The organism is Pedobacter nutrimenti, assembly GCF_032678445.1.
Taxonomy (GTDB): Bacteria; Bacteroidota; Bacteroidia; order Sphingobacteriales; family Sphingobacteriaceae; genus Pedobacter; species Pedobacter nutrimenti_A.
Genome location: NZ_JAVTSQ010000010.1, coordinates 173015 through 230685, shown reverse-complemented (window position 1 = coordinate 230685; position 57671 = coordinate 173015). Strand labels below are relative to the sequence as shown.

Sequence of the window (57671 nt, the reverse complement as noted above, 5' to 3'; positions counted from 1 at the left end):
CCAGGTCGTGGTTGGTCAAAACATTCTCAGGTACATATCCACCTAAAGCTGTTATAGCAGCATTATATCTAGTTCTCATTAATCAATTTCAATTCGGTGCGCAAAACTAACAAATATTTACAGCTACGTTACACTTTATTTTTTTTGAAATGTACCTTTGTGACAAGTCCATAACAATATGAAATATATAACTCAGCCGCTCTCCATTCTTTTTTGTGCCGTTCTTCTTCTGGTTTCCTCCTGTAAAAACAACAAAAAACTGCCTATTTTAGGCGAACGGGCTACTGAAACCGTTAAAAACGAAGATGGTACAACCCGGATAGATTCTGTGTATCAAACCATTCCGGCCTTTAAATTTTTAAATCAGGATAGTGTCTATATTACCAACGATAAATTTAAAGACAAAATATATATTGCAGATTTCTTTTTTACTTCCTGTTCCAGCATCTGTCCCATCATGCACAGGAATTTGAAAACTATCTTTGATCAGTATAAAGACAATAAAGAAGTAGGCTTTCTTTCCCATACCATAGATTTTAAATACGATAAACCTTCTGTCTTGAAAAAGTATGCACAAAAACTTGGTGTATATGGAGATCAGTGGCAGTTTGTTTATGGGCCAAAAGAAGAAGTGTACGGAATTGCAGAAAAGAACTATCTGGTTGCCGTAATGGAAGACAAAAAAGATAAAGACGGTTATGTACACCAGGGTTGGCTGGTTCTTATTGATAAAGACAAACGCATCCGCGGGGCTTATGATGGTACAAACCCAGAGGCTATTGCTAAACTCACCAAAGATATCCCCGTTCTTTTAGCTGAATATAAAAAGTAAACATGCGAAAACATTTTATAGCTGCCTTCTTTATTCTTTCCATTTCCATGATCATCTATTCCTGCCAAACCGCAGGTCAGGTAGAACAGGATATGTATTATACCAATGGCCGGGATTTATATATTAAACACTGCCAGAATTGCCATGGTGCCAAAGGAGAAGGGCTTGGTGCATTGACACCACCTTTAACAGATACCCTCTACCTGAAAAACAACAAAAGCAATCTGGCTTGTATTATAAAACATGGTTTACGCGGGCCAATTACTGTAGGTGGTAAAAACTTTGACGATAAAATGCCTGATTTTGGAAACCTTGCAGATATAGATATTGCCCAGTTGATCGTATACATTACCAATTCTGCAGGTAATAAGCAAGGTATGTACAAAACAGAACAGGTTGCAAAAGACCTCGCAGATTGCAAGAAGTAAATACAAACCTGATCTAGACGGCCTGCTTTTGGGCTAAAGGCTGTTTCATTAACATCCACACCAGCCCTACGCAGGCGTAAAGACACAACACCATTACCGGCCCCATGGTTACGGCATTGGTTCCCGGATTGCTTTGTATAAAAAGGGAGAGTAGTGATAAGCCCAGTCCGCCGCCCAGAAAATAAGCTGTTGAGGCGATACTGGAAGCTAGGCCATAATGTTCTGAAGGTATTCCATGTACTGAAATCACAGAGAAGCTGGTAAAGCAAATGGTCATACCCAATCCGGTCACACAGGCAACGGAGAGTAAGATCAATGGCAAATAGTGATCAGACATCATCGAACAGATGAGCAAAAATCCGCCTGCAACCATTAGGGCCATCCCGAGAATACCTGTTTGTTTAACATCGAATTTCTTCATTAAGCTGGGCAGTACAAATTTAGCAACCGCTGCAGAGAGGATACTGAAAGGCACCAGCAATAGACCAGCCTTTGCAGCACTGAAACTCATATCCTTTTGCATCATAAGTGACAAAAGGAATAAGAAACCTGTAAAAAAAGCGCCCAGCAACAAAAAAGCACCTATGCCGGTAATGATGGGCGGTAAGGCTAAAAGTTTAAGATCCACCAATGGCGCAGGGTGTTCTGAAAGCCTTTGTTTGAGTAAATAGATTCCGAGTCCAACTCCTGTAAACAAGGCGAGTAGTCTTCCATAGTTTTCCTGGATATGGCCAATTTCATGAACCCCATAACTCAGCAGTAAAAGACAGATCACCAATAAAAGACCTGAAATGATATCCGGGCGTTCTTTAGTATCTTTCTTAGGATCTGGATCAAGGGCAAACCAGGCAAATATCAAAACCAGCATCAATACCGGCACATTAATAAAGAAGACCCATTGCCAGCCCCAGTAGGTGGCAATCAGGCCTCCTAAAGATAAACCGCTACCAGAACCAATGGCGGCAAATGAACTGAAAATAGCAATGGCTTTACTACGCTCTCTGGTTTCGGTAAAGGTATGGGTCACAATTGAAAGTGCAGCTGGCATAATTAAAGCAGCAGCCATCCCCTGAATGGCACGAAAAAAGGCCAGTAACTCAAATGAAGGAGAAAATCCGGCACCTAAGGAAGTCAGCAGAAATAAAGCTGCTCCTGCAATAAAGATGGTTTTGCGTCCAATCACATCCGAAAGCTTCCCCCCTATGATCAGAAAGCCTCCGTATAGTAGTACATACAAAGTTTGAAGCCATTGCACCTTATCACTGCTCAATCCATAGTGGGTCTGGATAGAGGGTACAGCCAAATTGATAATGGCAATATCCAGAGCTTCCACAAAAATACCTATGGAAGCTATAATAAGAATGATGTTTTTTCTTCGAGTCATACAAATATGGAATAAAATCCTGAACAAAGGTATAACATAGAACATAAATGAAAAAAACTCTTATTTATTTAGAACAAAACACATTAAATAAGTAATTTTACAGAACAAAAGCATAAATCAAGCACAACAATGGACACATCCGCAGAACAAGAACTTCCGGTAAGCCTGGATCAAAAGGATTATGAGATTCTAAAATTGCTCCAGGAAGATGCAAAACAAACCATTCGTGAAATTGCCGGCAAGGTACATTTGAGCCCTACACCCACGCATGAAAGGATTAAACGTTTGGAAAAAGCAGGTGTAATTAAACAATACGCTGCAATACTAGACCACCAAAAAATAAATAAAGGCATCATGGTTATCTGTCAGATCTCTCTGGTGCAGCATAACAGAAAGGCTGCCGGAGAATTTCTCGATGCTGTTCTTCAGTTCGAAGAAGTGGTAGAATGTTATAATATATCAGGAGATTTTGATTTTATGATTAAGATTGTCGTAGAAAGCATGGAGAGTTACCATTACTTTTGTGTAAACCGTTTGGGAGAAGTTCCGGGGATTGCGCAGACCAAAAGTATTTTTGTTATGGCAAGCCTGAAGCAAACACATAGATTGCTGTAATAATTACAAAATGGTGATTTGAATGTTCTTATTAAAGTTTTTTTCCTGCTCAACTCAAATTCAGCAAACAAAAATTCATAGCTTTGAGGCGATGAAGTTATACAGGTTATTTTTGTTGTTATTTCTGGTAGCATTTACGGGTCAGGCCTTTGCACAAAGCAGTTCAGAACTAAAAAAGAAAAAACAAGCGATACAGAAAGAAATCGATCTACTACAAAGGAGTTTAAACACTACAGTTAAGGGTAAAAAACTTACACTGAGTCAAATCAATGCATTAAACACTAAAATCAGTTTAATGCAAAGCAAGATTGATGTGATCAACTCGGAAATGAAAAACCTGGACAGTCAGATTCACGAAAACACCACCATAGTTCATTCTCTCAAAGATCAGCTGGCACAGCTAAAACTACAGTATGCTGCAATGATCAGATTTGCACAGAAGAACAAAAATGCCTATAGTAAAATGATGTTTATCTTTGCTTCCAAAGATTTTCACCAGGCTTACAAACGAATCAAATACCTTCAGGAGTTTAGTCGTTACCGTAAAAAGCAGGCCGATTTTATCCAGGGCAAAGAAAAGAACCTCAACTATAAGATTGTTATCCTCGACAAAAGCCTGAAAGAAAAAAGCAGTTTATTGCAGGAACAGGAAAATGAACAGGATAAGTTAGGTAAGAACAAAGAAGAACAAGCTGCTGCGCTCAACAAACTCGCCAAGCAGGAGAAACAGTATAAACAGGATCTGGATTCCAGAATGAAACAAAGAGCTCAAATTGATAAGAGCATCCAGGCGGCTATCCGAAGGGAAATTGAAATCGCGAAAAGAAAAGCTTTAGAAAAAGCAAGGCTCGAAGCAGCCAGAGCAAGAGCTGCAGCATTAGCTAAAGCCAAAGCAGAAGCTGCAGCATTAGCCAGGGCACAAGCTAAAGCCAGAGCAGAAAATAAACCAGTACCTGTTGCGCCTAAGGTAAAAGAACCAGAAGAAGCGCCTGTAAAAGCTTCTTCTAATTATTTAACAGCAACACCTGAAGCGGCCAAATTATCTTCCGCTTTCCAGAACAACCGGGGCTCTTTGCCTTGGCCGGTGGCATCAGGCTCCATTACTGAAGGATTTGGACGTCACAAGCAAGGACAAGCCAATTATGACAACAGTGGAGTGACCATTACAACTGCACCAGGGGCAACTGTCAGAGCGGTGTTTGAAGGAAAGGTAACTACAGTCAGAACAGCCTTAGGCAGTTATTTTGTTTTGATTAAACATGGAGAATATTTCACCGTGTATCAAAACCTGCATTCGGTATCTGTTTCTCCTGGTGAAACGGTTTCAACTAAACAAGCAATAGGTACCATGCCTTCCGGTGGTTCTCCTGAATTACAATTTCAGATTTACAAAGGATCTGTTCCTCAAAATCCAGGCGGCTGGATTTCCAGGTAGATCTTTTAAATTCCACTGTAAAGGCCAAAACCTTTTGCAAATTCAAGGGTGGATTGTAAAGATTTAATCATAGAAGGAATTTCATCCGGATTGTATTGCCCGATATTTAAGCTGAACCAGGGCAATGTACTTGCGCAGCCAAACCGAGAGAAAGGAAAAAACTCAATGCCTGTCTTTTCCTGCAGATGCTTGCTGATGTCTTCTGCGGTGTTCAAAAATTGATCACAAGGTGTACGTTTTCCTATAATATCTATTTTTAAAGGGAGGTACAAACCACCAAAAAAGCTGGGCCCTAGCGTTTGTATCGGATAGCCATTGAATTTCATTCCATAAACCCCCACATGAAAAAGGGTCATCGCTTCAATAAGCGATTGCTGGAACTTATAGGTACTGGAATTGTATTTCTTAATATTTCTAATGTACTGACCGACATATCGCTGGTCTTCAGGATTTGCCAGGAGTGTATCCTTTTCCGATAAAACAATTTCCATTTTTTGTAAAATCTCTTCCGGACCACGACACCAGACGATATGTAAAGGTCCTGTAGAAGAAAAAGGACGGCACATCGCCTCAGCATAAATTGTATATTCCTTAATCGGACCGAAAATAGAATAACAAGTCAAGACATCATTTCTGAACAAAGTCCTCGCATACATAGCATCAAAGAAAAGATAGATCTTCTTTTGGTGAGCTTTCCTTCTTTTGTTTTCATCCAGGATCATAGCAATAATTTCCTGTAGCTGGTCTTCTTTTAGTACTGCACCAACAGGATTGGCTGGCGAACACAAACAAAGCAGTGCCGCATCTTTTAATAATGGCCGTAGTTTAGGTGATACCGGAAGAAAGTGATCTTCTTCCTCTGTTTCTAATTTCCTGCCAAAGACCCCCGTCTGGAGGGGATTGTTATGGATATACCAGTCCGGACTGGTATAGACAACCACATCTCCGGAACCGCACAGAACCTTAAAACATGCATCAATCAAAGATTGCTCTTCTGAAGCATAAAGCACTTTTTCTCCTGACATTCCAATCTGTGGAGCATCGCTGTTGTCTATAAAAAACTCTGGAGGTAAAGGGTAAAATTTAACATTTGCACCATCCCTGGTGAGGCGGCCAATCTTTTTTCCAGCAGGCTGATTTCCCATACTGCAAATCTATAATTTAATTTATTTATCCATTAGATATTTTAAACAGTAAATAAATTACAAAAATTAATTTATTCATCAGTTATTGCTTTATTTTTTGTAATTTTTGTTCCAAAATATAGAACCACAGGAGCTAAAAGATTTGTTTTAACCCATATTTTACTTCGTTCAGACTTATCAAGCTGTTTTGCCAGGGTAGGTGAAATGAAATAATAAAAACGCACAAAGAGTCTTCCTGCTAAAAAAGGCATTAATTTTTCATCTCTGTAACGACGCAAAACCCTCACTTCGACAGCATCGTAATTTCCATAGCAAACGGTAGCTATAAAGCATCCTGTTTTCGGCTTTTGTTCCTGCTGACCTTTTATAATTCCTTCTATCTGTGTATCCCTATTGTTCAACGGAGATTTTGAAACCGGCCTTACCTCTCCTTCCTGCAGACTATTTACATAGTCTACACTATCTTTAAGCCCGGCACCGGTATGGTCTTTATACAATTTGACTGCATCTATTTTCTTTCCATGGAGCAGCAGAGAGGTTAATTCTGCATCCAAATTTTCGTGAAATGACCTTTCACTTCTACTAATTGAACTCGTTCCGCTTTCCCTAAAGTGATCAACAAAGTCTTTTGCTTCCTTCAGGCCGCATTTGGCAGCGTCCATGACTAATTTAACCGCTTCAACTTTCCTGTTGCGCTGAAGTAACAAGAGTACCTGTGCTTCCTGGTCTTTTGAGATAATGATCATATCTTCAAGTCCTCAAACAGAGTACCACAATTTAAATTCGTATCTTTTTCATAAAAAAAGCATCTATTTAAAAACTATTTCTATCTTTGCGGCCCTAACGATGCGGAAGTGGCGTAATTGGTAGCCGCACCAGACTTAGGATCTGGCGCTTCACGGCGTGGGGGTTCGAGTCCCTTCTTCCGCACAAAAACAAAAAGCCTTAAAATATTTTAGGGCTTTTTGTTTTTGTAAAGCTCAACTTTCCGGCTCAAATAAAAAGACACAGGTTTCCAAATTACAGATTACGCATCAGATGAGATCCTGAAAATGTGTGATTGAAATAGGATTGTTTATATTTATGCCTTAATCTATACTTATGTCATTAGCATCTTTAAAAGCACTTTATTCGCGCGATTTAAATAAACTTAAACTCGAAATAGAATCTTATCAGAATGAACACAACCTGTGGCTCATTGAAAAAAACATCCTGAATTCGGCTGGAAACCTTTGTCTGCACCTTGCAGGCAACCTCAATACCTTTATTGGAAAAGAACTCGGACATACGGGATATGTTAGAGACAGGGATTTGGAGTTTTCATTGAAGAATGTACCCCGCGCGGAGCTGATCCGTCAAATTGACCAGGTAACCATAATCGTTGACGAAACACTGAACCAACTCCGGGAGGAAGATTTGCAAAAGCCCTATCCTGTCCTGGCCCGCCCGGAACAGGAATCGGTAGAATATATGCTGATCCACCTGGCTATGCACCTTTCCTATCACCTGGGTCAGATTAATTACCACAGGCGTTTATTAGACGTTTAACAGGGCTTTTATTAAGCTAATCTTTTTGTATCTTTGTCGCAAATGCAAGCCGTTCTATCGCTGCGATTTATCGGAGAGGAAAGTCCGGGCAACGCAGAGCATCTCGCTTCCTAACGGGAAGAGGTTCAGGGTTGAATACCTGAATTATGGAAAGTGCCGCAGAAAATACACCGCCGATGGCTTAGGCACAGGTAAGGTTGAAATCGTGAGGTAAGAGCTCACGAATTTTCCGGGTGACCGGAGAGTTGGTAAACCCCGGGAGTTGAAAGACCAAATAGGCTAACGCATGTAGGGCTGCTCGTCCGATGTTAGTGGGTAGGTCGTTAGAGATAAATGGCAACATTTATACTGGATTAATGATAGAACTTCCAATAAAATGGATGACAGAACCCGGCTTACAGGCTTGCATTTTTTTACTTTTATCCTTGTTTAATGATAAAAGTAAATATATTCGTACTCAGTAATAAAGAATATTTTGTATACCTATGGCGAAATTATTAATAATCGATGATGAGCGGGCGATCAGAAGTACTTTACGTGAAATTCTGGAATATGAGAATTATGACGTAGAAGATATTGATAACGGCGTTGACGGTCTAGAACTCATCAAAAAAAAGAAATTTGATCTCGTATTATGCGATATCAAAATGAATAGAATGGACGGAATGGAAGTCCTGGAGCAGGCATTGGCCCACAGCCCTGATCTTCCATTTATAATGATATCTGGTCATGGCACAGTAGAAACAGCCATTGAAGCAAGCAAAAAAGGCGCTTTTGATTTCATTTCCAAACCACCGGATCTGAACCGCTTACTGATCACTGTTAGAAACGCTCTGGACAGGGGTACATTAGTGACCGAGACCAAAGTATTAAAAAGAAAGGCCAGCAAAACCCGCGACATTCTGGGCAGCTCCGAATCTATCAATAAAATTAAAGAAACTATTGAACGCGTAGCTCCTACAGAAGCCCGTGTATTAATTACTGGTGCCAATGGAAGTGGAAAAGAATTGGTTGCACGTTGGTTGCACGAAAAGTCTCAGAGAGCAGACAGCCCTTTAATAGAAGTCAATTGCGCCGCAATCCCTTCTGAATTGATAGAGAGCGAATTGTTTGGTCATGAAAAAGGTTCTTTTACTTCGGCAGTTAAACAACGTATCGGAAAATTCGAACTGGCTAACGGAGGGACATTATTTCTGGATGAAATTGGAGACATGAGTCTTTCTGCCCAGGCCAAAGTACTTCGTGCACTTCAGGAACATAAAATTACCCGTGTAGGTGGTGAAAAGGAACAGGAAGTAAATGTGCGCGTCTTGGCCGCTACCAATAAGGATTTGTTAAAAGAAATTGAAGATGGTAATTTCCGTATGGATTTATACCACCGCTTAAATGTAATTAATATTCATGTACCTCACTTAACTGAGCGCATTGAAGATATTCCGGTTATTGCCCAGAACTTTCTAGAGGAGATCTGCAGAGACTATGGTATGCCGGTAAAAACCATCAGCGATGAAGGTATGGTGGCATTACAAAGACTGCCATGGTCAGGGAATGTCCGCGAACTCCACAACATGATTGAACGGTTGATCATTCTGAGTGATAAAGTGATCACTGGTCATGATGTTACTGCTTTTGCCAATCCAGGCGGTGGTACCAATATTGGAGCGGCACACAGTGTACATTCTGCAGTAACCTCTTCCAATGGAACTCCTGATTATGAAAAATTCAATAATTTCCAGGATTATAAAGACCATGCAGAGCGTGAATTCATTAAGTTCAAACTGGAGAAAAACAACTGGAATGTATCTAAAACTGCAGATGACATAGATATACAAAGAAGTCATCTTTACAGTAAGATTGAAAAATTTGGACTGAAAAGAGTTACAGAATAATCGAGGTTCAGCTCATAAAAAAATCCCCTGAGATAATCAGGGGATTTTTTTTGTTTCTTATTACTCCATATAGTCAGCCTGCCGGCTCAGCAAGGCCCTGTATTTATTAAAGATCGAGGTCTTAGATACAAACCCAACATACCTGCCCTGCTCATCTACCACTGGTAACAACCAGGCATTCTGGGTTTCCATTTTGGTGAGTACAGTTTTTAAAGCATCATTGCTTACCACTATTTCCGGAGCAGGATGCATAAGCTCGCTCACCGATAACTCTTCCTCGCCTGGTTTAATGGTAATTTTCAGGATATCCTCCATATAAATCAATCCAATAAATATCTCATCAGCATCCACGATTGGAAATAAGTTACGTTTAGCCTGCAGAATCTCTCCCATTTTTTCGGACAGCGCATCTGATTGCTTCAACACCAGATAATCCTTTTCAATCAGGTATTTCAGTTTCATCATATTCAGTACTGTTGTATCTTTATCTTCATGTGATAAAAGAGCACCACTTTCTGCCAGTGGTTTGGTATATATCGAATATTTATTTGCACTCCTGCTGATGAAATAGGAAATTGCGGAGGTGATCATCAAAGGCACCATTAAGATATAACCTCCTGTAATTTCTGCGATGAGGAAAATCCCGGTCAACGGCGCATGCATAATTGCGCTTAAAGATGCTGCCATCCCTGCAACAATAAAATTAGCGACGTTTAAATGAGCAATCCCCAATGTATTGGCCGTAAAAGCAACGAGAAATCCAATTAATCCGCCCATGATCAAACTTGGTGCAAATATCCCCCCATTCCCTCCTGCACCCAGCGTGATCAGGGTTCCAAACGATTTGGCAAATACAGTGATCAGGGTAAAAAGGATAATGGCTATAGGGAAAGTTGCATATTCTGAAAATATACTGTTACTGATCACAGCCGTGTAATTTCCACTTAACAAATTTTTGATGGTCACATAGCCTTCACCATATAAAGTTGGAAAAAGAAAAACCAATGCCCCAAGCATCAGACCTCCGATAACAACTTTCTTATAGGGATGCTGAAGCTTATAAAAGTAAGATTTGACAAGGTAGTTCACTTTAACAAAGTAGATAGAAAAGAAACCTATACAAACGGCAAGCAATACATAAAAAGGTAATGCAGGCATTACCCAGCCTTCAGTAACCAGATAGAAAAGCTGTTCTGTATAAAACAAACGGGAAACCACCGCAGCTGTGGCAGACGCAAGCAACAAAGGTATAAAAGCCGGAATAGTAAATTCAGGCAAAAGAATTTCTATAGCAAATACAATTCCGGCAATTGGACTGTTAAATGCACCGGCGATGCCTGCTGCAGCACCGCAAGCCAGCAGCATGGTTGTTTCCCGATAAGATAGACCAAGGAAACGGCCGATAACAGATCCTATTCCAGCCCCACTGGTCACAATAGGGGCCTCTAGTCCCGTAGAACCACCAAAACCAACCGTTAGGGCAGCAGTAATGACCTGTGAATAAATATTATGAGGTTCAACTTTACTGGATTTCTTTGAAATCGTAAACAGTAATGGGGTTAAGCCCGTTTCAAACTTTCCTTTCCGGATAAACCTTCTTACATAGAGTACAGAGAGCAGGATACCAATCAGCGGAAAAAAAATATATAAATAGTATTTGTAATGCCAGTGAAAACCGCTCTGCAGAAAATCTTCAATATGATGGGTAATCGATTTCAGGGCTGCTGCTGCAAGGCCCGCAAGAATTCCCACAATCAGTGCAGCAATAACGAGGAAGTTTCTGTTTGAGATTTTAGTCCTACGATATTGATTAAGGGTATCAATATAGTTCACCAATCTTACATACATGTTGTTTTATTTAACTGTCAAATTTATCCAGTAGCTTAATAAGCGTTGCAAAATCTTTTGGATATGGGGCTTCTATTACAATATCCTGGTCGTCCATACCTTTAAATACCAAGTGTTTCGCATGTAGCGCGAAGCGCTTCATAATGGGCTGTTCTTCGTCATCCTTTGCTATACGGTATCCTTTTTTGAGGTTAGAAAGGTACACAGGTTTACCTCTGTACATTATATCTCCACAGATAGAAGCACGTTGGGTGGCCAGGTGTATCCTGATCTGGTGCATTCTACCGGTTACCGGTTTACACTCTACCAGAGTATAGTGTTTATAGTATTTTATGGAATTGAAATAGGTTTCAGCCCGCTTTCCTTCTTGTCTGTCAATGGTTACATTTTTATTCCCGTCATTCAGAATCGGCAAATCGACAAAGAGATCATTAAAAACAAACTGTCCATCTACTACAGCATGATAAACTTTATTGACTTTACGCCGCTCAAACTGCATAGAAACATGTCGGTAAGCATCGGGATGCTTGGCAATAACAATAGCACCGCTGGTTTCTTTATCCAGACGGTGACAGACCTGTGCGTCTGAGGAGTATTGTTTAGCGAGGCGAAGGATATTCACCTCGCCGGAACCTCCCCTTTCGTCTAATGAAGCAACAAAGGGAGGTTTATTTACAACGATGTAATCATCGTTTTCAAATAGGATTAAGTCTTTAAAAGAGGGATATTTCAAGGATATAGTGTTCTTAGCTGCAAAAGTACTAAGAAAGTTCGAATTTATAACCTACTCCCTTAACAGTAGACACATAATTCTCTCCAAGTTTTTCTCTTAATTTGCGGATGTGCACGTCAATAGTACGGTTAGTTACGACCACAGAGTCTTCCCATATATTTTTAAGAATAGATTCTCTGGTATATACTTTACCTGGTTTGGAGGCCAGGAGATAAAGAAGTTCAAATTCTTTCTTCGCCAAAACTACTTTTTGTCCACCCTGATAAACCAGATAAGCTTCTCTGTCGATGACCAGATCTCCAATTTCTACCTTATTTTCTGAAATTTCATCATTACTTACATTTCTTCTCAGAATAGCATTGATCCTGCTCACCAGCGCTCTTGGTTTTATCGGCTTGGCGATATAATCATCCGCGCCAACATTGAATCCTGCAATTTCAGAATATTCCTCACTTCTGGCCGTTAGAAAAACCATAAAGGTGTTTTTAAATTCAGGGATCGCACGCATTAACCTGCAAGCTTCAATTCCATCCATTTTAGGCATCATGATATCCAGGATAATCAGATCAGGATGTACTTTTCTTGCGACGGCGATCCCATCCTGTCCATTGCTTGCTACAAAAACCTGATAACCTTCTTTCTTCAGATTGTATTCTACTAACTCAAGAATATCCGGTTCATCATCGACTATAAGTATTTTTTGTTTGGCAGTGCTCATATCTTTAATTATTTGTTACGAAAATAGGTAATCAAATGCAGTATTAAGTTAAAAGCAGGTTAACAAATTGTTAACAGGACAAGCTATATTAACATGAATTTAGGATTAAAGTAAGGTTTTATTTAAAAAATCTTCCAGTTGCTCTCCTCTAAGGTTCTTAGCAACGATTTTACCCTGAGGATCAATGATAAAGGAGCTTGGGATCGCTTCGATCTGATAAAGCCTTACAGTAGGACTTTCAAAGTCTTTAAGTTCACTTCCGTGTGTCCAGGTTAAATGATCTGCAGCAACAGCCTGTTTCCAGGCAGCAACATCTTTATCAAGCGAAACTCCGAAAACTGTAAAATTTTTATCTTTAAACTTATTGTAAGCTTTAACTACATTAGGATTCTCCTGTCTGCAAGGCTGGCACCAAGAGGCCCAGAAATCAAGCAGTACATATTTACCTTTAAAATCTGAAAGGCTTACCTGTTTTCCGTCAATGCTAGTCATAGTGAATGCCGGTGCGGGCTGTCCGACCTGAACGGCTTTAAGCTTTGACATCCTGGTTACAAACTCAGTTACCGCAGGATTGCTGCCAAAATTACCTTTGATCTGATCTGCATAAGCCACCATCTCTTTTTCAAAGTCTGCAGGATTAAGTAAATTAATAGCATAGAAACCGGCAAGTGATTTGGTGTTTTCCTGAGCAAATTTTAAGATCTCTTTGTTCAAACCATCCATTTCCTGGGTATATTCCGGTCTTAGGCTTTCCATAATAGCCTCTCTTTTCTCCGGCTGTTTTGCTACCTGATCATCAAATTTCTGCTGAATGGCATTGATCTTTGTCATGTATTTGTTTTTGATCGCATTCAGGGTTTCCAGTTTATCGGCTTCTTCAGCACCGGAAACTTTATAATGCATAGTCTTGTCGTTAAGATCTGCATCGAGTTTAATATCATCGCCATTTTTTGCAATGATCATATATTCATTATGTCCAGCAGAAACTTTAAAAAAGTTAACGTCTGGTGCGGCATGATTAAACTTGAACTCTCCTTTATCAGACAACACGGTGGAATCCAAAGCTACCGGGTTGGCTTTATCTAAGGCGAAAAGATAAACTTTACCCTTAGGTGCTGCATTGGCAAATTTTCCGTTAATCACAAATTTACTACTGTCTTTACAAGCACTGAAGGCTAACCCTGCCACTAAAATGTATCCTAATTTCTTCATCATCATATTTTCCATATATTAACTTAATTTCTCCTGAACAAGTGCATTCACCTTTTCCGGATCTGCTTTCCCTTTTGCCAGTTTTAAAACTTCTCCAACAAACAGGCCAAGAACCCCTTTTTTGCCATTTTTATAGGCTTTTACCTGAGGTTCATATTTTTGAAGTACCTGATCTACAAAGTTATTTAACTCATCCTGATTATCTTCAATTAATAAATTCAGTTCTCTGGCCAAAGTGGTGGCTTCTGAACCTTCTCTTTTTTCCAATTCAGGTAACAATTGTTGCAAAGCGACCTGCTGTGTGATTTTTTTATCGTCACAGAGGTTTATAACCTCTGCCAGCTGAGCGGGGCTTAAGCTGTAATCACTAATCTGAATTTCCCGATCACTCAGTAATGCTCTTACAGGGCCTACCAACCAATTGACCAGGCTTTTTTTATGGTTTACTTTGGTTACTGCCAAATTTAAGAAACTCAACAGGCCTGCATCTTCAGCCAGAATAGTTGCTTCTGAATTGCTGATTCCAAAATCATGAACCAGTTTTTTCGAAATTTCTGCTGGCAAGGCTGGCATCTCTTCTTTTAATTGTTTTAGCCATTCGTCAGAAATGACTATTGGTGCCAGATCCGGATCTGGAAAGTAGCGGTAATCATTCGCTTCTTCTTTACTCCGCATAGGTGAGGTTGTTCCTTTCTCTGCATCAAAGTTCAGGGTGCTTTGAATGATTTCCCCTCCGGAACTTACAATTACACTCTGGCGGCCAAATTCATGATCCATTGCACGCCTTACATTTCTGATAGAGTTTAAGTTTTTAACTTCACAACGTGTACCGAAAGCCTGAGTACCAACTTTACGGATAGAAATATTGGCGTCACAACGAAGACTTCCCTCTTCCATGTTTCCGTCACTGACATTAAGATGCCTTACCAGCTTTCTCATTTCGGTGAGCAACGCAGAGGCCTCTTCTGAACTTCTGATATCTGGTTCTGTAACAATTTCTATTAAAGGTACCCCAGCCCTGTTCAGGTCTACAAAAGAATAAGAGGCATTCTGATCATGTAAACTTTTACCTGCATCCTCTTCCAAATGAATGCGGTTGATCCCGATACGTTTGGTCTCTCCATTCCCAAGAACAACATCAAGGTAACCATTTTGACAAATGGGTTTATTATCCTGTGTAATCTGATACCCCTTCGGCAGATCGGCATAAAAATAATTCTTACGATCAAAAAAATTGGTTTGATTGATTGTGCAATTCAATGCCAGTCCCATTCTTACCGCTTTAGCCACTACCTCCCTATTCAGTTTTGGCAATGCTCCTGGCAAAGCAAGTGACACAGGAGAAATGTGTTCATTAGGTTTGGCGCCAAAGGAAGCGCTATCTGATGAAAATATTTTAGTATTGGTATTTAACTGTACATGGATCTCTAAACCTGATACCAGTTCAAATTCTGAAGTTTCGGCTGCCTTAGTGGTACTCATTTAAGGGGTTATATATGTAACAAAATTTATTTGTCTCCATTGCAAATATAACCAAAATAGTGGTACGAGAGGATTTCTATCAAATAGTTACATTAGATGGAGATTTAGAATTAAACCTTGGCACAGACTTTGAATCAAAGCATATACACACACAAATAAAATAAGGCTATGAAAAAATTAATTGTATTTGCATTGATCGGTTTTGCCGCAATTGCTGTAACGCCTGCTAAAGCACAGGTTAGCGTTAGTATTAACATAGGCTCTCAACCTGCATGGGGACCAAGAGGTTATAACCATGTAGATTATTATTATTTACCAGAGGTACAATCTTATTACTATGTACCCACAAGACAGTTCATTTATTTAAGCGGAAACAGATGGATTCATGCCCGTTATTTACCATCAAGATACAGAAACTACGATCTTTACGGAGGACGGAAAGTTGTAATCAACGGAGATCGTCCTTATTTACAACATAATGTTTACAGAACCCGTTACGCAAGTAATACTTATGTATACAACCGACCTCAACGGGTAGTTTACAGAGATTACGGACGTGACAACAGGCATTGGGATAACGGACGTGGCAGAGGTCACGACAACAACTGGGGAAGAGGCCACGATAACGGTCACGGACGAGGTCATGATAATGACCATGGAAATGGACGAGGTCATGGAAGACACTAAATAAAAAAGGCATCCGAATGGATGCCTTTTTTATTTAGTGTCTTCGCTAAAGAATAAAATCCAGACGACAAGCCTAAAAAATAATAATCTGTAAATCAGATAATTAATAAATTATTTAAAAAATTTTAAAAAAAGATAAAACATTTAAGCAATATCCTTCGTTATAGTTGCAGTTTGTTTGGTTTAGGTTGATCTGTGGTGGATTAACCATCTTTAAACAGGGATGACTCTCATAGTCCATCCCTGTTTCCTTTTTAAGGCTACACCTTTAACCATCCCGTAATACTCATTCTGGCTGTATTGGTTAATAAAACTTCATGCTCCAGTTCACTGCTTTGAAAAAAAACACATGTTCTGTTCAAAGGACTGATCATTTGCAAATGATCTGAATGGTGTATGCACAATTCTCCTCCGTCACTTTCTTTCCAGTCTTCATTTAAATAAATAATCATGGAGTACTTTCGGCTTCCATCGTTTTGAAACTGGTCAAGATGTTTTTTATAGAAACTTCCATTTTCATACAATGCGTAATGAAACTCATATCCCTTTATCCCGGCATAACAAGTATCATTTAAGTAAATAATAAAACGATCTATACAGTCGAAGAAGCTATTTTCATAACTATTATTATGCTTACGGTCCAACCAGTAGATTTGATCGCTTCTTATCAGCTGATCCTGACGAACAAGTTGTTCATTACCTATTCCCGCATTTCTAAATTGCTGAGCGGCATATAACTCAATAAGGTTCTGTTTCAAGTTAATGGCCAGGGAACTGGTCAGAAAATCATCAGTTACGCCTACTTTATTATCTATAAAACTATCAATGAGTTTACTGAAGATCTTCTGCAAGAAAATTAATTTAACACTACCCCGGGCAAATTGCCGGTATGGGTGAAGATAGGGTTATTATCTAGTTATTCCTCTGTCTTCTTACTAAAATCTCGTTTCGACCATGATCATTCTTTCTGATCTTGAACTTGACTTTTAAATAAGCCAGCATTTCCAGAAATGAAGATGCACTTACGTCCCGTCTTACTTCTCCATTAAATTTAACATCAGGGATATCTCCTTCATAGATCACGTCTGCATCATACCATCTCGACATCTCCCGCATAACACTTTTCAGATCTGCATTACTGAATTGAAAATAGCCATTTTTCCAGCTTATCGATTCATCCGGACGAACTTTAACCAGTTTTAAACCAGTGGCAGTTATCCAACCTTCGTCGCCAGGTTCAAGCCAAACTCTTTCCGGGGTCAAATCATCACTGGCTTTCTGAATTTTGTTTACTGAAGACAATTCCAGATGTCCTCGTAAAAGGGTTACTGTGGTAACGGGATCATCAGCATAATTACTGATGTTAAAATGACCTGCGGTAACCAGAGATTTTTGTGAGGAACTCTTGACAATAAAAGGTATAGAATCTTGTTCATTAACCTCAAAATAAGCCTCTCCTTCTAATTCGACTTCACGGACTGTTGTATTAAATTTATCTGGGTACCGAAGAGACGATGCTGCATTAAGCCATACCTTAGTCCCATCCGACAGCACAATTTTATATTGCCCGCCTCGCGGCGTTTTAATAACATGATAGGCCATTGCAAGTGGATTGGAGTTAAAATTGGTGTCATTTACCAGATTCTCTGTCTGATATAGAAGCTCTCCGCCGGTATTCTCCAGAATCCGGATGCCATTTTCTTTAGTGATTTCGCCTTTACCAATGTCTGACAACATAAATTTCTCCCCTTTGCCTAACAAGAGGATCGCTTTATAGCCTCCCGCATGGAGATCGTGATCTGCAATATTAGAGATGTTATCCAGATCGGGATGATTCTTATAAAATACAGCAGCTACTGCAGTTGCAATAAGGGCAAGACAAGCAATGGTTAGATAGATAAAGGAGCTTCTCTTGTAGAAAGGCGCCAATGTCTCGTCGTTAAGTTCTTCCTGAATGTCAGACTCGTTTTTATTCATAATTTTCAGCAAACACAAAAATAAGCAAATTTTCTTCTCCCTGTATATCCAGTTAGTGTTAACATAAAATATTATATTCTTTAAAAACAAAATAAAAAATATAATATTCTTTTTAAATAAAATTTTATAATATATAATTCTGAATACACTAAATTTGACATTCAAAATCACACTATATATGTCACATTCTTTATCACCAGAGGAAGATCAGATACTTGTTCAGCTCTTAGCTGACGTTAAGCACAATACGGAGTTTTTTATGGGGTATCCGGTTTCAAAAGACTTTAACTATGAGGAATTGATGCCTTTTCTTCAATATCCTATGAATAATCTGGGCGATCCATTTGTTCCTTCTACTTATGCAGTAGGCTCAAGAGAACTTGAAAAAGAGGTAGTGAAATTCTTTGCAGATCTTTTTAGAGCGCAATCAGATGACTGGTGGGGTTATGTTACAAACGGAGGATCTGAAGGTAATCTATATGGTTTGTACCTTGCAAGAGAACTCCATCCAAAAGGAATGGTATATTATTCAGAAGCTACTCATTACAGTGTACAAAAGAATCTTCATCTTTTAAACATGGAGAACATCACCATAAGTACGCAAGCCAATGGGGAGATTGATTATGATGACCTTGAAAACACCATCAGGATGAACAGGCAGATGCCTGTGATCATTATGGCCAATATTGGCACCACCATGACAGAAGCCCGCGATGACATTGGCCGTATTAAAGCTATTCTTAAAAAACTAGCCGTAAAGCATTATTACATTCATGCTGACGGAGCGTTATCTGGAAGTTATAGCGCCTTTGTAGAACCAAGACCTGCTTTTGATTTTGCAGATGGCGCAGACAGTATAGCCATTAGCGGTCATAAATTCCTGGGTTCTCCTATGCCTTGCGGGGTTGTTGTTGCTAAAAAATCCAACCGCGACCGGATTGCGCGTTCTGTAGCGTATATTGGTAGTATGGATACAACGATTTCTGGTTCCAGAAATGGCCATAGTCCACTGTTTTTATGGTATACGATTAAAAAGCTAGGAACAGCGGGTTTAAAGGAGCGCGCTATGAGGTGCCTCGAAGTTGCAGAATACGCCCAGGAACAACTCAATAAAATTGGCATTGAAGCCTGGAGAAACAAAAATTCTATAACGGTTAATTTTCCTGAGCCGCTTTTATCTATAAGAAAAAAGTGGCAATTGGCCGCAGAGGGTGGCTGGTCTCATATTATTTGCATGCCAAATGTGTCTAAAGCCCAGATTGACGAATTGTTAGCAGAAATCATCGTTTCCAGAAAAGACGAATTATCAATACAAAAATATTAGCATTTTTTTCTTGCTGGGTAGTGAGTAAAAATTACCCAGCAAGTCTTAAAAGTTAAAACTAATTGGAAAGAGTCGCATTATCGTCTGAACCGGAACACCATGCCCAGTAGCAGGCTCCCATTTCGGTGAATTTTTAAGAAGACGTAAAGCTTCCATATCTATAGAAGGATAAAGAGAACGATCTACTTTTACATCCGATATACAACCATCTTTTTCTATAACAAAGCTTAGGAACACAATCCCTTTAATCCTATTTGACTTGGCATCAGAAGGGTATTTTAACATTCGTTTTAAATAACGATCAAAGTCTTTAGATCCACCTTTGAATTTAGCCGGAATCTCCAACTGAGTATAATTATAGGTTTTCCCGTCGCAATAGCTTTCTCCTATAATCATCCTCCCTTCCTCGAATTGCTCTTTATACCAGTAATCATTCGCTGAACATTTCAATTTCCACTCTCCACTTTTCAAACCATCCTTATAATCCCCTTCTGTTGTAATAACGTCCCCATTTTTTTGATATGTTCTATCAACAAAATGTCCGTTACCATCCTTAACCATAATATTACCTGCAGAATCAGCCATATATATAACCTTTTCCTTCGTGAAAAAATTCAACTCAGTTCTAAATTTAGTAGCGCCAGTACTATAGTCTATTTGTGATCTCAAAGTCCCATTATTAAAATAGTGATATCCTAATCCGTCTAACATACCAGCGTTATAACGAATGATATCCTTTTTTTTACCATTCCTGTAATAAGATGCATAAGGCCCTTCATAAGTCACTGGTACTACCGTTGAAGTGTACCCTATCGTTTTCCTTGTACCGCTTGGATAGTACTCCAACAACTTAAAATTGACATCACCAGAGTCTGGTTCCTGAACAATGCGAATAAAATCTGCACTGTCCTTTTCCTTAACTTCTCGTTCATTATTTTTCAAAAAAAATACATATTGCCTTTGAGCATTTACTGTAGTGAAAAGGCCTGTAAGTATGAGCGCTAGTATTATTTTTTTCATTGTACTAAAAATTTGCTTTCAATTGTAGTGAAATAATCATTGAAGGAACAACTTCACAAGTTGATTGAATAGTTGAATTATTATGATAAAATAACTAATCAACTACTTAAGGCAAAGAAAAACTAAATGGGATATTAAGTCTCATACTCGTAGGGATTCCATGGTGCAAACCAGGAACCCATTTTGAAGATTTGAGGATGACACGCATGGCCTCCCGGTCTAAAGAGGGGTGAACTGAGCGATCCACTGTTAGTCCTGTAATTGCACCGTCTTCTTCTATAGTAAAGCTTAAAAATACCCTTCCCGTGATTTTGGCATTAGCAGCGTCATTAGGGTATCGTAGTTCATTGACTAAATACTTATTATAAAATATCTCCATCCCCCCTTGATATTCAGGCTGCTTTTCTCCTACAGTATACTTATATCCTACTCCATCCTTAAAGCTTTCACCATGCAGCATTTTCCCCAGTTCAAACTGTTCTTTATACCAGTAATTACCAGAGGAACTTGTCATTCTCCATTCTCCCTGCTTCAGTCCGTCTTTATAATCGCCTTCTTCGGTAAGTACTTCCCCGTTCTTTTTATATTCTCTCAGAAAAACATGACCATTTCCGTCCTTAACCATTACATTTCCGACAGAATCTGCCAAATAAACCAATTTTTCTTCGTTCCCAAACGGAAGGCTCGTCTGATTAGGGAAAGCAGGACGAATCGGTTCCCCGGAATAATCAACTTGCTTTTGTAGAATGCCACTGTCAAAAAAATAATAAGCAGGTCCTGCCAACCATCCCCTGTTATAATTAACAGAGGAAACCTTTTTACCACTTTTGCTATAAGATATATAGGGCCCTTCAAATTTCAACGGCATTACTGTTGAAGTGTAGCCTATCGTTTTCTTTTTACCATCCGGATAGTACTCCAGTAATTTAAAATTGACATCGCCAGAATCTGGTTCCTGAATAATGCGTATAAAATCTGCGCTGTCTCTTTCCTTCATCTCTTTACCATTATTTTTCAGAAAATAAACATTTTGTCTTTGGGCGCGTACAGCGGTGAACAGACTGATAAGTATAATCGAGAGCATCAATTTTTTCATGAGAATGCATTTTAAAAGCTGCCATGGCTTAGCCCAAAACAGCTTCATTATCTTTATTTTATTAAACCTTCAGCTTTAGTGAGCGCTGCTGCCAAACCATCCTTATTCTTACCTCCGGCAGTGGCATAGAAAGGCTGACCTCCACCTCCACCTTGTATATCCTTTGCAAGCTCTCTGACAATATTCGATGCATTTAATCCTTTATCTTTAACCAGATTCTCTGACAGCATCACTGTAATACCTGGTTTATCATCGATTAAAGTTGTAAAAACCAGGAATAAATCATCTACCAGATCCTTTACAGCAAAAGCAAGATTTTTCACCGCGTCGGCGTTCGGAAGATCTACATGAACTGCGATCAGATTAATTCCGTTAACAGTCTTTAGATGATGTACAATTTCATGCTTTAAATTGGCGGCTTGTTCAATAACGGCTTTTTCAGCATCCTTTTTTAACCTGGCGTTTTCTTCCAATAAAGAAGACACAGCTGATTTAAGATCCTTATTCCCTTTTAACAAAGCGCGCAACTCATTGAGTTCTCTGTTTTGGTCCAGAACAAAAGCTTCTGCTTTATCTGCTGTAATGGCTTCTATCCTTCTTACCCCCGCTGCCACAGCGCTTTCTGATATGATTTTAAAGTAACCGATCTGACCAGTTGCCTGAACATGTGTTCCACCGCACAATTCTTTTGAATAGTGATCGTCAAAAGTAATAACACGTACAAAATCCCCATATTTTTCACCAAACAAAGCCGTTACTCCACTTGAGATGGCCTGGTCATAAGGCACATCACGTTCTTCTTTGAGCGGAATATTCTCGCGCACTTTCTGATTCACTAAATGCTCTATTTTGGCCAGATCATCTTCGCTGATTTTCGCAAAGTGCGAAAAGTCAAAACGCAGATAATCCGGATTCACCAGCGAGCCCTTTTGGTTCACATGATTACCAAGTACTTTTTTCAAAGCCGCATGCAGCAAATGAGTTGCGGAGTGGTTATCCTGAGATAACAAACGTTTATCTTCATCAATCACTGCCCACATATCTCCTTCAAGATCCTCAGGCAAGGTATCTGTATAATGAACGGTAACTCCATTCTCCTTTTTTGTATCCGTTACTTCTACAAAGAATAAACGGCTATGGTCTTCAATACGGCCGGTGTCTCCAACCTGGCCCCCACTTTCTGCATAAAAAGGTGTTTTGCTTAAGACAATCTGGTATTGTTCTTTTCCTTTAGTACTTACTTTACGGTATTTAATGATCTTTGTTTCTACTTCAAAATCATCATAACCAACAAATTCAGTTTCAAGATCGGGATGCACCGGTACCCAATCTCCGGTATCAATAGCAGTTGCGGCTCTTGATCTGTCTTTTTGTTTTGATAATTCTTTATTATAACCAGTCATATCAATGGTCCATCGTTTTTCTCTGGCCATCAGATCAGTTAAATCAATTGGGAAACCATAGGTATCTTGTAGTTCAAAAGCAAATTCTCCGGAAATCACCATTTGATCTTTTAATATACTGTACACCCACGCATCTTCGAATGACTTTTCCAGTTCAATTGCATTTTCTGCCATCAGTAACTCCGCTTGTTTCTTGGTGTAGTTTTCAAAGCGCTGAATACCTGTAGCGAGGGTTCTGAGGAAAGATATTTCTTCTTCCAGAACAACCTTTTGAACAAAGTCTTGTTGTGCAAGTAATTCATCAAAAACACCTTTAAACTGCCCGGCTAAAACCGGAACCAACTGATTCAGAAAAGGTTCTTTTAGATCAAGGAAAGTGTAAGCATAACGTACTGCACGGCGAAGAATCCTCCGGATCACATAACCGGCTTTATTATTGGAAGGCAATTGTCCATCTGCTATTACAAATGAAATGGCACGGATATGATCGGCCATTACACGCATAGCAATATCTGTTTTCTCATCAGCCCCATAAGCAATTCCTGCTTTTGCAGAAATAAACTGAATAAGTGGCTGAAACACATCAGTATCGTAATTGGAGGCCTTGTTTTGCAGTACCCGAACCAGGCGTTCAAACCCCATACCGGTATCTACATGTTTTGCTGGCAATGGTTGTAAAGAACCGTCTTTCAGTCGGTTAAACTGCATAAACACATTGTTCCAGATCTCAATAACCTGGGGATGGTCTGCATTAACCAGTTCTTTACCGGAAATTGCAGCACGTTCATGATCAGGACGGCAATCTACATGGATCTCCGAACAAGGACCACACGGTCCTGTATCGCCCATTTCCCAGAAATTATCTTTTTTATTACCTAATATAATGCGGTCTTCCGGAACATACTGTTTCCAGATTTCGTAAGCTTCAGTGTCCTGAGGCAAACCTTCTTTATCGTCTCCTTCAAATACAGAAACGTAGAGTTTGTCTTTTGGTATCTTATAAACTTCTGTAAGTAATTCCCAGCTCCACGCAATGGCTTCCTTTTTAAAATAGTCACCAAAGCTCCAGTTTCCCAACATTTCAAACATGGTGTGATGATAAGTATCAATCCCCACCTCCTCTAAATCATTGTGTTTACCCGAAACACGAAGACAACGCTGGGTATCGGCAACACGCTTATATTTAATAGGGGCTTCTCCCAAAAACAAGTCTTTGAACTGGTTCATTCCTGCATTGGTAAACATCAGTGTTGGATCATTCTTAACCACAATTGGAGCAGAGGGAACAATATGATGTTGTTTAGATTCGAAAAATTTTAAATAAGCGCTTCTGATTTCTTTAGCTGTCATCCTTCTAGTTTATTATGCAACAAAATTAAAATTTTATTGCGGTATTCTACTAAAATCCCTTTACATTTGAATGCTTTAAATAAATGCTATAAACAGCTAATAATCAACATCAAATTATGCCGTACAAAGAAAGGGAAATTAATAAAATGTATTATACTATGGGAGAAGTGACGGAAATGTTTGGTGTAAACGCTTCCCAGATCAGATTCTATGAGAAAGAATTTGATGTATTGCAACCCAAGAAAAACAAGAAAGGAAACCGTTTATTTACACCTGCGGATGTAGAAAATCTAAAGATCATTTTTCACCTGGTCGATGATAAGGGCTTTACCCTAAAAGGAGCTAAAGAACATTTAAAAAACAACAGTGGCGAGGTTAAGGAAAATCAAAAAATCATCGATTCCTTAGAGAAACTCAAAGACTTTTTACTTAAGCTCAACGAAGAAATATAATATTTTAAAGTAAATAATTTTTATTCAGAGAAATATTACCTCATTTTAAATGTAAACACATTTAGAATGATTAATTTATTTTGGAATAAATCCGCATACCGTTTTCTGCTTTTAGTATTTCTTATCCCTTCAATTTCAAGGGCGCAAGAGCAAACCATTATTAAGGAGATTGTAGAACGTCTGGCACCTACCTTACCGGATGATTATGACCTCTCAGAGCTCACTGAAAGGTTAAATTACTACGAAAAACACCCTGTCAACCTAAACCATACTTCGGCAGAGGAACTGAAGAATTTTGTATTCTTATCTCCCTTGCAAATCAATAACCTTTTTGCACATATACTCAGTAACGGCAAATTACTGGCAATTGAAGAACTGCAGGCAATTGATGCATTTGATTTGGAAACCATTTCAAATCTACTACCATTTGTAACCCTGGGGGAATACCCTGAAATTGAAATCCCTTCCTTTAAAAATTTACGGAGCAAGACAAACCAAAGCCTGATGCTTAGATATGCACAAGGGCTGGAGAAACAAAAAGGCTACAGAGACCTCCCAGGCAGCAGGTATCTCGGAACGCCTGGAAAAATACTTATTAAATACCGCTATAATTACAGTGACCGTTTTTCAGCTTCTCTTGTATTCAAGAAAGATGCAGGTGAAGAGCTTTTCAGCGGAAACAATAAATACAATCTTGATTTCTTCTCGTTTTCACTAGCTTTTAATCAGCTTGGGAGAATGACCAAACTTGTTATTGGAGATTACAGTCTTCAATTTGGTCAGGGCTTAACTTTATGGTCTGGCTTTGCGTTTGGCAAGGGACCTGACGTAACCAGCGCTGCAAAAAAAGACCTCGGATTAAAAGCCTACATTTCTTCTAATGAATCTTCATTTTTCCGAGGGTTGGCTGCCACGATAAAAATAGCCCGACGTCTTGAATTTTCGCCCTTCATCTCTTATAAACATGTAGATGCAAGTCAAAGGTTATTGCCTGATGGCGAATATGGGCAAGTCAACATCAGTGCCAGCGGCCTGCACAGGACAAAATCAGAAATCCAAAACAAAAACAGTCTGGGCCAATTGGTCTATGGCAGTGCGTTGCAATATCTCAGCAACAACTTAAACATAGGGGCAATAGCCTACGCTTCTCATTATCAGAATCCATTTATAACGGGTACCAGACCTTACGATGCGAAAGGTTTCACTGGAAAAGATCTTTTAAACATCGGCTTTCATTACAATTATAGTTTTAGGAACCTGTATCTTTTCGGAGAGCGGGCTCAAAGTCCGGGCGGGGGAGCAGCAATGGTTAATGGGATCATGGCCAATCTTTCCCATCACCTGTCTGCGGTACTGCTCAACAGAAACTATGACGTCGATTACCACAGTTATTTTAGCCAGGCTATAGGCGAAAACAGCGATGCTGCAAATGAAAAAGGTTGGTATACCGGCTTAAATTATAATATTGATAAAAAATGGAGTGCATCCCTCTACGTCGATATCTTTCACTTTCCGTGGCTAAAGTACAGAGTAGATGCAGCCTCCTCGGGCTACGAAGCACAAGGGCAACTGGTTTATAATCCCTTTAAAACTTTCAAATTAACAGCCAGATTCAAAACAAAACTCGACCGGCAAAACACAGACTCTAAAGTATCCGTAAAATATCTTGAAGCGGTTAGCAAACAAAACTGGAAGGTAGAAACCTTCTGGCGGCTAAACAGAAAGATAAGCTTTCAAAATCGTATAGAAAGGTGCAGATATCAAAAGGGCGAAGGCATCGCCGAAAACGGCTATCTTTTTTGTCAGGATATTGACTACAAACCTTTGTCTTCCCGTTTATCCGGAAATTTACGCCTGGCTTATTTTCATACAGACAGCTACGATTCCAGATTATATGCTTATGAGGATGATGTTCTTAACGGATTCGCTTTTGGCATGTACAACGGTAAAGGACTAAGGTTTTATCTTAATCTCAAATATAACTTATCCCGAAAGTTTGACTTGTGGACCCGTTATGCCATATTTATCTATCAGGGGGCAGAAACCGTCGGTTCAGGACTGGATGAAATTCAGGGAAATATCAAATCAGAATTAAAAATTCAACTCCGTTATCAATTCTGAAAATGGAGTTAAAACGACAGGAAACGATCTTTCTTCAATTGCCGCTGCTTTTCGCAACAGGAATTGTTTTGGGGTACTCCTCTCCTTCTATCTTTCTGCTAAATACATTATTAACGGCATCTGTGTTGCTGTTTATTGGGTTACTCTTACTGAATTTCTTTTATTCAACACTTAGAATCTATCGCTTTAAACATCGCATATTATTAATGGTGTATCTACTGATCATCTTTTTAGGTGCTCTACACTACCTTTTACAAAAGGAATTGCTCCGAACAGATCACTTTTCCAAGGCTAAATTTGAATTACTAAAAGTACAGATTACAGAAGAACCACAGCTCAGAAATAATACGCAACTGCATTTCGTAGCAAAAGTAACAGGTGGTTTAACCAAAGGAAATTATCAGGCTTGCACAGGTCATCTGCTCATCTCTGTTCAAGTCAACAATCGGGGACTTCTGCCTTTAAAATATGGAGATGTTCTTATTGTCAAGGCAAAATATCAGGTTGTAGCTGCACCTCTACTCTCTTCAACATTTGATTTTAGGTCCTGGCTGGCCATGCAAAATATTTACCATCAGGCCTATTTTAAAAAAGAAGACATCAGGCTTCTAAAACGTAACAAAGGCAATCTATTGATTTCTTATGCACTGAATTTGAGAAAAAAACAGGTTGATATCTATAAAAAATTCATCAATGATCCGCAAGCCTATGCAGTTGCTTCAACATTGATCCTTGGTTACCGATCAGATCTTAGCTCCGAGACTTTAGATGCCTATGCTAAAACGGGGACTATCCATGCCCTATCTGTTTCCGGAATGCATGTTGGCATCATTTACCTGGTCCTTAACTGGATCCTGTTTTTTTTAAACCGAAGCCCTCCGTTGTTGTTCCTTAAAGCGCTATTCATTATCCTGATCATTTGGTTTTATGCTTTAGTTACGGGCTTCTCGCCTTCGGTGCTGAGATCGGCAATCATGATTACAATTCTCATCCTCTCCAAAATACTTCGCAAAAAAACAAACAGCTATAATGTATTAGGCTTCTCTGCCTTTAGCCTGCTCCTTTATGAGCCATTTCTTCTTTTTGATATAGGTTTTCAGCTTTCCTATCTGTCTGTTATTGGTTTGATCTGGCTTCAGCCGAAGATTTGTACATGGTTTTCTTTTAAGTCCAGATGGATGAATAAACTCTGGTCTATCTTAGCTATGTCTTTATCTGCACAACTTACAACCTTTCCTTTAAGCATCTACTATTTCCACCAATTTCCGGTCTATTTCCTTTTCAGTAATCTGTTTATTATGATTCCGGCAGCGCTCATGATGTATATAGGACTAATTATGCTTTTGTTTAAATTCTATTTTCTGGCCGCTCCATTTGAATGGCTAATCTGTTTCACTAATTCCGGCCTGCGATGGATTTCGGATTTACCATTTGCCAGTATTTCTGCCATATGGATTAACCGAACAGAACTTTTATGTCTGAGTACAGGTCTTATCTTATTTACCTTGTCTTTAAGCTATGCAAAGAAGAAGCTTCTTTTTACTTCTCTGTTTTTCTTTTCGCTGTTGGAATTATCTATGTTTTATCAGCAAATTCTTGCCCAAAGGCAACAAAAAGTAATTGTATTTAGGCTCAAACGAAATTATACAGGTATATATATCAAATCAAACAAAGCAATATTAATAACGGATGTGTCTCCGGAAAGCGCTGCTTTTAGATTTTATATTAAGCCCTATCTGGATCAGCATCGGATTACGGAAGTTGATTTTAAATTTAGCTACCAGGGTTTAAAGAAAATAAAGCATCTTTGATTCCTGATAAAGCTTATTATTTATACTATGATAGAATCGCTGGTTTTATATTCGGTAGAAGACCGCATTGCTACAATAGCATTGAACAGACCGGAGAAGCGCAATGCATTAAATCCGGAACTGATCAGAATGTTAACAGACAAAATGCTGGAAGCATCTAATGACGAAAATGTTAAAGTCATTATACTTAAAGCTAACGGAAATACCTTTAGTGCAGGTGCTGATTTGGTCTATTTACAACAATTGCAACAAAACTCATATGAAGAGAACCTGGCCGATTCAGAAAATCTGAAAAACCTTTTCCTGACCATTTATCAATTGCCTAAAGTTGTTATTGCACAAGTAGAAGGTCATGCAATTGCAGGCGGATGCGGATTGGCTACTGTTTGCGACCTGGTATTTTCAGTTCCGGAAGCCAATTTTGGCTATACCGAAGTTAAACTAGGATTTGTTCCAGCCATTGTATCCTGTTTTCTGATGCGTATGACCAGTGAAACTATCGCCAAACAAATCTTATTGACAGGCGACCTTTTCACCGCAGCGAAGGCCTTGGAATATGGTTTAATTAATTTTGTAATAAACAAAGAAGATATTAGTCAAAATACCAGAGATTTTGCTTTAAATTTGTGTAATAACGCTTCATCCAATTCCTTGATGGTCACTAAACAGCTTATTGGTCAAACCACCAATCCGCATTTAGAAACAAGCCTGGACATGGCTGTGCAAATGAATGCGAAAGTACGGGAAAGCGAAGACTTTAAAAGAGGCATAGCTTCCTTTATTAATAAAGAGAAAATAAATTGGTAACCTTAAATAGTAAATTATGTTTAAATCAATAAAAACAGGCGTTTTAGCGCTCATTTTAATCAGCTCAGCAATTTATGCACATGCTCAGAAAAAAATCCAGCAGGGTGTAATCGTTTATGGCATAGAGTACAATCTGACGCCTGAACAAAAAGCAGCCGTGGATGTTTCGGCACTTCCTTCAGAAAATAAATTGGAATTTAATGGAAACATCTCAAAACTGGGAATGGAAATGGGTCCTGCTTTATTAACGATCTTTAAAGACGGTTCTACAGATAACGGCCTTCTATTGATCAGTATTCCTGTTGCGCAAAAACAATTTGCGGCTAAAATGTCTAAGGAAGACATGGAAAAACAAACTGGAGGAATTAAATACAGCGACTTCAAAGCTACAGGAGAAAAACAAGTTTTATCTGGTTATAATACCGAAAAATACACGTATAAAGACAATAATGGCGGTACTTATGAGCTGTGGGCGACAAAGGAAATTGAACTTACACCAGGTGCTATAAACACCGAGTTTAAAGAACTTAAAGCAACACCTATTAAATTTACCGTAACACAAGGTGGTGTAAAAACAACCTTAACTATAAAAAGCATTAAAGAACAAAATGCAGGCCCTTTTACTTTAGATGTACCTAGCGGTTATGAAGTAAAAACAATGGCAGAGTTGGAGGCTATGAGAGGCGGAGCCTAATTTCATGCTGAAAAGTCTTATATTTTTTATTCGCTTTTATGTATTCTGGTTAATCTTCTTTTTTACAGACAGAGCCCTGTTTTTGGTACTTTACCACCAGAAACTGGGTTCTGTCTCTATACAGGAGATACTGGCTACATTTTATAATGCGATCCCCATAGATCTTTCTATGGCGGCTTACATTACCATAGCTCCATTACTGATTTATCTTTTCTGGCTTTTTAAAGGTCGTTTAACGGTAGAAATGAAATGGCTGACTATATACAACACCATACTGATCGTCCTGTTCAGTTTGATCTCTGTGATTAACTTTAACATTTATAGAGAATGGGGTACAAAATTGAACGCCAAAGCAATTGGTTTTGCATTCAGCTCTCCTAATGAATCCTTGGCTTCTGGTGCCTCCTCTCCCCTGGTTCTGACCTTTTTCATACTAGGGATGCTGATTGTGACCAGCCTACTGCTTCAGAAATTACTCCTGAGCAGAAAACTCACGTTTATACAATTTCCTTTATGGGCAAAAACTACTGTCTGCATTTTATTGCTGGGCATTAACTTTCTGCTGATCAGAGGAGGCTGGGGTGTAACCACTATGAACCAGAGTTCTGCTTATTTTTCTGACAGGATCATTTTAAACCATGCAGCAGTCAATACAGAATGGAATCTTTTTGCCAGTGTCATCGCTTCTTTAAGTGCACATAAAAACAAATATCTCTATTACAGTAAACAACAGGCAGATGAAAGTGTAAGGGATCTTTACCATGTAGAAAAGGACACAACTTTAAATATCCTGACTACAACAAGACCTAACGTGGTGCTTTTTATTATGGAAAGCTTTACAGCAGACCTGACCAAGGTATTGGGAAATATGAACGATGTTACGCCGCATTTTGACAGCTTAACGCATCAGGGTGTGCTGTTTAGCCATATTTATTCCACGGGCAACCGGACAGATAAAGGTATCATCGGCACATTGGCAGGTTTTCCAAGTCTTGCGGCTGGAAATCTCGTAAAGTATACCAGTAAAATGCATAAACTACCTGCCATTTCCCAGGAACTTAATAAGAATGGTTATTCAACGGCTTTCTATTATGGGGGTGAATCTGAATTTGACAATTACAAGGCCTTTATCCTGACTCACGGTTATCAAAGACTAATCGACAAGAATAAGTTTGAAGACAGTGAGCTAACTTCAAAGTGGGGAGCCTATGACGGTGTGGTCTTCAACAGGCAACTCAAAGATCTAAAAACGATTAAACAGCCGTTTTTCACGACCACCATGACCTTAACCAACCATGAACCTTTTGAAGTTCCTGGAAATTATAAATTTGGTTCCGCAGACAATACCCATCGTTTTAAAAGCACTGCTTTTTACACCGATTCGTGCATCAATGATTATTTAACCAAAGCAAAAAAAGAGGCTTGGTATAAAAACACCCTTTTTATCTTTATTGCTGATCATGGCCATATCCTGCCAAAAGAGACTAATGAAGTCTATATGCCACAACGTTACCATATTCCTCTTTTGCTTTACGGAGAAGTGATCAAACCGGAATTCCGGGGAAAAACGTTTAGCCGCATTGGTAGTCAGATTGATCTGGCTTCTACCCTTCTTACGCAGCTGGGCATGAACGCCAGCCAGTTTACCTGGAGCAAAAACCTTCTGAACCCCTATACCAAACCTTTTGCTTTTTTTAGCTGGGACAACGGTCTGGGCTTTATCAATCCAAAACAATCTGTTACTTTTGATAATACAGGGAAAAGGGTATTGTACAACGACCTTAAACATCAGGAGGAACAAACACAGGAAACTCTTAAACAGGGTAAAACTTATCTGCAAAAAGTATATCAACAATTTATAGAACTCTAAACATGAATGTAAAAAACATCGCTTTTAAGCTAAGCTTTCTGGCTGCTTTGTTTTTCATCTTTATCCAGGCAAAAGCGCAAAACAAAGGTGAAATCAATTGGACAAAAGAAGGAAATTCCTATTACGAGATTTCCGGGGGAGAAATTGTATCCCTAACCCTTCCAAAAAATGATAGGAAGACCGTTATTCCGGCAAGCATACTCGGTATGAAGGGGTTAAACGAGTATAATATCAAATCTTTTAAACTTTCTGATGACGGTAAAAAAGCCCTCATCTTTACCAACAGTAAAAAGGTATGGCGCTACGAAACTCGAGGCGATTATTATGTAGCCGATCTAGCCAGCAATACCATTACACAAATTGGTAAAACCCTACCTGCTTCTTCATTAATGTTTGCCAAGTTTTCTCCTGATGGAACTAAAGTTGCCTATGTAAGCAAACACAACCTTTATGTGGAAGATCTTACAAACGGCACAAGCAAAGCCCTGACCACAGATGGAACAGATCGTTTGATCAACGGAACTTTTGACTGGGTATATGAAGAAGAATTCGACTGCCGGGATGGTTTCAGATGGAGTCCTGATGGTCAATCCATTGCCTATTGGCAGCTGGATGCCCGTAAGATCAAGAATTTCCTGATGATCAACAACACAGATTCTATCTATCCTTTCACTATTCCGGTAGAATATCCAAAAGTTGGGGAAGATCCATCCTCCTGCAAGGTTGGAATTGTAGATGTCAATACGGCTAAAACCTCCTGGATACCTGTTCCTGGAGATAATATACAACACTATATCCCAAGAATGGACTGGATCCCGGGCAGTAATGACATTATTTTGCAGCAGTTGAACAGGGAACAGAATGAAAGTAAACTTTTTGTTGCCAACGCAAAAACAACTGTTGTGAACAATATCTATACAGAAACTGATAAGGCATGGATTGATGCCGGAGAAGAGTGGAAATGGTTGAACAACAACAAAGAATTTATTTGGGTAAGTGAAAAAGACGGTTGGAAACACTATTACAGAATCAGTAAAGATGGAAAAAGCCAAACCCTCATTAATAAAGGAAATTATGACGTTATTGAAAGCTTGCTCATTGACGAGAAAAACAATCAGTTTTATTTTATTGCTTCACCAAACAATGCCACTCAAAAATACTTGTATAAAACCAAACTGGATGGCAAAGGAAAACTAGAGATGGTAACTCCATCTGTTTTACCTGGCACACACCACTACGACATCTCTCCAAATGGAGTATATGCCTTCCATACCTATCAGAATGCCAACTTAAGGCCAATCTCTGAATGGATGAATTTAACCACTGGTAATCCGTTTACGATGGATGGCAGCATCACCAACCAACTTGGAAGAACACAGCCACCCAAAAACAAAGTAGAGTTTTTTAAAGTCAAAACTGAAGATGGAATTGAGCTTGACGGATGGATGAAAAAGCCCGACAATTTTGACCAGACTAAAAAATATCCTGTCGTATTTTATGTTTATGGAGAACCCGCTTCACAAACTGTAACCGATACCTACGGTGCCGGACGTGATTTCTTATACGCAGGGGACATGGCTAAAGATGGTTATGTGTATATTTCTCTTGAAAACAGAGGTGCCCCAGCCCCGAAAGGAAGGGAGTGGCGTAAGAGCATTTACCAGAACATCGGACGTCTGAATATCAGAGATCAGGCAATGGGTGCAAAAAAAGTCCTGGAATGGTCCTTCATTGATAAAAGCAGAGTGGCTGTATGGGGATGGAGCGGAGGAGGATCTTCGACGCTCAACCTGATGTTCCAGTATCCGGACATCTACACTACAGGAATTGCCATCGCAGCTGTAGGTAATCAGCTTACCTACGACAACATTTATCAGGAAAGATATATGGGCTCTCCGTTGAAAACAAAAGAGGCCTATATTAAAGGATCACCAATCACCTATGCAAAAAACCTGAATGGTAATCTACTCTATATCCATGGAACTGGCGATGATAATGTTCACTATCAAAATGCAGAAATGCTGATTAATGAACTCATCAAAAACGGAAAGGTATTCCAATTCATGGCCTATCCAAACCGAACACACAGTATAAACGAAGGCGAAGGAACAAGCAGGCATCTTGCGCTAACCTACACCAAATTCTTACAACAGAATTGTCCTCCCGGAGGAAAATAAATAACAAAAAACAGCTGTCCAAAAGGCAGCTGTTTTTTTTTGTATTGTGTTTATTTAATTAATATTTACTATTTTTAAATTAAATAGTTGTTATAAATATTAAAAATCAAATGAACCGAATTCATCTGGATGCAACAGACAGGGCTATCTTAATTCTCCTACAACAAGACGCTAAATTAAATAACAAAGAAATTGCAGCGCAACTTGACAAATCAACAAGTGCAGTAAACGAAAGAATCCATAGGCTGAAGAGAAATAAAGTCATAAAAAGCTATAGCGTCATTCTCAACCAGGAGCAGCTCCCCCCCTTTCAAACCATTTACTCGCATATTCAGCTTAAAATACACACCAAAGAAGTTGCACAGGAATTTATGGAAACGACAAGGCCTTTTCCTGAAATTATCTCTTGTAATCAGGTTACCGGTCCAATTGATTTCATTCTTAAAATCCTCACTAATGATCTTTCTGCCTATTACAGATTTCTCCACGAAAAGATTATTCCCCTGCCCTATATTGGCCTGATCAATACCTATGTTAGTATCAGCGAGGGGAAAAACGAAAACACATTTCCACCTCAGTTATTGATGATCTGTTTTGCTTTTAAGAGTTGTATCTGCATTTTTCTTCAAAGTATCTTTTTTACTTTCGGAACTAGTGGATGCTGAAGTTTCCGGAGCACGGAGCTGCATTTTAGTGCGATCGCAACTTTGAAGGAGAATAACAGCTAACACCATGAATAAGATTTGTTTCATTGAAAATCGTTTTTTAGACAACACAAACCTACAAACTAAAACAGTGATTTTTGAATTTTAAATAAATTTTAAACATTTGATTACCATATGATTACAATTGACTACAAAACCAATATCGTCAACTATCAAATAAACAACATCTATAATATATAAATCCAAACCAATCCAGCCCTGAAATGTTATTATGCACATGGCCCTCATCCAATTTACCAGCAAAGGCATCTACTGTAGGCAAGGTGATTTTTACATTGATCCATGGAAACCGGTTAAACTAGCAGTAACCACGCATGGACATGCAGACCATGTGAAATGGGGAAATCAGGCCTATTTGTGTCATGAATTAACTAAATCTATCTTGCTACAGAGACTGGGTGCCGACCTGCAGATCCAAACACTTCCTTACCGGCAACAAATTGATATCAATGGCGTAAAACTCAGTTTTTTTCCGGCAGGCCATGTTATAGGTTCAGCTCAGGTGAGACTGGAGTATAAAGGAGAAATTTGTGTGGTATCTGGAGATTATAAAGTAGAGTATGATGGAATCAGCACTGCATTTGAACCTGTAAAATGTCACACATTTGTATCGGAAAGTACCTTTGGCCTTCCGGTCTACAAATGGCAGCCCCAGCAAATCATTTTTGACCAGATTAAAGATTGGGTAGCGGCCAATCGTGACGAGAATAAAACTAGTGTACTTGCAGCATACAGTCTTGGCAAAGCCCAAAGACTGATCAAAGGCTTGGCGGGGTATGGAGAAATCTACGTTCATCAATCCATTGCGAACCTGAATGAAGGTTTTATAGACGCCGGTATCAATTTGCCCAATACCATTCGCATTACACCCGAAACGAAAAAAGAAGATCTCCAGCGTGGAATCGTTATCGTCCCCCCTGCACTTACCGAAGGCCGCTGGATCAAAAGCCTTCTTCATGCTGCCACAGGAATTTGTTCTGGCTGGATGCAGGTAAGGGCAGGCCGAAGATGGCGCAGTGCAGACGCGGGTTTTGCTCTAAGCGATCATGCCGACTGGCCTGGTCTACTCAGTGCCATCAAAGCCACAACAGCAGAAAAAGTATTTGTGACACATGGATACAGCGCTATTTTTTCTAAATATCTTAATGAAATTGGTATTGCTGCAGAAGAAGTCAAAACACAATACGGCCAGGAAGAAGAGAAGGAGGAGGTACTGTGAAAAGATTTTCTCAATTGATCCATCAACTGGAGATGAGCAATAAAACCAATGATAAAATAGCAGCTTTGGTGAGCTATTTCAATGAAGCCGATGATGTTGACAAGCCTTATGTTATAGCCATGTTTACTGGTAAAAGACCAAAGAGACCGGTCAGTACGGCATTGCTCAAACAATGGGCTATAGAAAAAAGCGGCATTCCTGATTGGCTGTTTTCTGAAAGTTACCACAATGTTGGCGATCTGAGTGAAACCATTTCACTCATCCTACCCTCACCAACACGTCTGGTTAACCGTAAGCTTCAGGAATGGATCAGCGATCTGGCCTCTTTGCAAGGAAAAGACGATACCTTTAAAAAAACCTTTATCTTATCTGCATGGGATAGTCTGGATACCCAGGAACGTTTCATCTTCAATAAACTTATATCTGGAAATTTTAGAATTGGAATATCCGGAAAAATGCTGGTGAATGCACTGGCCAAACAGAGTGATACAGCGAGCAGTAAGATTATGCATAGCATTATGGGTAAATGGGAACCTTCCCAAATTACCTATCAGGACCTTATTGGAGGCGCTCATGTCAATACCGATAATTCCTGGCCTTACCCCTTCTGCCTGGCCTATGCTTTGGAAGTTGAGCCTGAAAGCCTGGGTGCTCCGGAAGAATGGCAGGCAGAATGGAAATGGGATGGAATACGAGGACAAATTGTAAAAAGGAACGGAGAGTTGTTTATCTGGTCGAGGGGTGAAGAACTGGTTACGGAGCAATTTCCGGAACTTCATTTTCTAAAAAAAGAACTTGAAGATGGTACAGTACTTGACGGCGAAATTTTATCTGTAAAAGAGGGAAAAGTACAGGCTTTTAGTATCTTACAACAAAGACTCAATCGTAAAACCATTAATAAAACCCAGCTAAATGATGCTCCTATAGGATTCTTTACTTACGATCTACTGGAATATAAAGGAGAAGATAAAAGATCAGATGTACTTAGTGTACGCCGGAAACAGCTGGAAAAGATTATTTATAATTTGAAGACTAAAAATGTAGTTCTTTTATCACCAATAGTTAAATTTGATAATTGGCTGCAACTTGCAAAAACAAGAGAGGGTTCAAGAGATCTGAACAGTGAAGGGCTTATGCTTAAAAAAGCAGACTCTTTGTACCATTCTGGCCGCAAAAGAGGAGATTGGTGGAAATGGAAAATTAACCCCTATACAGTAGATACGGTAATGATTTACGCGCAAAAAGGTAGCGGCCGAAGAGCTAATTTCTTTACGGATTATACTTTTGCAGTTAGACATGGTGATCAGCTCATCACCATCGCGAAGGCCTATTCTGGTTTAACGGATAAAGAAATCAAAGAAGTAGATACCTTTGTGAAGAAAAATGCAATTGAAAAATTTGGACCTGTTCGCACGGTAAAACCCGAACTCGTTTTTGAAATTGCCTTTGAGGGAATTGCTGAAAGTAAAAGACACAAAGCCGGCCTTGCACTCCGTTTCCCAAGAATAGCCCGGTGGAGAAAAGATAAAAAAGCAGACGAGATCAACACCTTAGATGATTTAAAACAACTTTTACTGTCCACCTTAAAGACCTCGATTCATGGAACTGAACAAGAGTAAAGGTTATAGACAAGTGATCAGCTGGCTGAAAAGCAAAAAAAGAAAACCTTTCCAGTTTCAAACTGATGCCTGGCAGTATTATGCAGAAGGTTACAGTGGTCTGGTCAATGCACCAACTGGATTTGGAAAAACCTTCTCTATCTTCCTTGCGGTGGTTATAGATGAACTCAACAAGAGAGCAGATCAAAAACCAGTTTCAAAGAAAACAAAAAAATCGGCAGATGGGTTAAGATTGCTTTGGATTACGCCGCTCCGCTCTCTTGCCAAAGATCTGGCCAGAGCCATGAATGAGGTTTGCCAGGAATTAGATCTGGGATGGCATGTTGGAATCCGTAATGGAGACACTCCTCAAAATGAAAAACTGAAACAAAAGAAACAAATGCCAGAAGTGCTGATTATTACACCAGAAAGCATTCACTTGCTATTGGCACAAAAAAGCACTTTCAATTATTTCGATCACCTGGAATGCATTGTTGCAGATGAATGGCATGAATTGCTAGGAAGCAAACGGGGTGTTATGGCAGAGCTAGCCATTTCCAGGATCAAAGGCTTGCTTCGGAAAAAACATCCCGAAAGATTGCTGAGGGTATGGGGCATTTCGGCCACCATAGGCAATCTGGAACAGGCCCTGGAAGTATTGGTACCCGATCAGGAACTTTTAAAAACGATTGTAAAGGCAGATCTGGAAAAGAAAATTATCATTAAATCTATTCTTCCTGATCATATAGACATGCTCCCATGGGCAGGTCATCTGGGCCTTAAGCTGGCCAATAAACTTCTTCCTGTAATCCACAAAAGCAAAACAACACTGATTTTCACCAATACACGTGGTCAGGCCGAGTTATGGTATCAGGCCTTACTTGCACAAGACGAAAATCTGGCTGGCCAGATTGCTATTCATCATGGTTCTATAGATTATGAACTTCGAAACTGGATTGAAGATGCGTTGCATTCTGGTATTCTTAAAGCGGTCGTTTGCACCTCTTCACTCGATCTGGGTGTAGATTTCAAACCCGTTGACACTGTAGTTCAAATTGGCTCTCCAAAGGGCGTTGCACGCTTCCTTCAACGCGCAGGGCGCAGCGGACACTCCCCTCATGAAATTTCCAGAATCTATTTTCTCCCGACACATGCCCTGGAACTTGTAGAGGCTGCAGCCATCAAAGAAGCCGCAAGAACCAATAACATAGAGAGCCGGGAGCCCATTGTTATGGCATTCGATACCCTCATCCAGTACCTGGTTACACTGGCTGTTGGAGATGGCTTTGACGATGAGCAAATCTTTTTTGAAGTTAAGCAAACTCATGCGTTCAAAGAACTCCTGCCTCAGGAATGGAACTGGATCATGCAGTTTATCACCACAGGAGGCGAGAGTCTTACCGCTTATACCGAATTCAGTAAAGTAAACAAGGCTGAAGATGGATTATGGAAAGTGGAAAGCCGTCAAATTGCTATGCGCCACCGACTTCATATCGGTACCATTGTAAGTGACGCCATGCTCAAAGTAAAATACCTCAGTGGTGGTTATGTGGGTATGGTCGAGGAGTCTTTTGTTGCTAAAATGAAACCCGGTAGTAACTTCACACTGGCCGGCAGGGTGTTGGAATTCATTATGATTAAGGAAATGATGGTATTGGTTAGAAAGAGCAAATTAAAACATGCTATGAGCCCAAGCTGGATGGGCGGACGCATGTCTTTAAGCGCCAATCTCGGTTCCACACTTCGGAAAAAGTACAATGAAACATTAGATAAGACCCATCAGGATGAAGAACTTGACTTCATCTTTCCTTTATTTGAACGACAGGCAAAAGTTTCCCATGTTCCCAAAAGTGATGAATTTCTAATTGAACTTATTCAAACCAGAGATGGATTCCATTTATTTGCCTATCCCTTTGAAGGCAGGCAGGTACATGAAATTATGGCCTCCCTCATTGCTTACAGATTGAGCAGGAAACAACCCATCACTTTTTCCATTGCCATGAATGACTACGGTTTTGAACTCTTAAGTGAGCAACCCATTCCCTTGGATGAACAGCACATCAAAGAACTGTTCAGCCCTGTAAATCTTGCAGCCGATATTGTGGCCAGCATTAATGCTACAGAAATGGCGCGCCGAAAATTCAGAGACATTGCCTGCATTTCTGGCCTCGTATTCCAGGGTTATCCTGGTAAATATGTTGCTAATAAACATTTGCAATCCTCTGCTGCACTATTTTTTAACGTATTTAGTGATTATGATAAACATAATTTATTATTACGCCAGGCTTATGATGAAGCATTTTATCAGCAGATTGAAGAACCCAGACTGGCCGCAGCTTTACATCGCATACAGTTGAGTACAATTATTTTGATAAAAACAGACAGGTATACCCCTCTCTGTTTCCCCATCAAAGTAGACAGTTTGAGAGACAATATGAGCACAGAAGAACTGAGCCAGAGAATTGAAAGAATGACTGCTGAAGCAGAAAAAAGAAATATCAAAAAAAGATGAATATTACCTGCAGAGAAGAACAGCTCCTATTAGATAAAGAACGGGCGATTTACTGGCCCTCAAAAAAAATGCTGATCGTTAGTGACCTTCACATTGGCAAATCCGCCCATTTTAGAAAGTCTGGCATACAGGTACCCAATGCCATCACCCATACCGATCTTCAGCGCCTAACCTTGCTGATGAGGACCTATCGTCCCGAAACATTATTAATTACCGGTGACATGTTCCACAACAACATCAATAGCGATGCAAATGCCTTTATGGACTGGAGAAAAAAGATCAGTGACTTAAACGTCGTGCTTATTAAAGGTAATCACGATGCCTTGAAAAACGAAGATTATCAGGCCCTGGAAATAGAAATTCATCAAAAGGAACATCTCTGTTATCCATTTCGGTTTATACACGACCAACCGGCTGAAGCTGATGAATACTACAATCTGACAGGTCATATTCATCCTGGCGTAACACTCTATGGAAAGGCAAAACAACGTTTGCGTTTTCCTTGCTTTTATTTTGGCAGATACGGTGCTATATTACCAGCATTTAGCGTCTTCACCGGACTAAAATCTATAAAACCGGAAGAAGGAGATCGTTTCTATGCCATTACACCAGACCGGATTGTAGCAGTTTAAAGATCCATCTGTTTTAACAGCATTTCAACTACCGTACGATCTGTTTTAAAAGTTACATCTTCAACTTTCAGATCCTTCAGTTCGATCCAGCGAAAGGACTGTGTGCTGTTTTCTGCAAAATCAAAAGCCTCTGTTTTAAAGGCCATTTCAAGCGGGTTCAAGGCCTTTACAAAATAATAAATACTTAAGATTTGACTATCATTAAAGGAAGACTGTTCATAAAAATCAGTAGTATAGAAATGTTCCAGGACCTCGATCTCCACATTACATTCTTCCATAAACTCACGTTTCAGCGCATCCTTTAAACCTTCTCCCAATTCCAATCCACCACCGGGAAACTTACTAAAACTCTTGCGTTCTGAGAACTCATCGCTGATCAGCAGACCTTTATCCGGATCAATCAGTAAACCATATACTCTTACATTAAAATAGCTCATTTCTGGTCAAAGTGTTTTTTGTTCTTGGTTGCGTTCTCTATCGTCCACTTAATCTCACCTGCATAATCCTCCTGTCTCACCGGGCATTCTTTTACCTTACAATAATGGCAGCATTCAGGCAAACACGGATCTGCATGAATAAACAATTCTGTACTCCGCTCTCCACTGCCATTGACCAGTTTATCGATAGCAGAGATCTCTTTATGAACTCTGTTCAGGTCAAAATAATATGGAAAAGTGAAATGACAATCAATATGAATATCTGCGCCGTATTGTTGTGCACGAAGATTATGTACATCAATCCATGGTTCTTCCCGGTTGTCTTGCAATACCTCAACAATGTTTTTAACCAATTCAATATTACTCTCGTCCATCAAGCCCCCAACAGATTTCCTTGTCAGTTTATAACCATTGTATACAATAAAAATTCCCAGCAGGATAGAGATTACACCATCCAGCCAATAAATCTCGGTGGTTTTAATTAAGATCACCCCAACCACCAGTCCTGCACTGGTTATGGCATCCACCATTAAATGTTTACCATCCGCCTCCAGCGTTAAAGAATGGTGTTTTTTCCCGGTATTGATCAAAAAATAACCTGCCAGTAAATTTACAATGCCCGTTGCGCCTATAATCAATGCGCCCTCAAATAACTGTTTGATCTCCGTTGGAAAGACTAGGTCATGAGCAGATTTGAAAATAATAATGATTCCCGCCAGCCCAATCAATACCCCTTCTACAAAGGCCGAAAAAAACTCTACCTTACCATGTCCATAAGGATGGTTTTCATCTTTAGGTAAGGTAGCCAGGTAAATACTATAAAATGCAAAACTGCTGGCCATTACATTCACAATGCTTTCTGCAGCGTCCGTAAGTATAGCATTGGAATTGGTGATAAAATAAGCCGCAAATTTTGCGAGCATAAGCACTACGCTAACGCATAGAGCAACAAGGATAGCTTTTTTCTTAGGATGCAAACTTCAGTAATTAGCATCCAAAAATACGGTTTAAGAGTTAAAATATATTAAAAAGTATTTTTTTTAGTTTAAAATTCCGCCAGGTTTCTATATTTGCTTTCTCACAAAATTATATTTTGCTTTCGCACAAACTATTATGACATTTTTATCCAAGAGAATCAATAACCTCTCAGAATCGCAGACCATTAAAATGGCAAAACTCGGTAGAGAACTATCCGCAAAAGGGGTAGATGTAATCAACCTGAGCTTTGGTGAACCAGATTTTTTTACGCCAGAACACGTTAAGGAAGCGGCTAAAAAAGCTATCGACGAAAATTATTCTTATTATACTCCGGTATCGGGGTATCCGGAATTGCGAAAGGCGATTGCTGAGAAGTTACTAAAGGAAAATGGACTAACGTATAATTTTGATCAGATTGTTGTCTCTACAGGTGCCAAACAATCCCTGGCAAATGCGGTAATGTGCCTGGTTGACCCGGGACAAGAGGTTATTGTACCAACGCCTTACTGGGTATCTTATTCTGAAATGATCAAACTTGCCGAAGGTGAAACCGTATTCATCAACGCAACTGTTGAGCAGAATTTTAAAATCACACCGGAACAACTGGAAGCTGCTATTACACCAAAAACAAAACTCTTCATGTTCTCTTCTCCTTGTAACCCTACAGGTTCGGTTTACAGTAAAGAAGAACTGGCTGGTTTAGTCGCTGTATTTGAAAAGCATCCCAACATTTATATCCTGTCAGATGAGATCTATGAACACATTAACTTTGTAGGCGAGCATGCTTCTATTGCATCTTTTGATTCTATCAAAGACCGCGTTGTAGTGATCAATGGTTTCTCTAAATCTTATGCCATGACAGGCTGGAGAGTGGGTTATATTGCTGCAAATAAAGAAATCGCAAACGCAGTAGATAAAATGCAGGGTCAGATCACTTCAGGTACCTGTTCTATTGCACAACGCGCGGCATTAAAAGCTTACCAGGATGGACTGGATACTGTTCATGAAATGGTTGCTGAGTTTAAAAAACGCAGGGACATCGTTTACGATCTGCTTAAAGAAATCCCTGGATTGAACGTTAATCTTCCTGATGGAGCATTTTATTTCTTCCCTGAAGTAAAATCTTTCTTTGGAAAAAGTGCCGACGGACAAACAATCAATAATGCAGAAGACCTTTCTTTGTATCTACTGAATGAAGCACATGTTTCTACTGTAACCGGTGAAGCCTTTGGAAATGACGATTGTATCCGTATTTCTTATGCGGCAGCTGAAGATAAGTTAAGAGATGCTGTTTCACGAATTGGAAAAGCATTGGCTAAATTGAAATAGATTGTAAAAAAATGTAGAGAGGGTGTATTCATAAATTATGAATACACCCTCTTTTTTTATATCGCGAGGTTACTCTCCTATTTTAGGATAAAAATAAAACTCGATATCTTCTCCGGTAAGCTGCACATCCAGTTTTCTTCCATTAGCTTTCGCAAAGAAACAAGTCTCCACTTCTATCTACACAATTCTACCATGGCAAACAATCAGTGAAAAAACACTTACAATAACCTCCTTAAACTTCCCATATTTTCAATCGCATGGCCTATTGTGTTGTTAAAGTAAGTATACACTTGTTTGCCTTCCTCCAGCCATTCGTTGATATAGGAAGCATACTCATATAGAAATGCTTCCGAATAACTTCCTTTATAATCTCCTTGAGGACCATGAAAACGTACATACACAAAATCAGTCTGGTTATCCATAAACACCCCTCCTTCTGAGAGCTTGTCATGTAAAACAAGCGCCATTTCATGTCGGTCCATCATGTCAAAAGTGTCTTGCTGATACCAACTCTGATGCCGAAATTCAACAGCAACCCTCCATTCAACGTCTGGATCGGCCTTTCTGAGCCTGTCCAGTAGCCGCTCTACAAGTGATAAATGCACCGATCGTACGCTGCCTGGAAATTGCACCAGTAAGCAACCTTTTTTATGGCCTACCGCCGAGATCCTCCTCATAAAATCATCAACAGCTTCCAAACTAAAATTTAATGATTTATTATGTGTAATTTCTCGCCACAGCTTAAATGTAAACTTAAAATCATCTGGAACCTCAGTAGCCCACCTCGCCACCGTAGAAGCCAAGGGTACTTTATAAAATGAACTATTTATCTCAATACTATTATACAGAGATCCATAATAACACAAGCGGCTTTTTGTTTTAAAAGCTTCTGGAAAAAACTCCTTGTTAGGAACAGGAAGTAATAAACCGCTGGTTCCGGAATAATATACGCCCTTATTGTCCATACAGTAGTCAATTAAGAGCCAACATGCTCATGTTCTTCTATTTCTTTTCCAATCTCATCCACATAATTTTGATCTACCCAATCTCTTGTTTCCCAAAGAATACTCGAATTGCTATCATCATGATATAGGTCTGCCAGTTTGTTTGAACCTCTGAAAACCCTGTAAACACCATCCTCCTGTGGATATACCGTCAATCTAACTCCATGAAGACAAATCGTAAATGGATCCATATTTTACTCGTTTTACCAAATAGAACGACTAGACCTCGGAAATGTTTTTATTTGTTATCCACACAATCATTGTTATTCACACTGTACAGACTACCAAATGACCATAAAAAATCAATTAAAGTGAAGGAGTATAAAAAGAGGTAGAGTTTGATTTTTTCTTCTTTTTACGTCCAAGCCAGATCATAAATCCGGTAACGGGTAAACTTGCGGCTATAAAACTACCCATAAAAGCTAGAATTTTACCCGGCAAGCCTAATACCACACCAACATGAATGTCATAATTCATCCGGATGAGTTTCTCTCCACTGTTCTTATCTTTAAAATTTTCGCGCCCAAGCAATTTACCCGTAAACTGATCTAAGTACAAAACGTCTGTATCATAATAATCTTCTTTGCCTCTGTACCCATTGATACTAATCGTGGCCGACTTTGGAGCTCCCCGATCAGGTAGGTATAGAAGAATACGCCTTGCATCTGGGAATTGCCGCTTTGCAACGTCAAAAGCAATATCAATTGGGTTCTTTAGAACTGCTGCTTGAGAGTCTGAAGCAAAGCTGATCTGTTTTGGGGGTGTTACGGACCTGGACGCAACCACATATACTACTGTTTGAAACCAACTCATTGCCCATACCATTCCGGTTAGTGCTACTACCAGCGTAATCAGCATCGCATAAAATCCAGGCACATTATGAAGATCATAGTTCAGGCGTTTAAATTTAGCTTTCCAGCTTATTTTAAAACTCTTGTTAAAATTGGCCTTTTTAAGGTTTTTAGGCCACCATAGAATCATTCCGGTGATCAGCAATATCACAAATATAAGTGTACTATAGCCTACGATCGGCTGCCCATATGGCGTATTGAGTAACAAACTCCAGTGCAAGTATTTCACAATTACAAAAAATTCCTTTTCATAATCAATTATACCGGTTACTTTGCCCGTATATGGATTTATAAAAGCCGATTTATAGGAATCTACAGCACCGAAAAATGTAAGGGCTTTGGGATCCCCTCCTTTAAAATACATAAACTCCCAGGCTCTGGAAGGATCACTGTAAGTCGTTACAGATACATTCGGAACATCTAAGGCTTGCTCTGCTGTACTCTTCATTTGATTTAAGGGAAGTATTTTGGCATGTACTGGTGGTGTAACAAAAAACTTCTTACGGTAGATTAATTCGGAAATTTCTTTTTGGAAAACAAAAATACAGCCGGTCACTGCCACAATAAAAACAACAATACCCGAGGCCAGTCCAAGCCAAAGGTGTAAAACACCCGCAATTTTTCTAACTCTGCTTACAGGTTTCTTTGCTTTTTTAGGCATTCTACCACCCACAGCAGCTGGTGACCCTGCAATTATTTCCGTCCTTTCGGATCTTTTTGTTGGTAAACTTTCTATCACAGGCTCTTATTTAGACCTAATATAAATAAAATGCAATATTAACAGATTTTTTTTAAGAAATAAAGAATTTCTAATTTAATTATACCTCTAAAGTTCCGTAGAGGATAAGTATGTTTGCCCTCTATTTACTTAGCTCAATAACGATGAAGAACGACTTTAAACTTGCAGGTCTCGCACTAAAAACGACTACTACAAATGAAAATGGACAATGTGCCAGAGATTGTGAAAAATCATGGTCTGATTTTGCAGCCGGTCATTATTTTTCCCGTATACCCGATAAATTAAGCAATGAAGTTTTCGCAGTTTATCATAATTACGAAGGAGATCATACACAGCCTTTCTCCTATTTCATAGGTTGTCAGGTAAATATCGATGCCATTCTCCCCTCAGAATTGGATACACTTGTAATTCCCGAAGCCAAATATCAAAAATTCGAGGCAAAAGGAACCATGCCACAAAGTATAATAGATACCTGGATATCGATTTGGAACAGTGATCTGCCAAGAGCCTATCAGGCAGACTTTGAAGTTTATGGCGAAAAAAGTCAGGACTGGAACAATGCTGAAATTGAGGTTTACATTTCCGTGCTCTAAAAAGCAAAGATCAGGTCTTAAGACCTGATCGCTTCTACAGGATCCAGACGCGAAGCTGAATAAGCTGGCCAAAATCCGGAAATGGCACCAATGATAGCCGAAATAGAAACTCCTGTGATCACATTCTTCAAATCAAGTACAATTTTAACATCAAGTGCATAGGTGAACAAAAGCGTAATCAGGTACACCAGCAACAAGCCAAAAGCTCCTCCCAGTAAACACAATGCTATTGCTTCAAACATAAATTGTAATAAAATAAAATAATTCTTTGCACCTAAAGATTTCTGGATTCCAATTATATTAGTTCTTTCCTTTACCGAAACAAACATAATATTAGCAATACCGAAACCACCAACAAGTATCGAAAAACCACCAATAACCCATCCGGCGATATTGACCATTTTAAACATGACATCTAGCTGATTGGAAAGAATAGTAGCCTTATTCAAGGCAAAATCATCTTCGGCACCAGGTCTTAAACGGTGTATAGAGCGCATCACTCCTCTTAATTCACTTTCTACCTCCTCTTGTGCAATATTATCCTTCCCCCTTACTGTAATTTGAGGCCCGTACATCTCATTTTCCACATCAAACAAGCCTTTGGCAAGATTAATCGGAATCAAAACATTTTTATCCTGTGATACCCCAAGCATATCTTCCCCTTCTTTTTTAAATACCCCAACAACAGTTAATCTTCTTCCCATCACTTTTATCTGTTTGCCTACTGCTTGCTCTCCTGAAAAAAGGCCATCAGCAATGTCAGCGCCCAAAATGATTACGGGAGCGCCGGACTGTCCTTCGTTTTCGGTAAAATATCTCCCATCCTGAAAATCAAAATTCCAGGTTTTATCATAATCCTGGGAAGCGGAATTTAAAGTCACATTTTCAACAGAACTGCTTCTATATTTTATAGTCCTATTGCTTGCCGATGCTTCAAAACAAATCCCCTGCACATTTTCAAGACGTTCCTTTAAGGCTGTAAAATCTCTTATGCTGGGCTGAGGCCTGTTCATATATTTCCACCATGGATAATTGTCGCCAAACATCCACGGCCATTTTTGAACAAACAATGTATTTGATCCTAATTTATCTACACTTTCCTGCAGCTTATGACGTAAAGTATCTACAGCAGAAAACACCGAAATAATGGTAAAGATACCAATGGTAATACCAAGTAAGGAAAGCATGGTACGAAGTTTATTCTGGCGCAGAGCGTCTGCTGCAAACCAAAAACTTTCGCCTATAAGTCTTAAGATCATCATAATTCCTGTTTAGACCAAAAAAACCTAAAAAGGTTACAGCGAATTGCAGGATATTAAAAAAAATACATTTTGGTACTATTTATGCAGTTATAAGGATAATTTCTAAATTAGGAAATTTATTTTGTAAATTTGCGCCCTTAATTATTACATCGAAGAATATGAAGTTATCTCAATTTAAGTTTAATTTACCTGAATCATTAGTTGCCAATAATCCTTCAGAACAAAGGGACGAAGCCCGTTTAATGGTTTTGCATAAGGATAGTGGCAAAATTGAACATAAAATATTTAAAGATGTTTTAGATTATTTTGATGATCATGATGTGATGATCTTAAACAACACCAAGGTTTTTCCTGCACGTTTATATGGAAATAAGGAAAAAACAGGCGCTACAATTGAAGTGTTTTTGCTCCGCGAACTGAATAAAGAGTTGCGTTTATGGGACGTTCTTGTTGATCCTGCACGTAAAATCCGTGTTGGAAATAAATTATATTTTGGTGACGATGACCTTCTTGTTGCAGAAGTTGTTGACAACACGACCTCAAGAGGTCGTACCATCCGTTTCCTGTTTGACGGAACAGACGAAGAATTCAGAAAAAACATCGAAATTTTAGGAGAGACACCTCTTCCAAAATACATTAAAAGAAAAGCTACGGCTCAGGATAAAGAACGTTATCAAACTATTTTTGCAAAGCATGAAGGTGCTGTCGCTGCCCCTACTGCAGGCCTGCACTTTAGCCGTGAGTTGATGAAAAGACTTGAACTTAAAGGCATAAACTTTGCAGAAGTAACTTTACACGTGGGCTTGGGAACCTTCAGATCTGTTGAGGTTGAAGATTTGACCAAACACAAAATGGATTCTGAACAATTTATTATTGAGCAAAAAGATGCTGATATTGTAAATAAAGCCCTGGAACAAAAAAGAAAAATCTGTGCAGTAGGTACAACTTCTATGCGTGCCATTGAGTCTGCAGTATCTTCTGGAAGAACATTGAAAGCAGCAAATGACTGGACAAGTAAGTTTATCTTTCCTCCATATGATTTCAGCATTGCAAATTCCATGATCACCAATTTTCATACACCAGAATCTACTTTATTGATGATGGTAAGTGCATTTGGAGGTTACGAATATGTGAGACATGCCTATGAGGTGGCTTTAAAAGAAAAATATCGTTTCTATAGCTATGGCGATGCCATGCTGATTATCTAATACAGATTCTAAACACATCATAATAGGAGATTTCGACCACTGGTAGAGATCTCCTATTTTTGTTTAAACCATTCTTAAAAGATACAGATGAAATATTACGCAATAATAGTTGCAGGCGGATCAGGAAGCAGGATGAAGGCAGCTATAGCAAAACAGTTTTTGTTGCTTAACAACAAGCCGATTCTAATGCATACCCTTGAAATTTTTCACCAGTGCAAATTACAGCCCGAAATCCTGCTGGTTTTAAATATCCATGAGCACCATCGCTGGGAAGAATTATGCAAGCAGTACAATTTTAAAATACCTCATCAGGTGATAAAAGGAGGAGAACAGCGTTTTCATTCTGTAATGAACGGTCTAAAAGTCACGAAAGGTAAAAGTATAATTGCGGTACATGATGCTGTAAGACCTCTGTTGTCCGTAGATCTGATAGAGCGCAGCTTTAAAGCTGCTGAAGAAAACGGGAATGCTGTTGCAGCAATTCACCCAACGGACTCTGTAAGAACCTTAAAAGGGGATAAAAACGAAGCTTTAAACAGAGATGAGGTTTACCTGATACAAACTCCGCAGGCATTTCAATCGGACCTACTCAAAAGAGCCTATAAACAGCCCTATAGAAATAACTACACAGATGACGCCTCAGTAGTTGAGCACGCAGGCTATAAGATCCATTTAATAGAAGGAGAAAGAGAAAATATTAAAATCACACATCCTTTTGATTTGGAAATCGCATCAACGTACATGAATACAAAAAGCTCCTGAATATCAGGAGCTTTTTGTATTATATTAAGCAGCTCTGTTGATCACTTTTAAGATAATTGCAATAACAGCAATTACTAATAAAATGTGAATCAAGCCTCCGACATCACCAAAGCCGTGAAAGAAAAAGCCAATAACCCATAGTATTACCAATACCACAGCAACCAGATAAAGTAAATTTCCCATAATGTAGATTTTTAGTTGTTAATTAAATTTGGCATGCGTTAAACATTTCCTGACATTACCTAAACAATCTTCGTTCCAAAAATAAAAAAGCCCCGCGGTTGGCGGGGCTTTAAATGGGTTTTTAATATTCATCTTCGTTAAAGAAGAAGTCATCCTTGGTAGGATAGTCAGGCCAGATCTCTTCGATAGTTTCATATGGTTCACCATCATCTTCCAGCGCTTGTAAGTTTTCAATAACTTCTACCGGAGCACCTGATCTTATGCCGTAATCAATTAATTCATCTTTTGTTGCAGGCCATGGAGCGTCTTCCAAATGCGATGCGAGTTCTAATGTCCAATACATATGTTATACTATTAGTTATTCTTTTTTAATTCCGCAAAAGTATATTAAAAAACTTGATGAAAACAAACTTTTTTTTCCACTTTATTTTTAAACACGGGGAATCCAAATATTCTCCTCCGTTTTAGCATCGAAATTCAATTTCCGAGCCAAAACAAATAAATAATCACTTAATCTATTCAAATAAATGGTCATTTTTTCGTCAACAAAACTTTCAGAAGCCAGATGCACCGTAAGTCGTTCCGCCCTTCTGCAAATGCATCTTGCTATATGACAGTAAGAAACCACGGTATTTCCCCCCGGTAATACAAAGTGCTTCAATCCAGGTAATATCTCATTCATCGCATCCATTTCTTTTTCCAGCAACTCAATGTCACTTTCATGAAGGTCAGGAATTTTCATTCTGGATTTCTCCGGATCTGCAGCAAGCGAAGCACCAACAGTGAACAAACGGTCTTGGATTTCTTTTAGCACCTCCTGATGATGAGCATCTATATCCTGGCACATAATCAGCCCGAGATAAGAATTCAGTTCATCTACGGTACCGTAACACTCAATACGCAGATGAAATTTAGGAACACGGGTCCCTCCTATTAATGAGGTTAACCCCTTGTCACCGGTCTTTGTATAAATTTTCATCGTCTTTATCCAATCGTTTCAAAATCATCACCCTTCTCTTGCAGAACTGTAAGTCGTGGCGAAACGGTCTTAATATCGGTATTTTGAAAATCATTTTCAATCAAACCATCACGCATCCTTACAATACGATGGGCATGAAGTGCAATGTCCTCCTCATGGGTAACCAGGATAATCGTATTTCCCTTGCTGTGAATCTCTTCCAACAACCCCATGATCTCTATAGAGGTTTTGGTATCCAGGTTTCCCGTAGGTTCATCGGCAAGTATGATAGAAGGGTCATTGATCAACGCTCTCGCTACAGCAACACGCTGGCGCTGCCCGCCCGAAAGTTCATTTGGTTTGTGAGTAACCCTATTTCCAAGTCCCACATTTTCAAGTGCTATCTGTGCTTTTTTATTACGCTCAGTTTTACTCATCCCGGCATAGATCAGCGGAAGCGCAACATTATCAAGAGAAGTAGACCTTGGCAACAGATTAAACGTTTGAAAAACAAAACCAATCTCTTTGTTTCTTACTTCAGCAAGATCATTCTCACTCATATGGCTCACATTAATACCATTTAGAATATAATCGCCCTTGCTCGGTGTGTCCAGACAGCCCAAAATATTCATCAGAGTAGACTTACCAGAACCCGAAGGCCCCATTAAAGCGACAAACTCCCCCTTATGTATATCCAGAGAAACCGACTTTAAAGCATGGATCACTTCGGTTCCTATCACATACTTACGTCCAATATCTTTAATGTGGATCAACGGTTTTTCCATAATATTTTATTTTTAGACAGCTCACCGGGACCTAATGTTACAGTCCCTTACTATTTTTCTATGATCTTAGGTACCATAAAAAATTCCTCATTATGCTTCGCTGCGTTCATTAATCCTTCTTCCCTGCTCAGTTCTACCTTAACCTGATCCTCTCTCCAAACATTTACCTGCGGATTCATATACACCAATGGTTCTACTTTATCCGTATCAAGCTCATTGAGTTTTTCCATAAATGTCAGCACCTTGCTCATCTCTCCTATAAGATGATCTACTTCCTCCTCCCTGATCTCTATTCTGGCTAGATCAGCTACTTTATGTATGGTTTTCTTATCTATATTCATTACACTGCAAGTTTACTATTTATTATCTCAAATACCTGATCTTTCAACAAGTCCTCTTCTCCCAATTTCAAATCCTTTGTGCTAACTGCCTTGTGAACGTAAATATCGCAAATCCCCGGACGACTTCCATATTTTGCACCATCATCAAACATCTTTTTCCAAACATTCATTGTTACCGGAACAATACGCACCCCCTTTTCAATAGCTAAACGAAAAGCACCGTTTTTAAACGGCATCAGCGCCGGCGGATAATGTTCCTCACCTATCCCACCCTCCGGAAAGATCACCAGACTCATTCCCCTTTCCAAATTGTCACCCGCTCGCTTAAATGCACGGAAAGCAGACATACGGCTCTCTCTTTTCACAGGAATATCTACTGTACTGAAAAAAATCTTAAACATAGGATGCCTTAGCAGCTCCTCTTTCCCCATAAAATGGAACCTTCCTTTGGCCAGGATGCAAAGAATCATCACATCCAGGTTAGAAGTATGATTCGCACAATAAATATAAGTTTCTCCCTTCTCCAGAGGCTCATCCAAATTGATCCTAAAGAAAATACCTGTTAAAAAACTGCACAACAAGCTGTTTGCTTTTCTCAGCTTATTCAGCGCACCATACCATTCTGTTTTTCTGGAAGTTATATAATAGAAAGGATAAAAGATCAGAAAAAGAAACACAATAACAAAAACAACATACATCCTATGGAGTAATCTTAAGTTCTTAATCATCAATCCAAAATTAGTAAAAAACGCCATATGCGTTTAAAGTTGCAGCCGCAAATCTTTTTTTTTATTAATTTCGGCCTATGAAAGAAACGGTTGTTAGTGGTATACGCCCAACAGGGAAACTACATTTAGGAAATTATTTTGGTGCAGTAACCAATTTTGTAAAAATGCAGTATGATTATAACTGCTATTTTTTTATCGCAGATCTTCATTCATTAACCACACACCCCACACCTCAGGACCTTCATGGCTATGTGAAACACGTTTTAGTGGAATACCTGGCCTGTGGCATTAATCCCGAAGAAACAACCATTTATATCCAGTCTGATGTTCCTGAAGTAGCAGAATTGTATTTATATTTAAATATGAATGCCTATATGGGCGAACTGGAGCGAAGTACATCATTTAAAGATAAAGTACGTTCACAGCCCGACAATGTTAATGCAGGCTTATTAACCTACCCAACCTTAATGGCTGCAGATATTCTGATCCATAGAGCGACGAAAGTTCCGGTTGGAAAGGACCAGGAACAACACCTTGAGATGACCCGTACCTTCGGAAACCGCTTCAATAGATTATATAATACCGATTTCTTCCCCGAATCATTCGCTTTCAGCTACTCAGAAAACCTGGTTAAGATTCCAGGCCTTGATGGAAAAGGAAAAATGAGTAAATCAAATGGAGAGAATACCTGTATTTACCTGTCAGACAGCCCTGAAGATATCCGTAAAAAAGTTTCACGTGCGGTAACCGATGGTGGTCCGACAGAAGAAAACCAGCAGAAGCCAGAAGCAATCCAGAATCTTTTTGACCTGATGAAAATCGTATCTAGTGCAGACACTCTTAGTCATTTCGAGGACCAGTACAATAAAATGGCCATCCGATATGGTGATTTCAAGAAACAACTGGCCGAAGATATGATCATTACAAACACACCAATCCGTGAAAAGATTGAAGAAATTTCGAAAGACACGCTGTACCTAAGACAGGTAGCTAAGCACGGTGCCTTAAAAGCCAGAGAGAGCGCACAGAAAACCATTAAGGAAGTAAGGCAGCTGATCGGTTTTAAACCTTTTTAACTCAACAACAATACCCTGAACGAATCAAATCTCACTACTTCAAAAAAATACATATGCATATAGCAATAGTTGGAAATATTGGTGCCGGCAAAACAACCCTAACTGGTTTGCTGGCTAAAAATTACGGGTGGGAAGCTTTGTACGAAGCAGTGGATAACAATCCCTATCTTGAAGATTTTTACAGCGACATGAAACGCTGGAGTTTCAACCTTCAAATCTATTTTCTCAACAGCCGTTTCCAACAGCTTGCAGAAATTGAAACCAATCAAAGAAATGTGATCCAGGATAGAACCATTTATGAAGATGCACATATTTTCGCAGAAAACCTGCATGAGATGGGTTTGATGACCACCCGGGACCATCAGAACTATAGAGCCATATTTGACAACATTACCTCATTTATTAAACCACCCGACCTGCTGGTTTACCTAAGAGCATCTGTTCCCACACTTGTAAACAACATCCAGCGCCGCGGAAGAGAATACGAAGCCAGCATTCGTATCGATTACCTGTCCAAACTGAATGAAAAATATGAAGCCTGGATCCAGGACTATAAACTGGGAAAACTACTCATCCTGGACAAGGACAAGCTCGATTTCACCAGCAATCCCGAAGACCTTGGCGCTGTGATCCAATCGATAGAAGCAGAAATCCACGGCCTTTTCTAAGATGAAGACCCTTGGCATTATACCATCCCGGTACGCGTCCACCAGGTTCCCAGGAAAACCCCTGGTGCAAATAGATGGAAAAAGTATGATCCAGAGAGTCTATGAACAGGCATCACTGTCCAAATCTCTGGATCAGGTTATAGTGGCAACAGACGATGTGCGTATTGCGGAGGAAGTACAACGTTTTGGAGGATTATATGTTATGACCAGGGATACTCACCAAAGCGGCACAGACCGTTGCGCAGAAGTAGTAGCCCAGCTAAAAGACTTCGATCACGTTATCAATATACAGGGAGATGAACCTTACATCAACCCGGAGCAAATTGATCTGCTTGCCTCCTGTTTTCAGGAGCAGAATGTACAATTAGCAACCCTGGTTAAGGTAATCACCAACCAGGAAGAGCTATTGAACACCAACACTCCAAAAGTAGTGTTAAATGCAGCGGGAGAAGCTCTTTATTTCAGTAGGCAGACCATACCCTATATCAGAAGCTCTCCAGAAAAAGATTGGCTTAAAGCCCATATCTTTTATAAACATATCGGCATTTACGGTTATACTACAACCGTTTTAAACGAGATTACTCAACTTCCATCCTCCAGCCTGGAACGTGCAGAAAATCTCGAACAACTAAGGTGGCTTGAAAATGGGTATAAAATTCAGACCAAAATAACCACATTAGAAACATTAGCTATAGACACACCAGACGATTTGAATAGAATCTTTAAGTCTTAAATCTTATCTTAGGTTTATAAAACTCCAATTCCAATGAAGATTATCGCATCTATCTTAATGCTCGGCCTCTTCCTTTCAGCCTGTAATTCTGATACAGACAAAAAGGCTGGAGCAACGGAAAATAATGTAAAAACAGTTTTAAAGCCATTTAGTGATTCCACGAAGATGGATACATTCAAGGTTTCTCTTAGTGGCAATAAACCAAAAGAGATGCTGCTCACTTTCCATATTATTTCATTTGACGGAAAAGAAATCTATCAAAAAATATTAAAAGCAACCGATCTGCTGGATAACTATAAAGAAACAGTAGACCTGAGTAAGGAAAAAAGTCAACGTAATTTCATGACTGACGAATTTAACTTTTTCCTGGATGATGAGAATTTCCTGGAACCCGCAGTCACAGCTGAAGAAACTCCGGATCAGTATACCGCTGATAAAGCTTTTTATGAAGAATTGAAACGCTCCAATCTCAACGGTTTTAAATACAGGATTAGCAAAGAAACCAAAGTGTACATTGCCTGGTCTGCCTTGGAAAAAAAAGTAAAAATATATTATAAATGCTGTTAACCGGCAAAGCTTAGTGTAAGCAATATAAAAGACCATCAGGAGTTTTATTTTTTTTAAAATATATTATGTTAGCATAATATTAACCTAAAAACACTTAGAATTTATCATAAATTTATTTAAAATAAAAATTAATCTATCTGAAATACAGGTAGTTAAATAAAAAACAAGGCATTGTTATACGAATGTCAAAATATGTTCAAAAAATTATATTAGTTTTACCTTAGTGTAACAAAGAAACCAACCATAAATAATCATAATTACCTAAACCGCATATTCTAACCAAATATAAAATAAAAGAGTGCCTGGAGTTATCCAGGCCTTTTTTTTGCCCGTTTTTCAACCATTCTTCCATACCCTGTTCAGATATATTTCAAAAAGAATAGAGTTGAATCCGCATTTATTTACTAACTTTGTATCCCGTACAAAAACGATAAGAAAGCAATAAAACTGCCTCTTATTACACAAATTCACAAACATGACTAAGTATATTTTTGTTACGGGCGGTGTTACTTCCTCATTAGGAAAGGGCATCATCTCCGCTTCATTGGCCAAACTTTTACAAGCACGGGGTTACAGGGTAACCATCCAAAAATTTGATCCTTATATCAATATTGATCCAGGAACACTCAACCCTTATGAACATGGCGAATGCTATGTAACCGAAGACGGCGCAGAAACAGATTTGGACTTAGGTCACTACGAACGTTTCCTGAATGTTCCAACTTCCCAGGCCAACAATATTACCACAGGACGTATCTACCAGAATGTAATCAATAAAGAGCGTCAGGGTGAATACTTAGGTAAAACAGTCCAGGTAGTTCCTCACATCACTGATGAGATCAAAAGGAATATGCGTATCCTGGGTGAAAGCGGGCAATACGATATTGTAATCACAGAACTTGGCGGAACCGTAGGAGATATTGAATCCCTACCCTTCATTGAAGCTGTACGCCAGTTTAAGTGGGAAGAAGGTGCAAACAATGCCATCGTGATCCACCTTACTTTAATTCCATTTTTAGCTGCTGCCGGTGAATTGAAAACAAAACCGACCCAGCACTCAGTAAAAGCACTTTTAGAATACGGAATACAGCCAGATATCTTGGTTTGCCGTACCGAGCACCACATTACTCCTGATATACGTAAAAAGATCGCTTTATTCTGCAATGTGAATATCAATGCTGTAGTGGAATCTATTGATGCCTCTTCTATCTATTCAGTACCGTTACTGATGATGAAAGAGCAACTGGATAAAACTGTATTGAGCAAACTTAAATTACCTCAAAAGAACGAACCAGATATGGAAAGCTGGAAAGATTTCCTCGGTCGCCTTAAAAACCCAACTGCCGAAGTAAAAATCGGTCTTGTAGGTAAATACATAGAACTACCTGATGCTTATAAATCAATTACCGAGGCTTTTATTCATGCAGGTGCTAAAAATGAATGTAAAGTAAGAGTAGAATATATTCATTCCGAAAGCCTTTATGAGGATAACGCGAAAGAAAAACTTTCACATTTAGATGGTGTATTGGTTGCTCCGGGATTTGGAAGCCGTGGGATTGAAGGAAAAATCGATACTATAAAATATGTTAGGGAAAATGAAGTTCCTTTCTTTGGTATCTGTTTGGGTATGCAATGCGCAGTGATCGAATTTGGACGGAATGTTTTAGGATTGGAAGGTGCCAATACCGTTGAGATTGATGAAGAAACCAAATTCCCTGTCATCAA

55 protein-coding genes, 1 tRNA gene and 1 other RNA gene (2 of these 57 running past the window's edge) are annotated in these 57671 nt (G+C 39.2%); 31 read left to right on the top strand and 26 right to left on the bottom strand.

The features are described from left to right. Nucleotides 1-79: the beginning of a beta-ketoacyl-ACP synthase III gene (locus tag R2S08_RS19380; protein WP_316836675.1), read on the bottom strand. The gene continues 923 nt to the left of window position 1, outside the view; 79 of the gene's 1002 nt are visible here — the first part of the coding sequence; it begins with the start codon at nt 77-79; its stop codon lies off the left edge, out of view. A gap of 99 nt (nt 80-178) precedes the next feature. Between R2S08_RS19380 and R2S08_RS19375 the strand changes: the two genes are divergently transcribed. After that, nucleotides 179-832 (top strand): SCO family protein, encoded by a 654-nt coding sequence (locus tag R2S08_RS19375; RefSeq protein ID WP_316836674.1) that lies wholly within the window; start codon nt 179-181, stop codon nt 830-832. Between the two features lie 2 nt (nt 833-834). Further along, nucleotides 835-1260 carry a cytochrome c gene (locus tag R2S08_RS19370; RefSeq protein WP_316836673.1) on the top strand — a complete coding sequence of 142 codons (426 nt, stop codon included), beginning with the start codon at nt 835-837 and terminating at the stop codon, nt 1258-1260. Nucleotides 1261-1273: 13 nt separating this feature from the next. On the opposite strand, the gene R2S08_RS19365 is transcribed toward R2S08_RS19370, so the two are convergent. Then, nucleotides 1274-2644 (bottom strand): MFS transporter, encoded by a 1371-nt coding sequence (locus R2S08_RS19365; RefSeq protein WP_316836672.1) that lies wholly within the window; start codon nt 2642-2644, stop codon nt 1274-1276. Nucleotides 2645-2773: 129 nt separating this feature from the next. Between R2S08_RS19365 and R2S08_RS19360 the strand changes: the two genes are divergently transcribed. Next, nucleotides 2774-3259, top strand: a complete 486-nt coding sequence (locus R2S08_RS19360) for an Lrp/AsnC family transcriptional regulator (protein ID WP_316836671.1) — start codon at nt 2774-2776, stop codon at nt 3257-3259. A gap of 91 nt (nt 3260-3350) precedes the next feature. Next, nucleotides 3351-4694 (top strand): murein hydrolase activator EnvC family protein, encoded by a 1344-nt coding sequence (locus tag R2S08_RS19355; protein ID WP_316836670.1) that lies wholly within the window; start codon nt 3351-3353, stop codon nt 4692-4694. A gap of 5 nt (nt 4695-4699) precedes the next feature. On the opposite strand, the gene R2S08_RS19350 is transcribed toward R2S08_RS19355, so the two are convergent. Further along, nucleotides 4700-5839: an aminotransferase class I/II-fold pyridoxal phosphate-dependent enzyme gene (locus R2S08_RS19350; protein WP_316836669.1), complete on the bottom strand. Its 1140-nt coding sequence runs from the start codon at nt 5837-5839 to the stop codon at nt 4700-4702. Between the two features lie 71 nt (nt 5840-5910). Then, nucleotides 5911-6585, bottom strand: a complete 675-nt coding sequence (locus tag R2S08_RS19345) for a CFI-box-CTERM domain-containing protein (RefSeq protein ID WP_316836668.1) — start codon at nt 6583-6585, stop codon at nt 5911-5913. Nucleotides 6586-6687: 102 nt separating this feature from the next. Here R2S08_RS19345 and R2S08_RS19340 point away from each other — a divergent pair. The 4 genes from R2S08_RS19340 (at nt 6688) to R2S08_RS19325 (ending at nt 9276) form a co-directional block, all read left to right on the top strand. Further along, nucleotides 6688-6769, top strand: a tRNA-Leu gene (locus R2S08_RS19340). Nucleotides 6770-6940: 171 nt separating this feature from the next. Beyond that, nucleotides 6941-7387 carry a DinB family protein gene (locus tag R2S08_RS19335; RefSeq protein WP_316836667.1) on the top strand — a complete coding sequence of 149 codons (447 nt, stop codon included), beginning with the start codon at nt 6941-6943 and terminating at the stop codon, nt 7385-7387. A 41-nt stretch (nt 7388-7428) separates the two neighbouring features. Further along, nucleotides 7429-7801: RNase P RNA component class A (rnpB, locus tag R2S08_RS19330), an RNA gene on the top strand. Nucleotides 7802-7872: 71 nt separating this feature from the next. Next, the gene (locus R2S08_RS19325) at nt 7873-9276 is read left to right on the top strand and encodes a sigma-54 dependent transcriptional regulator (RefSeq protein WP_316836666.1); all 1404 of its coding nucleotides are present in this window, start codon (nt 7873-7875) and stop codon (nt 9274-9276) included. Between the two features lie 60 nt (nt 9277-9336). Here R2S08_RS19325 and R2S08_RS19320 read toward each other — a convergent pair whose 3' ends face one another. From R2S08_RS19320 to gatB, 5 genes are all read right to left on the bottom strand, one after another. Next, nucleotides 9337-11124, bottom strand: a complete 1788-nt coding sequence (locus R2S08_RS19320) for a chloride channel protein (RefSeq protein WP_316836665.1) — start codon at nt 11122-11124, stop codon at nt 9337-9339. A gap of 10 nt (nt 11125-11134) precedes the next feature. Next, nucleotides 11135-11857, bottom strand: a complete 723-nt coding sequence (locus R2S08_RS19315) for an RluA family pseudouridine synthase (RefSeq protein WP_108553552.1) — start codon at nt 11855-11857, stop codon at nt 11135-11137. Between the two features lie 28 nt (nt 11858-11885). Next, on the bottom strand, nt 11886-12575 hold the full coding sequence (locus R2S08_RS19310) for a response regulator transcription factor (protein ID WP_108553553.1): 690 nt from the start codon (nt 12573-12575) through the stop codon (nt 11886-11888). Nucleotides 12576-12680: 105 nt separating this feature from the next. Next, complete coding sequence (locus R2S08_RS19305; RefSeq protein ID WP_316836664.1) at nt 12681-13793, bottom strand: TlpA disulfide reductase family protein; 1113 nt, start codon at nt 13791-13793, stop codon at nt 12681-12683. A gap of 12 nt (nt 13794-13805) precedes the next feature. Next, on the bottom strand, nt 13806-15269 hold the full coding sequence (gene gatB / locus R2S08_RS19300; protein WP_316836663.1) for an Asp-tRNA(Asn)/Glu-tRNA(Gln) amidotransferase subunit GatB: 1464 nt from the start codon (nt 15267-15269) through the stop codon (nt 13806-13808). 168 nt (nt 15270-15437) lie between these two features. Here gatB and R2S08_RS19295 point away from each other — a divergent pair, with 168 nt between their 5' ends. Continuing rightward, complete coding sequence (locus R2S08_RS19295; protein WP_316836662.1) at nt 15438-15956, top strand: hypothetical protein; 519 nt, start codon at nt 15438-15440, stop codon at nt 15954-15956. 260 nt (nt 15957-16216) lie between these two features. Here R2S08_RS19295 and R2S08_RS19290 read toward each other — a convergent pair whose 3' ends face one another. Together R2S08_RS19290 and R2S08_RS19285 are read right to left on the bottom strand one after the other, a co-directional pair. After that, a complete protein-coding gene (locus R2S08_RS19290) occupies nt 16217-16807 on the bottom strand; it encodes a 2OG-Fe(II) oxygenase (protein ID WP_316836661.1) in 591 nt (196 codons plus the stop codon). A gap of 61 nt (nt 16808-16868) precedes the next feature. Continuing rightward, nucleotides 16869-17933: a FecR family protein gene (locus R2S08_RS19285; protein ID WP_316836660.1), complete on the bottom strand. Its 1065-nt coding sequence runs from the start codon at nt 17931-17933 to the stop codon at nt 16869-16871. A 178-nt stretch (nt 17934-18111) separates the two neighbouring features. Between R2S08_RS19285 and R2S08_RS19280 the strand changes: the two genes are divergently transcribed. Continuing rightward, complete coding sequence (locus R2S08_RS19280) at nt 18112-19257, top strand: histidine decarboxylase (RefSeq protein WP_316836659.1); 1146 nt, start codon at nt 18112-18114, stop codon at nt 19255-19257. Between the two features lie 45 nt (nt 19258-19302). On the opposite strand, the gene R2S08_RS19275 is transcribed toward R2S08_RS19280, so the two are convergent. From R2S08_RS19275 to alaS, 3 genes are all read right to left on the bottom strand, one after another. Beyond that, nucleotides 19303-20277, bottom strand: a complete 975-nt coding sequence (locus R2S08_RS19275; protein WP_316836658.1) for a TonB family protein — start codon at nt 20275-20277, stop codon at nt 19303-19305. 106 nt (nt 20278-20383) lie between these two features. After that, a complete protein-coding gene (locus R2S08_RS19270) occupies nt 20384-21373 on the bottom strand; it encodes a TonB family protein (RefSeq protein WP_316836657.1) in 990 nt (329 codons plus the stop codon). Nucleotides 21374-21426: 53 nt separating this feature from the next. Next, the gene (gene alaS / locus R2S08_RS19265; RefSeq protein ID WP_316836656.1) at nt 21427-24126 is read right to left on the bottom strand and encodes an alanine--tRNA ligase; all 2700 of its coding nucleotides are present in this window, start codon (nt 24124-24126) and stop codon (nt 21427-21429) included. Between the two features lie 116 nt (nt 24127-24242). Between alaS and R2S08_RS19260 the strand changes: the two genes are divergently transcribed. From R2S08_RS19260 to pdeM, 12 genes are all read left to right on the top strand, one after another. Beyond that, on the top strand, nt 24243-24578 hold the full coding sequence (locus R2S08_RS19260; protein WP_133782666.1) for a MerR family transcriptional regulator: 336 nt from the start codon (nt 24243-24245) through the stop codon (nt 24576-24578). Nucleotides 24579-24644: 66 nt separating this feature from the next. Further along, entirely contained in the window at nt 24645-26699 is a 2055-nt protein-coding gene (locus R2S08_RS19255; protein ID WP_316836655.1) for a helix-hairpin-helix domain-containing protein, read from the top strand. 2 nt (nt 26700-26701) lie between these two features. After that, a complete protein-coding gene (locus tag R2S08_RS19250) occupies nt 26702-28510 on the top strand; it encodes a ComEC/Rec2 family competence protein (RefSeq protein WP_316836654.1) in 1809 nt (602 codons plus the stop codon). Nucleotides 28511-28537: 27 nt separating this feature from the next. Beyond that, on the top strand, nt 28538-29317 hold the full coding sequence (locus tag R2S08_RS19245) for an enoyl-CoA hydratase/isomerase family protein (RefSeq protein ID WP_316836653.1): 780 nt from the start codon (nt 28538-28540) through the stop codon (nt 29315-29317). A 16-nt stretch (nt 29318-29333) separates the two neighbouring features. After that, complete coding sequence (locus R2S08_RS19240; RefSeq protein WP_108549559.1) at nt 29334-30011, top strand: hypothetical protein; 678 nt, start codon at nt 29334-29336, stop codon at nt 30009-30011. A 4-nt stretch (nt 30012-30015) separates the two neighbouring features. Further along, nucleotides 30016-31881 (top strand): LTA synthase family protein, encoded by a 1866-nt coding sequence (locus R2S08_RS19235; protein WP_316836652.1) that lies wholly within the window; start codon nt 30016-30018, stop codon nt 31879-31881. Between the two features lie 2 nt (nt 31882-31883). Then, nucleotides 31884-34058, top strand: a complete 2175-nt coding sequence (locus R2S08_RS19230; protein WP_316836651.1) for a S9 family peptidase — start codon at nt 31884-31886, stop codon at nt 34056-34058. 110 nt (nt 34059-34168) lie between these two features. Continuing rightward, nucleotides 34169-34723, top strand: a complete 555-nt coding sequence (locus tag R2S08_RS19225) for an Lrp/AsnC family transcriptional regulator (RefSeq protein WP_316836650.1) — start codon at nt 34169-34171, stop codon at nt 34721-34723. A gap of 277 nt (nt 34724-35000) precedes the next feature. Then, complete coding sequence (locus R2S08_RS19220; RefSeq protein WP_316836649.1) at nt 35001-36002, top strand: ligase-associated DNA damage response exonuclease; 1002 nt, start codon at nt 35001-35003, stop codon at nt 36000-36002. Next, nucleotides 35999-37621, top strand: a complete 1623-nt coding sequence (locus R2S08_RS19215; protein WP_316836648.1) for an ATP-dependent DNA ligase — start codon at nt 35999-36001, stop codon at nt 37619-37621. Before R2S08_RS19220 ends, R2S08_RS19215 begins: the two co-directional genes overlap by 4 nt. Then, on the top strand, nt 37602-40112 hold the full coding sequence (locus tag R2S08_RS19210) for a ligase-associated DNA damage response DEXH box helicase (RefSeq protein WP_316836647.1): 2511 nt from the start codon (nt 37602-37604) through the stop codon (nt 40110-40112). The genes R2S08_RS19215 and R2S08_RS19210 overlap by 20 nt, the downstream gene beginning before the upstream one ends. Next, a complete protein-coding gene (pdeM, locus tag R2S08_RS19205; protein ID WP_316836646.1) occupies nt 40109-40744 on the top strand; it encodes a ligase-associated DNA damage response endonuclease PdeM in 636 nt (211 codons plus the stop codon). The genes R2S08_RS19210 and pdeM overlap by 4 nt, the downstream gene beginning before the upstream one ends. Here the strand turns inward: pdeM and R2S08_RS19200 are convergent. Together R2S08_RS19200 and R2S08_RS19195 are read right to left on the bottom strand one after the other, a co-directional pair. Continuing rightward, nucleotides 40741-41181: an NUDIX domain-containing protein gene (locus R2S08_RS19200; RefSeq protein ID WP_316836645.1), complete on the bottom strand. Its 441-nt coding sequence runs from the start codon at nt 41179-41181 to the stop codon at nt 40741-40743. The genes pdeM and R2S08_RS19200 overlap by 4 nt on opposite strands. Next, the gene (locus R2S08_RS19195; protein WP_316836644.1) at nt 41178-42158 is read right to left on the bottom strand and encodes a cation diffusion facilitator family transporter; all 981 of its coding nucleotides are present in this window, start codon (nt 42156-42158) and stop codon (nt 41178-41180) included. Before R2S08_RS19195 ends, R2S08_RS19200 begins: the two co-directional genes overlap by 4 nt. Before the next feature lie 136 nt (nt 42159-42294). Here R2S08_RS19195 and R2S08_RS19190 point away from each other — a divergent pair, with 136 nt between their 5' ends. Then, entirely contained in the window at nt 42295-43488 is a 1194-nt protein-coding gene (locus R2S08_RS19190; protein ID WP_316836643.1) for a pyridoxal phosphate-dependent aminotransferase, read from the top strand. A 218-nt stretch (nt 43489-43706) separates the two neighbouring features. On the opposite strand, the gene R2S08_RS19185 is transcribed toward R2S08_RS19190, so the two are convergent. The 3 genes from R2S08_RS19185 to R2S08_RS19175 all read right to left on the bottom strand — a co-directional run bounded on the left by R2S08_RS19185 (nt 43707) and on the right by R2S08_RS19175 (nt 46082). Next, a complete protein-coding gene (locus tag R2S08_RS19185) occupies nt 43707-44453 on the bottom strand; it encodes a DUF72 domain-containing protein (RefSeq protein ID WP_316836642.1) in 747 nt (248 codons plus the stop codon). Between the two features lie 11 nt (nt 44454-44464). After that, entirely contained in the window at nt 44465-44683 is a 219-nt protein-coding gene (locus R2S08_RS19180) for a hypothetical protein (protein ID WP_133782637.1), read from the bottom strand. A gap of 115 nt (nt 44684-44798) precedes the next feature. Next, nucleotides 44799-46082: a PepSY-associated TM helix domain-containing protein gene (locus R2S08_RS19175; protein WP_316836641.1), complete on the bottom strand. Its 1284-nt coding sequence runs from the start codon at nt 46080-46082 to the stop codon at nt 44799-44801. A gap of 143 nt (nt 46083-46225) precedes the next feature. Between R2S08_RS19175 and R2S08_RS19170 the strand changes: the two genes are divergently transcribed. Further along, nucleotides 46226-46675 (top strand): GyrI-like domain-containing protein, encoded by a 450-nt coding sequence (locus R2S08_RS19170; RefSeq protein WP_316836640.1) that lies wholly within the window; start codon nt 46226-46228, stop codon nt 46673-46675. A 17-nt stretch (nt 46676-46692) separates the two neighbouring features. Here the strand turns inward: R2S08_RS19170 and R2S08_RS19165 are convergent, their stop codons facing one another. After that, entirely contained in the window at nt 46693-47937 is a 1245-nt protein-coding gene (locus R2S08_RS19165; RefSeq protein ID WP_316836639.1) for an ABC transporter permease, read from the bottom strand. A 158-nt stretch (nt 47938-48095) separates the two neighbouring features. Between R2S08_RS19165 and queA the strand changes: the two genes are divergently transcribed. Next, nucleotides 48096-49145, top strand: coding sequence for a tRNA preQ1(34) S-adenosylmethionine ribosyltransferase-isomerase QueA (gene queA / locus R2S08_RS19160; RefSeq protein WP_316836638.1), 1050 nt, complete (start codon nt 48096-48098; stop codon nt 49143-49145). Between the two features lie 87 nt (nt 49146-49232). Next, nucleotides 49233-49907 carry a 2-C-methyl-D-erythritol 4-phosphate cytidylyltransferase gene (locus R2S08_RS19155; protein ID WP_316836637.1) on the top strand — a complete coding sequence of 225 codons (675 nt, stop codon included), beginning with the start codon at nt 49233-49235 and terminating at the stop codon, nt 49905-49907. A gap of 24 nt (nt 49908-49931) precedes the next feature. Here R2S08_RS19155 and R2S08_RS19150 read toward each other — a convergent pair whose 3' ends face one another. From R2S08_RS19150 to R2S08_RS19125, 6 genes are all read right to left on the bottom strand, one after another. After that, a complete protein-coding gene (locus tag R2S08_RS19150) occupies nt 49932-50090 on the bottom strand; it encodes a lmo0937 family membrane protein (protein ID WP_110832748.1) in 159 nt (52 codons plus the stop codon). Nucleotides 50091-50211: 121 nt separating this feature from the next. Then, complete coding sequence (locus tag R2S08_RS19145; protein ID WP_008240955.1) at nt 50212-50433, bottom strand: DUF2795 domain-containing protein; 222 nt, start codon at nt 50431-50433, stop codon at nt 50212-50214. Between the two features lie 87 nt (nt 50434-50520). Then, nucleotides 50521-51069, bottom strand: a complete 549-nt coding sequence (locus R2S08_RS19140; RefSeq protein WP_316836636.1) for a cob(I)yrinic acid a,c-diamide adenosyltransferase — start codon at nt 51067-51069, stop codon at nt 50521-50523. A 5-nt stretch (nt 51070-51074) separates the two neighbouring features. Continuing rightward, complete coding sequence (locus tag R2S08_RS19135; RefSeq protein WP_316836635.1) at nt 51075-51833, bottom strand: ABC transporter ATP-binding protein; 759 nt, start codon at nt 51831-51833, stop codon at nt 51075-51077. A gap of 50 nt (nt 51834-51883) precedes the next feature. Further along, a complete protein-coding gene (gene gatC / locus R2S08_RS19130) occupies nt 51884-52174 on the bottom strand; it encodes an Asp-tRNA(Asn)/Glu-tRNA(Gln) amidotransferase subunit GatC (RefSeq protein WP_133782622.1) in 291 nt (96 codons plus the stop codon). Continuing rightward, nucleotides 52174-52902, bottom strand: a complete 729-nt coding sequence (locus R2S08_RS19125) for a lysophospholipid acyltransferase family protein (protein ID WP_316836634.1) — start codon at nt 52900-52902, stop codon at nt 52174-52176. The genes gatC and R2S08_RS19125 overlap by 1 nt, the downstream gene beginning before the upstream one ends. Before the next feature lie 77 nt (nt 52903-52979). Here R2S08_RS19125 and trpS point away from each other — a divergent pair, with 77 nt between their 5' ends. The 5 genes from trpS to R2S08_RS19100 form a co-directional block, all read left to right on the top strand. Then, complete coding sequence (gene trpS, locus R2S08_RS19120; RefSeq protein WP_316836633.1) at nt 52980-53978, top strand: tryptophan--tRNA ligase; 999 nt, start codon at nt 52980-52982, stop codon at nt 53976-53978. 53 nt (nt 53979-54031) lie between these two features. Beyond that, nucleotides 54032-54646 (top strand): deoxynucleoside kinase, encoded by a 615-nt coding sequence (locus tag R2S08_RS19115; protein WP_108555575.1) that lies wholly within the window; start codon nt 54032-54034, stop codon nt 54644-54646. Nucleotide 54647: 1 nt separating this feature from the next. Next, the gene (gene kdsB / locus R2S08_RS19110) at nt 54648-55379 is read left to right on the top strand and encodes a 3-deoxy-manno-octulosonate cytidylyltransferase (RefSeq protein ID WP_316836632.1); all 732 of its coding nucleotides are present in this window, start codon (nt 54648-54650) and stop codon (nt 55377-55379) included. A 33-nt stretch (nt 55380-55412) separates the two neighbouring features. After that, nucleotides 55413-55946 (top strand): hypothetical protein, encoded by a 534-nt coding sequence (locus R2S08_RS19105; protein WP_316836631.1) that lies wholly within the window; start codon nt 55413-55415, stop codon nt 55944-55946. Between the two features lie 475 nt (nt 55947-56421). Continuing rightward, nucleotides 56422-57671, top strand: partial view of a CTP synthase gene (locus tag R2S08_RS19100; RefSeq protein ID WP_316836630.1) — the 5' portion only. 370 nt of this gene lie beyond the right edge of the window; only the first 1250 of its 1620 coding nucleotides appear in the window; the start codon lies at nt 56422-56424; the stop codon falls past the right edge of the window.

Coding starts and splice junctions, on each gene's coding strand:
- R2S08_RS19375 (WP_316836674.1), top strand. CDS start 179: ATGAAATATATAACTCAGCCGCTCTCCATTCTTTTTTGTGCCGTTCTT.
- R2S08_RS19370 (WP_316836673.1), top strand. CDS start 835: ATGCGAAAACATTTTATAGCTGCCTTCTTTATTCTTTCCATTTCCATG.
- R2S08_RS19365 (WP_316836672.1), bottom strand. CDS start 2,644: ATGACTCGAAGAAAAAACATCATTCTTATTATAGCTTCCATAGGTATT.
- R2S08_RS19360 (WP_316836671.1), top strand. CDS start 2,774: ATGGACACATCCGCAGAACAAGAACTTCCGGTAAGCCTGGATCAAAAG.
- R2S08_RS19355 (WP_316836670.1), top strand. CDS start 3,351: ATGAAGTTATACAGGTTATTTTTGTTGTTATTTCTGGTAGCATTTACG.
- R2S08_RS19350 (WP_316836669.1), bottom strand. CDS start 5,839: ATGGGAAATCAGCCTGCTGGAAAAAAGATTGGCCGCCTCACCAGGGAT.
- R2S08_RS19345 (WP_316836668.1), bottom strand. CDS start 6,585: ATGATCATTATCTCAAAAGACCAGGAAGCACAGGTACTCTTGTTACTT.
- R2S08_RS19335 (WP_316836667.1), top strand. CDS start 6,941: ATGTCATTAGCATCTTTAAAAGCACTTTATTCGCGCGATTTAAATAAA.
- R2S08_RS19325 (WP_316836666.1), top strand. CDS start 7,873: ATGGCGAAATTATTAATAATCGATGATGAGCGGGCGATCAGAAGTACT.
- R2S08_RS19320 (WP_316836665.1), bottom strand. CDS start 11,124: ATGTATGTAAGATTGGTGAACTATATTGATACCCTTAATCAATATCGT.
- R2S08_RS19310 (WP_108553553.1), bottom strand. CDS start 12,575: ATGAGCACTGCCAAACAAAAAATACTTATAGTCGATGATGAACCGGAT.
- R2S08_RS19305 (WP_316836664.1), bottom strand. CDS start 13,793: ATGATGATGAAGAAATTAGGATACATTTTAGTGGCAGGGTTAGCCTTC.
- gatB (WP_316836663.1), bottom strand. CDS start 15,269: ATGAGTACCACTAAGGCAGCCGAAACTTCAGAATTTGAACTGGTATCA.
- R2S08_RS19295 (WP_316836662.1), top strand. CDS start 15,438: ATGAAAAAATTAATTGTATTTGCATTGATCGGTTTTGCCGCAATTGCT.
- R2S08_RS19285 (WP_316836660.1), bottom strand. CDS start 17,933: ATGAATAAAAACGAGTCTGACATTCAGGAAGAACTTAACGACGAGACA.
- R2S08_RS19280 (WP_316836659.1), top strand. CDS start 18,112: ATGTCACATTCTTTATCACCAGAGGAAGATCAGATACTTGTTCAGCTC.
- R2S08_RS19275 (WP_316836658.1), bottom strand. CDS start 20,277: ATGAAAAAAATAATACTAGCGCTCATACTTACAGGCCTTTTCACTACA.
- R2S08_RS19270 (WP_316836657.1), bottom strand. CDS start 21,373: ATGAAAAAATTGATGCTCTCGATTATACTTATCAGTCTGTTCACCGCT.
- alaS (WP_316836656.1), bottom strand. CDS start 24,126: ATGACAGCTAAAGAAATCAGAAGCGCTTATTTAAAATTTTTCGAATCT.
- R2S08_RS19260 (WP_133782666.1), top strand. CDS start 24,243: ATGCCGTACAAAGAAAGGGAAATTAATAAAATGTATTATACTATGGGA.
- R2S08_RS19255 (WP_316836655.1), top strand. CDS start 24,645: ATGATTAATTTATTTTGGAATAAATCCGCATACCGTTTTCTGCTTTTA.
- R2S08_RS19250 (WP_316836654.1), top strand. CDS start 26,702: ATGGAGTTAAAACGACAGGAAACGATCTTTCTTCAATTGCCGCTGCTT.
- R2S08_RS19245 (WP_316836653.1), top strand. CDS start 28,538: ATGATAGAATCGCTGGTTTTATATTCGGTAGAAGACCGCATTGCTACA.
- R2S08_RS19240 (WP_108549559.1), top strand. CDS start 29,334: ATGTTTAAATCAATAAAAACAGGCGTTTTAGCGCTCATTTTAATCAGC.
- R2S08_RS19235 (WP_316836652.1), top strand. CDS start 30,016: ATGCTGAAAAGTCTTATATTTTTTATTCGCTTTTATGTATTCTGGTTA.
- R2S08_RS19230 (WP_316836651.1), top strand. CDS start 31,884: ATGAATGTAAAAAACATCGCTTTTAAGCTAAGCTTTCTGGCTGCTTTG.
- R2S08_RS19225 (WP_316836650.1), top strand. CDS start 34,169: ATGAACCGAATTCATCTGGATGCAACAGACAGGGCTATCTTAATTCTC.
- R2S08_RS19220 (WP_316836649.1), top strand. CDS start 35,001: ATGGCCCTCATCCAATTTACCAGCAAAGGCATCTACTGTAGGCAAGGT.
- R2S08_RS19210 (WP_316836647.1), top strand. CDS start 37,602: ATGGAACTGAACAAGAGTAAAGGTTATAGACAAGTGATCAGCTGGCTG.
- pdeM (WP_316836646.1), top strand. CDS start 40,109: ATGAATATTACCTGCAGAGAAGAACAGCTCCTATTAGATAAAGAACGG.
- R2S08_RS19200 (WP_316836645.1), bottom strand. CDS start 41,181: ATGAGCTATTTTAATGTAAGAGTATATGGTTTACTGATTGATCCGGAT.
- R2S08_RS19190 (WP_316836643.1), top strand. CDS start 42,295: ATGACATTTTTATCCAAGAGAATCAATAACCTCTCAGAATCGCAGACC.
- R2S08_RS19185 (WP_316836642.1), bottom strand. CDS start 44,453: ATGGACAATAAGGGCGTATATTATTCCGGAACCAGCGGTTTATTACTT.
- R2S08_RS19180 (WP_133782637.1), bottom strand. CDS start 44,683: ATGGATCCATTTACGATTTGTCTTCATGGAGTTAGATTGACGGTATAT.
- R2S08_RS19170 (WP_316836640.1), top strand. CDS start 46,226: ATGAAGAACGACTTTAAACTTGCAGGTCTCGCACTAAAAACGACTACT.
- R2S08_RS19165 (WP_316836639.1), bottom strand. CDS start 47,937: ATGATGATCTTAAGACTTATAGGCGAAAGTTTTTGGTTTGCAGCAGAC.
- queA (WP_316836638.1), top strand. CDS start 48,096: ATGAAGTTATCTCAATTTAAGTTTAATTTACCTGAATCATTAGTTGCC.
- R2S08_RS19155 (WP_316836637.1), top strand. CDS start 49,233: ATGAAATATTACGCAATAATAGTTGCAGGCGGATCAGGAAGCAGGATG.
- R2S08_RS19150 (WP_110832748.1), bottom strand. CDS start 50,090: ATGGGAAATTTACTTTATCTGGTTGCTGTGGTATTGGTAATACTATGG.
- R2S08_RS19145 (WP_008240955.1), bottom strand. CDS start 50,433: ATGTATTGGACATTAGAACTCGCATCGCATTTGGAAGACGCTCCATGG.
- R2S08_RS19140 (WP_316836636.1), bottom strand. CDS start 51,069: ATGAAAATTTATACAAAGACCGGTGACAAGGGGTTAACCTCATTAATA.
- R2S08_RS19135 (WP_316836635.1), bottom strand. CDS start 51,833: ATGGAAAAACCGTTGATCCACATTAAAGATATTGGACGTAAGTATGTG.
- gatC (WP_133782622.1), bottom strand. CDS start 52,174: ATGAATATAGATAAGAAAACCATACATAAAGTAGCTGATCTAGCCAGA.
- R2S08_RS19125 (WP_316836634.1), bottom strand. CDS start 52,902: ATGATTAAGAACTTAAGATTACTCCATAGGATGTATGTTGTTTTTGTT.
- trpS (WP_316836633.1), top strand. CDS start 52,980: ATGAAAGAAACGGTTGTTAGTGGTATACGCCCAACAGGGAAACTACAT.
- R2S08_RS19115 (WP_108555575.1), top strand. CDS start 54,032: ATGCATATAGCAATAGTTGGAAATATTGGTGCCGGCAAAACAACCCTA.
- kdsB (WP_316836632.1), top strand. CDS start 54,648: ATGAAGACCCTTGGCATTATACCATCCCGGTACGCGTCCACCAGGTTC.
- R2S08_RS19105 (WP_316836631.1), top strand. CDS start 55,413: ATGAAGATTATCGCATCTATCTTAATGCTCGGCCTCTTCCTTTCAGCC.